Here is a 55,645-nt window from a genome sequence, read left to right as displayed (position 1 = left end):
ATCGGCGGCGGCAACACCAGCGGCGAAGGCCTGATGCTTTCGGGCGACCAGAACATCGTCAACGTCCAGTTCTCGGTGGCCTATCAGGTCTCCGATCCGAGGGCCTATCTGTTCGACGTGTCCGATCCCGACGGCATGCTGCGGCAGGTCGCCGAGAGCGCCATGCGCGAAGCGGTTGGCCGGCGACCGGCGCAGGACATTTTCCGCGACGATCGCCAGGGCATTGCGGCATCGGTGCGCGAAATCATCCAGACGACGCTCGACGGCTACAAGGCCGGCCTGAACGTCAATGCGATTTCGATCGAGGATGCCGCGCCGCCACGCGAAGTGGCCGACGCCTTCGATGAGGTGCAGCGCGCCGAACAGGATGAGGACAAGTTCGTCGAGCAGGCCAACCAGTATTCCAACCAGAAGCTCGGCCAGGCGCGCGGCGAGGCCGCACAAGTCCGCGAAGACGCGGCCGCCTACAAGAACCGGGTCGTGCAGGAGGCCGAAGGCGAGGCGCAGCGCTTCATCTCGGTCTATGACGAATACGCCAAGGCGCCGGATGTGACGCGCAAGCGGCTTTATCTGGAAACGATGGAGAAGGTCCTGAAGGATTCGAACAAGGTCATCGTCGAGCAAGGCAACGGGCAAGGGGTCGTTCCCTATCTGCCGCTGCCGGCATTGCAGCAGAAGGCGCCGGCGCCGGTCCTTGGAGGAAACCAGTGATGGCCAACCGTCTTCCCGTCATCGCCGTCATCGCCGCGGTCATCCTGTTCCTGCTCTATTCGTCGGTCTTCGTGGTCAATGCGCGCCAGCAGGCGCTGGTGCTCAGGTTCGGCGAGATCGTCGAAGTCAAGAACCAGCCGGGCATCTATTTCAAGGCGCCGTTCGCCTTCTTCGATGCCGATAGCGTGCAGCTGATCGAGAACAGGGTGCTGCGCTTCGACCTCGACAACATCCGCGTCCAGGTTTCGGGCGGCAAGTTCTACGAGGTCGACGCCTTCATCGCCTATCGCATCTCGGATCCGCGTGTCTTCCGCGCCGCGGTATCCGGCCAGATCGAACTGGCCGAGGCACGGCTGAGGACGCGTCTCGACGCCGCCTTGCGTCGTGTCTACGGCTTGCGCGACTTCGAAGCGGCGCTCTCGGAAGAGCGGGCCGTCATGATGCGCGAGGTGCGCGATCAGCTCAGGCCCGACGCCACGTCGCTTGGCCTGCAGATCGAGGATGTGCGTATCCGCCGGACCGACCTGACGGCGGAAGTCTCGCAGCAGACCTTCGACCGCATGAAGGCCGAACGTCTGGCCGAAGCAGAGCGGCTGCGGGCGCGCGGCAACGAGGCGGCGCAGCGCATCAAGGCGCGCGCCGACCGCGAGGTGGTGGAGATCGTCGCCGAGGCGCAGAAGGAATCGGAAATCCTGCGCGGCGAGGGCGAAGCCCAGCGCAGCGCCACCTTCGCCGAGGCCTATCAGCGCGACCCGGCCTTCTTCGATTTCTATCGGTCGATGAATGCCTATGGCACGGCGCTGGACAATACCGGGACGACCATGGTGCTGTCGCCGAACTCCGAGTTCTTCCGCTTCTTCCGCGATCCCGGCGGCAAGGACACGCCGGCGAAGCCGCAAGCGGCACCTGCCGCACCGGCAGCGCAGCCAGGCACCGGCCAGTAACGGCCGGTGCAGGATTTCTTCGCCGCAATAGGCCTGGTTCTCGTCATCGAGGGCCTGGTCTATGGCGGCTTTCCCGGCTTTGCCAAGAAACTCGCCGGTGAAGTGCTGTCCATGCCGGAGAACGCGCTGCGGATCGCGGGGCTGGCGGCGATCGTCATCGGCGTCGGCATCGTCTGGCTGGTGCGTGGCTGATGACGCGATCGGGCCTATGATTTCAGGATAACGGAGGATTTATCTTCCGCCGATAGTCATAGCCGCAAACGTGCCGTATTTCTTGCCAACATGGCGCGACGCGGCGTTTTTGTCGAAGCGCTTTTCTTTCAGACAGAAACACCTTTCTGTCAAAAGACACCGGGAGACCTCTCGATGACATCCAACAGCTTCTTGCGCGCGGCGAGGCGGACGTTCACCGCTGGTGCGGCCGCACTTCTTATCGGCGCCCTTGCCGCCCCGTCCTTCGTGACGCCGACGCTGGCCGCGGACGGGCCACCTTCGGTCGCCGATCTCGCGCAAGGCCTGCTGGGCGCCGTGGTCAACATCTCGACCTCGCAGACGGTGAAGGGTACGGAAGGTCCGGGCGCGGTGCCGATGCCGCAGCTTCCCGAGGGGTCGCCGTTCCAGGATTTCTTCGACGATTTCTTCAAGAACCGTGGCGGCGACAAGGATAACGGTGCGCAGAAGGTGCAGTCGCTGGGCTCCGGTTTCGTGGTCGATGCCGAGCAGGGCATCGTGGTGACCAACAACCACGTCATCGCCGATGCCGACGATATCGAGGTGAATTTCTCAGACGGCGTGACGCTCAAGGCGACGCTGGTCGGCACCGACATCAAGACAGACGTTGCGGTGCTGAAGGTCGATCCGAAGGGACACAAGTTGACAGCGGTAAAGTTCGGCGATTCCAACAAGATGCGGGTCGGCGACTGGGTGATGGCGATCGGCAACCCGTTCGGCCTCGGCGGTACGGTGACGGTCGGCATCGTCTCGGCCCGCAACCGCGACATCAATTCCGGTCCCTATGACGATTTCATCCAGACCGACGCCGCGATCAATCGCGGCAATTCCGGCGGACCGCTGTTCAACAGCGTCGGCGAAGTGATCGGCATCAACACGGCGATCATCTCGCCGTCCGGCGGTTCGATCGGTATCGGCTTCTCCATTCCCGCGCAGCTCGCCTCGGGCGTCGTCGACCAGCTCCGCCAGTTCGGCGAGACGCGGCGCGGCTGGCTCGGCGTGCGCATCCAGCCGGTGACGGACGACATCGCCGAAAGCCTCGGCATGGCGACCGCCAAGGGCGCGCTGGTCGCCGGCGTCATCAAGGGCGGGCCGGTCGACAATGGCACCATCCTGGCGGGCGACGTCATCATCAAGTTCGATGGCAAGGACATTCGTGAAATGCGCGATCTGCCGCGCGTCGTGGCCGAAAGCACGGTCGGCAAGGCCGTCGACGTGGTCATCGTGCGCAAGGGTGTCGAGCAGACCGTGAAGGTGACGCTCGGCCGGCTCGAGGACGGCGAAAAGCTTGCCAGCGGCGAAGACGGCAACACCGACCAGGACGATGGCGACAAGGCGCCCGCCGTTTCAACGGCTGCCGTGCTCGGCATGACCGTCGGCGAGCTCAACGACGAGACGCGCACGAAATTCGGCATCGCCGCCGATGTCTCCGGCGTCGTCATCACCGATGTCGCCAAGGATTCTGCCGCGGCCGAACGCGGCATCCAGGCCGGCGAGGTGATCACCGAGATCGCCCAGGAATCGGTTGCCACGCCCAAGGACGTCATGGACCGGATCGGTGCGCTGAAGGAGCAGGGCCGCAAGAACGCGCTTCTGATGCTGGCGTCGAAGACCGGTGAGTTGAGGTTCGTGACGATCCGGATGGATTGAGTCTGGTAAAGCCTGCATCGCTTTGACTTTATGAGAAGAAGGGCGGCTAGCGGACCGCCCTTCTTCTTGTCTGCCAATCCTTGCGCGAGAGCCTGTAGAACACATGCCGCTTGAGCGCGGGGTGGCTGTCGGGAATGCCGGGATGGTCGAAATCGCTGGCCGGGTCGGCGGTCATGCCGAGGCGCTCCATGACCGCCGTGGAACGACGGTTATTCCTGACGGCGAAGGAGACGATTTCCTCCAGGCCAAGTGTTTCGAAGCCATGGGCGAGCCACGCTTCGGCTGCCTCGGTGACATAGCCGTGTCCCCAGAATTCCGGCGCCAGCCGCCAGCCGATCTCGACGGTACCGGCCGGCAGGAAGGGCAGATGATCGGTATCGAAGAGGCCGACGAAGCCGATGCATTCGCGGGTTTCAGCGATCTCGGCGGCAGCGAAACCATATCCGTCCTCGGCGATCCAGGCGCGGAATTCGTCCATCTTGGCGTCGGCGGTGGCACGGTCGCGGCGGAACGGAAAAAATTCCATGACGCGCTCGTCGGAATTGATCCGGTGAAAGAGGTCGCGGTCGCGCTCCTCCCAATTGCGCAGGATCAGGCGCTCGGTGCGGATCGGCTTCATTCTGCAAACTCCTCGCGCCGGTACCCCTGCAGATAAAGCAGCGCCGTCAGGTCGCCATGGTCGATGCGGACCTTGGCCTCGGCCGCCACCGCCGGCTTGGCGTGCAAGGCGACACCGGTGCCGGCAAGACGGATCATGTCGAGGTCGTTGGCGCCATCGCCGACGGCGATGGCGTCGGCGCTCGTCAGGCCGAGGCGCGCCGCAATCTCGAGCAGCGCATCGGCCTTGGCGGCGCGGCCGAGGATCGGCTCGGCCACCAGCCCGGCGAACCGGCCGTCTTCTTCGATCAGGCGATTGGCGCGGTTCTCCTGGAAACCGAGCATCGCCGCGATGCGCGCGGTGAAGACGTTGAAGCCACCGGATATTAGCGCTGTCCAGGCGCCATTGGCACGCATGGTCTGCACAAGTGAGCGGCCACCGGAGGCCAGCGTCAAGCGGTTGGCGATGATGCGGTCGACCACGGCAGCGTCGAGACCTTTCAGCAACGCCACCCGCTCGCGCAGGGCCGGCTCGAAAGCGATCTCGCCATTCATCGATCGCGCCGTGATCGCGGCAACGCGATCCTTGACGCCGATCTCGTCGGCCAGTTCGTCGATGCATTCCTGGTCGATCATCGTCGAATCCATATCGGCGATGAGGATCTTCTTTCGCCTTGCCTCGGAATGCTGAACGACCACGTCGACCGGTTCGGCGGCGAGCGCGGCGCGCAGGCTGGCGGTCGTTTCAGCGGCTTCGGCCGCTTCGGGCAAAGCGAGATCGCAGGCGATCCCGTCGGCCAGCCAGCGAACGGCGCTTGCGCCGACCGACAGGGACGCCATATTCGCAATCGCCGGCGACAATGCGTGGCCGGCGGGATGGGATACGAGCGTGGCGATCAAGGGCGTGGCGATCAGCGGCATCGAGAATTCCGGTGGGCAGGCGGGCGAGGGCCGCGTGAAGAACGCGATCCTGATAGCCGGGCCGACCGCCAGCGGCAAGTCGGCGCTTGCGCTCGATCTCGCCGAACGCAAGGGCGGCGTCATCGTCAACACCGATTCCATGCAAGGCTATTCAGTGCTCGACGTGCTGACGGCGCGGCCGAACGCCGCCGAACTCGTCCGCGCCCCGCATTATCTCTACGGCCATGTCCATCCCTCCATCGCCTACTCCACCGGCGCCTGGCTGCGCGACGTGATGAAGCTGATCGACGAAGGCACGTTCTTCGAACGGCCCGAGGGTACGCTCTTCGAACGGCCGGTGATTTTTGTCGGCGGGACCGGACTTTATTTCCGGGCGCTTGCGGAAGGCATTTCGGAAATGCCCGAGATTCCGCAGCAGGTCCGCGACCGCTGGCGCTACGAACTCCAGGAGCAGGGAGCGGCCAAGCTGCACCGCATCCTGCTGCGCGAGGATTCGGCGGCCGGCATGGTGCTTAAGCCGACCGACGGCCAGCGCATCGTGCGGGCGCTGGAGGTGCTCGACGCATCGGGCCGATCCATTCTGGACTGGCAGGCGATGCGCGGCCGGCCGCTGATCGACAGGGACAGCACGCGCTTCTTTGTGATCGAACCGGAGCGGGCCGCGCTGGTGAGCCGCATCGAGGCGCGGTTCGACCGCATGCTGGACAAGGGCGCCCTTGAAGAGGTCAGGCGGCTAGCCGCACTTGGCCTCGATGCCGACCTACCGGCGATGAAGGCGATCGGCGTCCGCGAACTTCAGGCGGCGATGGCCGGGATCTTGAGCTTTTCCGAGGCGATCGAGCGCGCCAAGATCGCGACGCGACAATATGCCAAGCGGCAGGCCACATGGTTCAGGCATCAGTTGGGCCCGGAATGGCGGAGACTGCGCCCCGGCGATGGCGTGGTATCAGCGGTTTCAGCGCCTCTTTCCGGTGCAAACTGAAAAGTTGATCTCGAAGGGAGATTTCCCGTCGAAGTTGTCTCGATTAACCCTCCGTAAGGCCCCTGCGTGCCATAAGGTTTGCAGGAATTTTCCAGCGGCGGCCAGATGCGTTTCCACAAGGCGGAATCAGCCTTTTTCGTGTTTATCTTCGTGATCCTGGCCGCTGGCCTGGTGACGCTTCACGCCTATGGGCTTCTGCAAGCCTTCGCCGACGAGGTCCATACGCCCTCCAAGGTCGACGAGATTGTCTATCTCAACAAGCTGCTGTTTGCGACCGGCGTTCTCTTGGCGACTGCGCTGTTCTTCGGCATTTTCTTCATCTATCCGCTGATCCGCAAGCAGGCGATGGAAGAAGGCAAGCTGCGCGCCATGACGGTGTCGCTCAGTGAGCGCTCGGAAACGCTGGAGCATGCGGCGCTGACCGACAGCCTGACCGGCATGCAGAACCGGCGCTATTTCGACGATGCGCTGAAGGAATATCTCGAGGAGTTCCGCCGCATCGAGAAGCCGGTCGGGCTGATGATCCTCGATCTCGACCATTTCAAGCAGGTCAACGATACCCATGGCCATGATGTCGGCGACGAGGTGCTGCGGGCGGTCGCCAACTGTCTCAAGGACATGACGCGCTATCACGACGTGGTGGCGCGGCTGGGCGGCGAGGAGTTCGCGGTGGTCACGCCCAACATGGACGCCGAGCTTCTGTCCAAATTCGCCGAGCGCATCCGCAAGGCGATCGCCAACATGTCGATATTGTCAGGCAATGTCCGCCTGAAGATCACCACCAGCGTCGGCCTCGCCATCTGGGACCGTAAGGAAACCGCCGAAGAGTTCTATCGCCGCGCCGACCGCCAGCTCTATGAAGCGAAGAGGCAAGGCCGCAACCGCGTCTGCGCCTGAAATCCCGTCATTGCATTCGTGAGGCTGGCTGTCTGGCGAAAAAAAGCCATTGTCAATAGTTGATATCTATTGCTAAATCGCTGTTCGACCCTATAATCCCGATAGGAGGCCGCCATGCCAAATTACGCCCTGAACGATCACTACGAGAGCTTCATCAGGAAGCAACTCGAATCCGGCCGCTATAACAATGCTAGCGAGGTTGTCCGCGCGGGCCTGCGCATGCTTGAGGATTTCGAGGCGGAGCGGGAGAAGTGGCTCCGCGAGGAGATACCTTCCCGCCTGACCGAATTCCAGCAGGATCGGGCGAAGGGTATCCCGGCCGACACGGTCTTTTCCCGACTTGAAGCGCGTCACCGAGCGAACCTGGCGAAAGCCAAGTAGGGGATGGAGGTTGTCTTTCACCCCGAGGCCGAGGCAGAGCTGCAAAGGCCTCTATGACGATATCACGCAGCGAGCCTCGCCCACTATCGCCTGGAATTTCGTTGCCGGTATCCGCGACCATTGCCTCGGGCTCTCGACGTTCCCGCAACGGGGCACCGAGCGGCTGGAGGTCATGCCTGGTCTGCGCATTATCGGCTACCGGCGCACTGTCAGCATCGCTTTCGCCCTCAAGGGAGAGCACGTGCTGATTTTGGGCATTTTCTATGGCGGCCGGAACATCTCGCCGGAATTCCTCGAAGAACGTCTCTAGCTAGATGCCTGCCACTCCGGCTCCCGAACCCTTCCACTCCTTTTTTGGGACTGGTAGCCCGGCTCAGTCGTTTTGCGGGCGCAGGCCGAAGGTTGCCGGCTTGAGGCCGTAGCGCATGTCGAAATCCTCGTCCGGCTGAACGCGTGGAGCGGGCGGCTTGCGGTAGTCGGGATCACCGGCCTGCCGGCTTGTGTCAACGACTTCGGCGAACGCCATCGCCTGTTGCGGTTTCGGCACGTTGCGCAGCCTTTCGACGATCGCCACCAGATCGACATCATTGCCGACCTCGGACGGCAAGGCTTGTTCGCGCTTGGCCGTGCCTGGGATCAGGTCTTCGGACATCTTCTCGAACTTCAGCCGCATGGTCGTCGCCACGCCTTCGCCGAAGGCGATGGCTTCGCGCTGACCCATGGAAGACAGGAAGGCAAGCGTCGAGGCCGAGGAATCGGCGATCGCCGAGCGGATGATCGCCTGGTCCTGCTCGTTGGCGAGCCGCATGGCGAAGAAGGTCGAGCACTGCGACAGGATGGTGGGATCGAGCTCTCCCGGGCGCTGGGTGACGACGCCGAGATAGCAGCCATATTTGCGGCCTTCCTTGGCGATGCGCGACAGCGCGTGCCGTGTCGGTGCAAAACCAAGGCGAGGATCGGCCGGCATATAGCGGTGCGCTTCCTCGCACAGAAACAGCAGCCGCAGCCTGCCTTCGCTCCACAGCGCCAGGTCGAAGGCCAGACGCGCCAGCACCGAACAGACGGAATTGACGACTTCCGATGGCATGCCGGCCATCTCGAAGCAGGTGACCGGGCGGCCATGATGCGGCACGCGGAAGATGTTGCCGATCGTCTCGTGGATGGTGTCCTCGATCAGCCGCGAATTGAACATGAAGCGGTAGCGCGGATCCGCGGCCGCCGATTCGATGCGCGTCTTCAGCGATCTGAGGGTGGGACGGTCATTCTTGCTTTCCAGCAGTCCCATGCGCTCGTCGATCTGCTTGATGAGATCGGCAATGCGGTACGGCATCGGCGTGTCCGCGGTCAGCGCGTCGGCGCCACGTCTGAGAGAGGTGCCCGAGTTCGGGTTGCGGTACAGGCTCTTGGCGGCGGGGATGAGATCGCGCAAGGCATCGACTTCCTCCGGCACGGTCTCACGCCCGCGAAACAGGACCTCGGCGAATTCCTCCAGCTTGAACATCCAGAAGGGAAGATCCAGCGTCGTCGAATCCACCTTGACGCAGTATTCCGGCAAGGACGCCGCGAATTCGTTGTGCGGATCGAGGATGAGGACGCGCAGGTCGGGCCTGGCGGCGATCGACTTGCGCAAGAGCAGCGACACCGCCGTGGATTTGCCGACGCCGGTGGTGCCGACAATGGCGAAGTGCCGCGCCAGCGTGTCGTCGATGGCGATATTGGCGTCGATCGTCTCGTCCTGCGACAGCGTGCCGATGGTGATCGAATGGCGCCCGGCAAGATCGTAGACCGCCTGCAGGTCGCGGCTGCGGATGCGGTGGGCGATGGCGCCGATATGTGGATAGCAGGTGATGCCGCGGTCGAAAACCGGCTTGGCGCCAGGCCCGACACCGTCGCGCACCTCGCCGATGAGCTCGATGCTGACCTCGATCGGGTTCTGGCCCTCATTGCTCCAGGCGCGATCCGACTTGCCGATGCCGTAGACCAGGCCGACGGTTCGCGTGGCGCCGAGATTGATGGAAATCATCTTGCCGACGGTCCATTGGCCGGTGACCGTGCCTTCGGCATCCTCGGCATAGGCGCTGATGGTGGCGCGTGCGCCATCACACTGCACGACATTGCCCAGAATGCGCTTGTCGTTCTGCTCAGCAGTGCGGCGCTCCTGCATTGTCGGTTCTCCGACGGAGGCTTGGCGTTCGACAAACATGAGCAGGCTGCTTCCCATTTCCCCAGGAAATCGACCTTACGGCGACGAGGTTAAGGTGGGGTGAGGCCGGATGGTGCAGCGGGCCTTAAGCCATTCGTGAAAATTGAATCGAACTGCCCTTTGCTCGATTCAGATAATTCGATATGTTGAACGAATGAATGATATAGCGAATGATATCTCTTCGACCATCGGCAGGCGGATACGCTCGGAAAGGATCATGCGAGGCTGGTCCCTGACGGAACTCGCCGACCGGTCGGATGTGTCGAAAGCCATGCTGAGCACGATGGAGCACGGCAAGACGAGCCCGACCGCGGCACTTCTCGTGCGCATCGCGGCGGCCTTCGGCATGACGCTTTCCACCCTGATCGCGCGGGCAGAGCTGCAAGGCGGCGGGCTGCTTCGCGAAAGCGATCAGCCGGCGTGGCGCGATCCGGCCACAGGCTATATCAGGCGACATCTTTCGCCGGTCTCGGACATGCCGCTCGAACTGATCCGGGTCCAATTGCCTGCAGGAGCCAAGGTGAGCTTTCCGGCAGCGTCCTATGCCTTCATCAGGCAGCAGATCTGGCTGATTTCCGGACTGCTGGAATTCACCGAAGGCGATGTCGTGCACAGTCTCGATCCCGGCGACTGCCTGGCGCTAGGCGCGCCTTCGGATTGCACCTTCCACGCTCCGGGACCGGATGCCGCCGATTATCTGGTCGCGCTGGTGAGAGGCTGAACGCATGGCACGCCGTCCCAAACGCTCCGACAATGGGGGGCCGCCGCTCGACGACTACAAGGGGCCACCATGGGGCAAGGGCGACCCTTATATCTTCCTTGCCTGGCAGGCCGCGCATGCCAAGGCGTGGAAGGCGCCGAGCCGCGACGTGATGCTGATGCGGATGGACAAGGCCGAGCGGCTGGGCCTGACCTATGAGGAATATACGCTCGAAATCCTGGAACGCGGGCTGCATCTGCAGCCAAAGGACACCGATCGCATTGCCGCGATCAAGGCAACACGAAAGCGACGCCGGGTCAGTCGTCTGGATTGACGGCAGCATCTGGATCACGCCGATCGCTCCATCGCAATCAAAGGACATCGCACGCATGAACTCCATCGAAATCAAGGCTCTGACCCAGGCCGCGGGAACGCATGCAATGCTGGTCAGCCTGCTGATCGAGACGATCGCGGCCGGCGGATCGGTCAGTTTCATGCACCCGCTGTCGCAGGAAGCTGCCGGCGCCTTCTGGGCGAAGTCGCTTGCCTCGGCGGCAAGAGGCGAAAGAGCAGTGCTCGGCGCATGGGACGGCGAAGTGCTGGTCGGCACCGTCACCTTGCTGCTCGACTGCCCTCCCAACCAGCCGCACCGGGCCGAGATCGCCAAGCTGATGACCCGCGTCGAGCATCGCGGCAAGGGCGTGGCGACCCGCCTGATGCGGGCCGCCGAGAACCTTGCCGTCGAAAAGGGCCGCACCCTGCTGGTGCTGGACACGGCGACCGAGGAGGGGGCATCGGGTCTCTATGAGAGGCTGGGCTTCACCCTGGCCGGCGAGATACCCGACTATGCGCTGAAGCCGCATGGCGGGCTGACCGGTACGCTCATCTACTGGAAGCGCATCGGCCAGTTTCGCTGACGTCACGTCGACGCCATTTTGGTGAGACGAGACAGAAGCCATTGGCGGACGTCTTGCTCGGGCCGCGTCAGTGGCGCGGCCGACGCCCGTGTCAGGAAGTGCCCAAAGCTGCTCGAAAGTTCGAAGTCGGAAAGCGTCACCAGATGCTTGTTGGCGAGCGCGGCATCGATCATCGGCCGCGACCCCAGCAGCACGCCAGCGCCCGCCTTGGCAGCCTCCATGGCGGCCACGAAACTGTCGAAGCGATGCGACCGCATGGGGTGTCCCGGCGTGCCGGCGGCAATGAACCATTCCGCCCACATTTCACGCGCTCCGGCGACCAGAAGCAGCGGCAGGGAAGTCCAATCGGCGTTGCCGGCCAAGGCCGGGGAAGCCACCGGCACCAGCCGCTCGACAGTCAGCCTGTCGGCTTCTCGCCCGGGAAATGCGCCGTTTCCGAAGCGAATATCGAGCACCGAGCCGCTCTGGTCGTAATCCGTCGGGCGATGGATCGTCACCACATCAAGCTGGATCCGCGGCAGGGTTCTCGCAAGATCGGGCAATGCGGGCACGAGCACCAGCAGGACAAAGGAGATTGGCGCTCGAATGGTCACGGTCTGGATGGCGCGGGGCTCGAACAGTTCCGTGGTGCTGTTGCCGATGGTGGCAAATGCAGACTGGATATGGGGAAGATAGGCGGCGCCTTCCGGCGAAAGTGCCACACCACGGGCAAGGCGTGAGAACAGCCTGATCTTCAACCGTTCCTCGAGAAAGCGGATATGCTGGCTGACCGCCGCTTGCGTCAGGCCGAGCTCGACTGCGGCGGCCGTGAAGTTCGACAGCCGCGCAGCGGCTTCAAAACTGCGCAGCCAATCGAGAGGAGGCATGCTCCGGCCGGCTTTTTGAGCCATTAAAATTTTATGCCCTTTGGTCCTAAAATGATAATTTGAGTTATGCCTAAGAAGCCGTCAGCATGCAAGCAGAAGCAACGACTGGAGCTTGTTGGGCATGCTGACGAAAGCGGTGATCGGCGACGAGGGACGAACGATCGAACTTGGCTGGAAGGACGGGACGCGCACCCGCTTTCACGCAATATGGTTGCGCGACAACGCGCTCGACGACAAGACGCGCAGCGCCGGCAACGGCCAGCGACTCATTACCATCCTCGACATTCCGGCCGCTACGAAGATCGACGCGGCGTCGATCAAGGACGATGCCCTTGAGGTCAGCTTCGCGCCCGAGCAGAAAACAGTCAGCTTCCCCGCGGCATGGCTGAGCGCCAACGCTTATGATGGCGACGCGGCCCGTCAACCCGGCTGGACCGGCGAGGAAACCGTACGCTGGACCAAGGCCACGATGCAAAATTCGGTGCCGCGCGCCAACTACGCCGCGGCCAGCCGCGACCGCGCTGTCCTGCGGCAATGGCTATCGGCGGTCAAGGCCTACGGCTTTGCCGTGATGGACGGGCTGCCGACCGAATCCGGCGCGCTTTGCAAGGTTTCCGAACTGTTCGGTTATATCAGGGAGACCAATTACGGCCGCTGGTTCGAAGTGCGCGCGGAGGTCAATCCGAACAATCTCGCCTACACCAATCTCGGCCTGCAGGCGCATACCGACAATCCCTATCGCGATCCGGTGCCGACATTGCAGATCCTGGCCTGCATCGAGAATACGGTAGAGGGCGGCGAGTCCAGTGTCGTCGACGGCTTTGCTGTTGCGACCGCTCTGCAGGCTGAGAATCCGGAAGGGTTTCGCCTGTTGAGCTCATGTCCGGCCCGCTTCGAATATGCCGGTTCGTCGGGCGTGCGGCTGCAGGCGAAACGGCCGATGATCGAGCTTGGGCCCGATGGCGAACTGATCTGTATCCGCTTCAACAACCGCTCGCTGGCGCCGACCGTCGATGTGCCGTTCGCCGACATGGAAGCCTACTACGCGGCCTATCGCCGTTTCGCCGAACTGATCGAGGATCCCCGTTTCGAGGTGACGTTCAAGCTAGAAGCCGGGCAGTCCTTCATCGTCGACAACACCCGCGTCATGCATGCGCGAAAGGCGTTTTCCGGCACCGGCACGCGCTGGCTGCAAGGCTGCTACGCCGACAAGGACGGCCTGCTGTCGACGCTTGCGGCGATCGAACACGGTTTCAAGGAGGCGGCGGAATGAGCGCCCAGGACCTGAACGCGGACAACATCGTCGAGTTCATAGCCGACATCTTCGAGCGGCGGGGCGCCGAATCCTACCTCGGCGAACCGGTGACGATGTCGGAGCATATGCTGCAGGGGGCCTGGTTGGCCGAGCAAGACGGTGCGCCCGATGTGCTGGTGGCGGCGGCGCTGCTGCACGACATCGGCCATTACACCAGCGAATTCGGCACCTACTCGCCCGACGATGTCGAGGACAAACACCATGACGAGGCCGGCGGCGAAGTGCTGGCGCCGTTCTTTCCGCCGGTTATCGTCGAATGCGTCAGGCTGCACGTCTCGGCCAAGCGATATCTATGCGCTACCGACCCGACCTATTTCTCCCGGCTTTCGGAAGCATCGGTGCATACGCTGTCGTTGCAAGGCGGCCCCATGAGCGCCGATGAAGTCGCCGAATTCCGCAAGAACCAGTTCCACGAGGAAGCAGTGCGGGTTCGCATCTGGGACGAAGGCGGCAAGATTGCCAATATGAAGACGCGGGCGTTCCGCGATTATGTACCGCTTCTGCAGCGGGTCGTTCGCGAGTTTCGCGATGGCGCCTGACGCAGCCCATCACCGGGGAGGAGACAGCCCATGTGTTTCTGCTTCGACGGCGAAAATGCAGTAGCTGCATACCGGCCGGATGGCTGCCGCGAGCGCCTGCCCGTCACGCGCGCTATCGCCTGCCTGCCGATCATTTTCCACAGCGGGCCTAGCGCCGCTGTCGGCTCGCTCGAACCCATCGATGCCGAGCACATGATCGAGCTCGATCCGCAAAACCGTGCGGTGCAGGTGCGCGGTTTCGGCAATCGCCTCGCCTCGCTGGAGGAGCGCAAGATCTCGAGCGCTGGGCCAAGGCGAGGGGCGTGATGTTCAGGGCCTGAAATGGAAGAGCCCGCGCGGCGGAAAACGTCGCGCGGGCTGCACGGATGTGCCGATGTCAGGTCGCAGTCGCTGACCGGTACGCTCGTGTCTCGAATGGCATCGCCGGGCAGATAGACAGTCAAGTACTGGTTCGAGTATCTTTCGGCCTCTCGCGGTGCCTGCCTGTGGCCGTCCGAAGATGCCCGGGCGCGCCTCGCCGTTTGAGCGACGCGAAGCAAACAATAGCTGTCACGAAGATTTCGTAGCATGAGGCGGACCTGCCGAGCATTTGCAAGCCAACAAGGAGCTATTCCATGTCCGATTTGATCGCCATCGTCTATCCGACCGAAGCCAAAGCGGAAAAGGTGCGCAAGCGGCTGTTCGAATTGCAGAAGGAATACCTGATCGAACTCAGCGATGCGGTGATCGCCGTGAAGCAGGAGAGCGGCGACGTCAAGCTCAATCAACTCTTCAACCCAACCGCCGCTGGAGCAGTCTCCGGCAGCTTCTGGGGGCTGCTCGTCGGGATGATCTTCCTGATGCCGGTCGTAGGGGCGGCGGTTGGCGCGGCCTCGGGCGCACTTGGCGGCGCGCTGAGCGATTTCGGCATCAACGACAAGTTCATGAAGGATCTCGGGTCGAGCCTTCAGCCCGGCAACGCGGCACTCTTCGTGCTGGTCCGCAAGATGACAGCCGACAAGGTACTCGAGGATATGAAGGGATCGGGCGGCACCGTGCTGAAAACATCGCTCGACCATACCAAGGAGCAGGCCCTGCGTGACGCGCTGGCAGCCACACAGAGCCAGCCGGTGTCCGCGCCCGCCGCACCTGCCGCCTGACGACAGAGGGAGGCGCGGCATTCGCCGCACCTCCCTCTATGCACTATCCCGCCTGCTAATCTTTGTGATGCACCTGCTGCAGCCCGTAGACGGGTGTTTCGATGCCTTCGTGCCGCGCCTTCAACTGCAGCGACAGGAACTGCGAATAATGGCGTGACTGGTGCAGGTTGCCGCCGTGGAACCAGAGCGCCTCCTGCTGCGTCGGCTTCCACATGTTGCGCAATTCGCCTTCCCAGGGGCCGGGATCCTTGGTGGTGTTCGAGCCGAGGCCCCAGCATTTCCCAACCTTGTCGGCGACCTCTCGGGAGATCAGGTCGGCCGCCCAGCCATTCATCGAGCCGTAGCCGGTGGCGTAGACGATGAGGTCCGCCTGCAGTTCCGATCCGTCACCGAGCAGGACCGAATGCTCCTTGATCTCCTTCACCTCGACGCCGCTTTTCAGCTTGATCGATCCGTCGATGATCAGGTCGGACGCGCCGACGTCGATATAGTAGCCCGAGCCGCGCCTGAGATATTTCATGAACAGGCCGGAATCGTCATCGCCCCAGTCGAGCATGAAGCCGGCCTTCGCCAGACCCTTGTAGAACTCGGCATCGCGCTTCTTCATCGCGGCGTAAGCCGGAATCTGGAATTCGTGCAGGATCTTGTAGGGCAGGGAGGCAAAGACGAGGTCGGCCTTGGCTGTCGTCATGCCGCCTTGCACGGCTTTTTCCGAGTAGAGCGAACCCAGTCCGATTTCCATCAGCGTGTCGGATCTGGAGATATGCGTGGTCGAGCGCTGCACCATGGTGACGTCGGCGCCGGCTTCCCAAAGGGCTGCGGCGATGTCGTGGGCGGAATTGTTCGAGCCGATGACCACGGCGCGTTTGCCGGCATAGGCATCGGGGCCGGGGTGCTTCGAGGAATGGTGCTGATCACCCTTGAAGCTGTCCATGCCCTTGAATTTCGGCATGTTGGCCTTGCCGGATTGTCCCGTGGCCAGCACCAGTTGCTTCGGCTTCAGGGTGATGTCCTTGCCGTCGCGATGAACGACGACGCTCCATTCCTTCTTCTTGTCGTCATAGGTGGCGCTCCTGGCTTCCGTGGAGGACCAGTAATTCAGCTCCATGACCTTGGTGTACATTTCCAGCCAGTCGCCGATCTTGTCCTTGGGCGAGAAGACCGGCCAGTTCCTGGGAAAGTCGATATAGGGGAGATGGTCGTACCAGACCGGGTCGTGCAGGCAGAGCGACTTGTAGCGCTTGCGCCATGAATCGCCGGCGCGCTCGTTCTTCTCGACGATGATGGTCGGCACGCCGAGCTGCCGCAGCCGCGCGCCGAGCGCGATGCCGCCCTGGCCGCCGCCGATGATCAGCGTGTGGGGCTGCGTCTTGAAACCGAGTTCGGCGGCTTCCTTCTCGCGCTCCTCCTTCCAGGTTGGCCGGTTCTTGCCGTGGCCATGCTTGGCGCCCATCGGCCGGGCGAAGCCGGCCGGCTCCTCGTGGCCCTTCAACTCGACCATGGTTGTCAAAAGCGTCCAGATCTTTCCATCCTTCAGCCTGATGTGACCGAAGCCGCGCGCCACCTCCGTCTCGAAGCTGATCCAGCCCTCCAGCAGCCCGTCGCTTTCGCTCGCATCCTCGCCCTTGGCGATCGCCCAGTTCGAGGGCTTTGTCCTTGCCAACTGGCTGATCAGCATGTCGCGCACCTGGTCGCGGCCTTCCATGGTCTTGATGTTCCAGGTGAAGGTGACGAGATCGCGCCAGTAACAGTCTTCCTGAAAGCATCCGACCGCGCTGTCGATATCGCCGGCGGCAAGTGCTGCGCCGAACCGGTCGAGCAGGTCTGACAGTTTCGTGTTTAGGGCCTTGTCGAGCATCAATTTCCTCCCGTGACGTGCTGGTCGTTTGCTATGGCTTCGCCGGCCCCCCCAGCTCGGTCGGCCGGAGTATCGCGGCAAAATGCGCACCGCGTCACGTCGTCAAATAGTTTGGTGTGGTTTCAGCAACTTATCGAGACTCTGGCGCCGCTGGGGGCTGCTGAAACGGTGTCCAGCGGCGAAACAGGCGGCTCGAAGCGGGACTGATCCGAACCTGTCGATGTCACACACATTCCCCGTTGACAGCGGCGCAAAACCAATTCTATTGTCCGCCACCATGAAAACGGCACTCATTCTCGTAGGAAAGCGCGTGGGCAAGGCGGTGTAACCGCCGGGCGAAAACCCCCCATGCGCAAGACACAGGCTCCCTCGGGGGCCTTTTTTATTGCCCGAAACACGACTAAACGACCAGCAATCGCCCGATGGCGAACAGTACGGGACCAGACCGATGAGCAGTGGACAGAGCGAGCGGCGCGAAATGCCAAGGACCGAAATGACTGGCGCCGAAATGGTGGTGCAGGCGCTGAAGGACAATGGCGTCAAGCATATTTTCGGCTATCCCGGTGGCGCGGTTCTCCCGATCTATGACGAGATCTTCCAGCAAGACGAGGTCGAGCATATCCTCGTCCGTCACGAGCAGGGCGCTGGCCATGCGGCGGAAGGCTATGCGCGCTCGACAGGCAAGGCAGGCGTCATGCTGGTGACTTCGGGACCAGGCGCCACCAATGCGGTGACGCCCTTGCAGGATGCGCTGATGGATTCGATCCCGCTGGTCTGCCTGACCGGGCAGGTGCCGACTTCGCTGATCGGCTCCGATGCGTTCCAGGAATGCGACACCATCGGCATCACGCGCCCCTGTACCAAGCACAACTGGCTGGTCAAGGACGTCAACGAGCTCGCGGCAATCATTCACGAGGCTTTCCATGTCGCCACGACCGGGCGTCCGGGTCCGGTCGTGGTCGACATCCCGAAGGACGTGCAGTTCGCCAAGGGCATCTATGTGCCGCCGCAAACGGCGCCGCGCACGAGCTACCAGCCGAAGGTCCAGGGCGATCTGGAGAAGATCAAGGCGGCGGTCGAACTGATGGCGGGCGCCAAAAAGCCGATCCTCTATACCGGCGGCGGCGTCATCAATTCCGGCCCGGAGGCCAGCCATTTGCTGCGCGAACTGGTCGACCTGACCGGCTTTCCCATTACTTCGACGCTGATGGGTCTTGGCGCCTATCCGGCATCGGGCAAGAACTGGATGGGCATGCTCGGCATGCACGGCACCTATGAAGCCAACATGGCGATGCATGATTGCGACGTCATGATCTGCGTCGGCGCGCGCTTCGACGACCGTATCACCGGGCGGCTCACCGCGTTCTCGCCGAACTCGAAGAAGATCCATATCGACATCGATCCGTCGTCGATCAACAAGAACGTCCATACCGACGTGCCTGTTATCGGCGATGTCGGCCGGGTGCTGGAGGATATGGTGCGGCTGTGGCGGGCGACCGCAAGGACCGACAAGAAGGCGCTCCGCCCGTGGTGGGAGCAGATCGCGAAATGGCGCGCGCGGGATTCGCTCGCCTACAAGATGAACCACGACGTCATCATGCCGCAGTACGCCATCCAGCGGCTCTACGCGCTGACCAAGGACATGGACACCTACATCACCACCGAGGTCGGCCAGCACCAGATGTGGGCGGCGCAGCACTATCATTTCGAAAAGCCGAACCGCTGGATGACCTCGGGCGGGCTGGGCACGATGGGCTATGGCCTGCCGGCGGCGCTCGGCGTGCAGATCGCGCATCGCGATGCTCTGGTCATCGACATTGCAGGTGATGCCTCGGTGCAGATGACGATGCAGGAGATGAGTGCCGCCGTGCAGCACGACGCACCGATCAAGATCTTCATCCTCAACAACCAGTATATGGGCATGGTGCGGCAGTGGCAGCAGCTTCTGCACGGCAACCGGCTGTCGCATTCCTACACCGAGGCGATGCCGGATTTCGTCAAGCTGGCCGAAGCCTATGGCGGCCACGGCATCCGCTGCGACAAGCCGGACGAGCTGGACGACGCGATCAGGGAGATGATTTCGGTGAAGAAGCCGGTGATCTTCGATTGCCGCGTGGCGACGCTCGCCAACTGCTTCCCGATGATCCCGTCGGGCAAGGCGCATAATGAGATGCTCCTGCCCGACGAGGCGACGGACGAGGCGGTGGCCAATGCCATCGACGCCAAGGGCAGGGAACTGGTGTAGCGCTCCCCAAGCCGAGGCAGGGCTTGTCGGAAGAAGCCGCGCGGAAACAGAGAATTAGCGCCAAGAGTTTGAAATCGAGATTCATGTCATGAACGCACAGCTTCAACCCACCGGCTCCGCCTATTTCATCGCCAAGGAAACGGAAAAGCCTGAGAATCACACGCTTTCCGTGCTGGTCGACAACGAGCCGGGCGTGCTTGCCCGGGTTATCGGCCTGTTTTCCGGCCGCGGCTATAACATCGAAAGCCTGACGGTCTCCGAAACCGAGCACGAGAAGCATCTGTCGCGCATCACCATCGTGACGCGCGGCACGCCGCATGTGCTGGAGCAGATCAAGCACCAGCTCGAGCGCATCGTGCCGGTGCACCGCGTCGTCGACCTCACCGTGCGGTCGCAGGAGCTCGGCCAGGAACGGCCGCTGGAGCGGGAACTGGCGCTGGTGAAGGTAGCCGGCACCGGCGAAGCCCGCGTCGAGGCGCTGAGGCTCGCCGACGCCTTCCGCGCCAGCGTCATCGACGCCAACACCGAGCATTTCATCTTCGAGATCACCGGCAAGGGCTCCAAGATCGACCAGTTCATCGCCATCATGAAGCCGCTCGGCCTGGTCGAAATCTGCCGCACCGGCGTGGCGGCGTTGAACCGCGGCCCGCAGGGGATGTAGTCGTCCGGCGTTCTGTCCATGTCCCTCGACGCCTTCCTTGCCCTGCTGGTCTACGCCTTCGTGACCTCGGTCACGCCGGGGTCAAACAACTTCATGCTGCTGGCGTCGGGGTGAATTTCGGCTTCGTCAGGACCATTCCGCACATGCTGGGCATCGGCATCGGCTTCCTCGTGCTGTTGCTTGGCGTCGGCCTCGGGCTCGGCGCGGTGCTGACGGCATTTCCGGTATTGCACACCGGACTGAAGATCGCCGGCGGCGCCTATCTGCTCTATCTCGCCTGGAAGATCGCCATGTCGCGTTCGCTCAACAGCAAGGGCGAGGCGAAGGCAAGGCATGGGTGATGGCGATCACCGCCATGGCCCTCTACAGCGATGCGGACCATCTGTTCCTGTCGGTGGTGCTGATCTCGAGGGCGTTCGCCATCGTCAATCCGCCGAGCGTTTCGGTATAGGCGGGTTTCGGCACGGCGCTGCGCGGTTTCCTGTTGGATCCGGTGCGGCTGAAATGGTTCAACATTGCCATGGGCGTGCTCCTGGCGGCTACGCTGTGGCCGATGCTGCGCTAAGGTGTGCTGATATTCAGGTGAGGCCGGCCTGCAAACGGCGGTTTTCTGCGCTTCCTACAGCGCCGCGCGTCCTTTCGGACGCGCAAAGGACGCTGTAGCATTTTTTGGTTTGTGCACGATCCTTTCCGAAAATCGATTCCGATTTTCGGGGTCATGCGCGCGCTCACGGACCCGAATGTCCGCTCCGCTCCGGTTCTCGAAACCCACCATTTTCGGCTCGGCCTGACCTGAATCTCAACACACCTTAGGCCAGTGCCGGCTTATTGTGCACTGCACATTAAATCTTCGTAATGCCGTGTTTTGGCCCTTTTCCGCCCAAGGCGTGTCCTATCTATTCGGCGAATTCGCGGCAAGGCGCGGCGTGATTTGAGGTAGACCGAGACCACCGGGTTCGGCGTGTCGGATGAGAGGGCAGTTGTCGATGCGCGGAAAGATCGTGCTTGCAGTGGTCGCGGTGGCCTGCCTCGCAGGGGCCGGCCTCTACCTTTCGCCGGCAGCGATGAGCAAGGTTCAGCAGCTGCTGTCGCCGAAGCAGACGGCCGTTGCGGACAAGACTGGCGCAGACAAACCTGGCGCGGGCAAGTCGGGCGCCGACAGGGCAGGCGGGGGCGCCAATGGCGCGCGTTCGACCTCGGTCGTCGCGGCCACCGCTTCGACGGCGGACTTTCCGATTCGCCGCTATGCCATCGGCTTTGTCTCGTCGCCTGCCGTGGTCAGCATCAACGCCCGCGTCTCCAGCCAGCTCGTGTCGATCGCCGTCAAGGACGGACAGATGGTGAGGGCAGGCGACCTGCTGTTCTCGCTGGACGACCGCGCGCTGAAGGCGCAACAGGCCAAGGACCAGGCGACCTTGGTCAAGGACCAGGCATTGCTGGCCAGCGCCGAGGCGGATCTCATCCGCGCCAGGAACCTTGTCGCCAAGCAAGCCGGCACGCAACAGACCTATGACCAGGCGGTCGCGGCGCAAAAGGCGGCCGCCGCCACCGTCGATGCCGACAAGGCGACGCTCGACGCCGACGCCGTCCAGCTTGGCTTTGCCACCATTACGGCGCCGATTTCCGGCAGGCTTGGCGCGGTCAGCGTCGCGGTCGGCGATCTCGTCACCACCAGCAACGGCAACAGTTCGTCGACGACCCCGCTGGTGACGATCACCCAGATGGACCCGCTGCAGGTGAACTTCAATCTTCCCGAAGGCGATCTTGCCTTGCTGCACAAGGCGTTGGCGGCACCGAGCCAAGGCGCGGTGACGCTGACCAGGGATGGCGACCCGACGCCGATCGGCAAGGGAACGCTGGATTTCGTCGATTCCAGCGTCGACACCGCCTCCGGCACGATCGCGACGCGGGCGAGCGTGCCGAATGCCGATCTGTCGCTGTGGCCAGGTCAATATGTCAATGTCGTGCTCGATGCCGGCCTCATGCCGCGGATGACGTCGGTTCCCACGGTCGCGGTCCAGCCCAGCCAGAAGGGGCCGTTCGTCTACGTCGTCAAGCCCGACAGCACGGTGGAGATGCGGCCCGTGCAGGTAGCGCTGACCGAGGGCCAAAACAGCGCCATCAGCGATGGGCTGAAGGCCGGTGAGCGTGTCGTCGTCGAAGGCCAGACGAAGTTGAAGAATGGTGCCGCGGTTCGCGAAGGCAAAGCGTCGGCCGGCTCCGACGACCAGTCGTCGCCGAAGGTTGCCGAGGTCGATAAAGCAAACGGGGCTGATAAGGCGGGCGGGACGCAGCCATGATCTCCGAATTCTGCATTCGCAGGCCTGTCGCCACCCTGCTCATGTCGTTTGCGCTCGTGCTGGGCGGGTTGTTTGCGTACAAGTTCCTGCCGGTGGCTGCCTTGCCGAGCGCCGAGTTTCCGGTGGTCAACGTCTCGGCGTCGCTGCCCGGCGCCTCGCCGGAGACGATGGCGACCTCGGTGGCGACGCCGCTGATCAAGCAGTTCAACACCATCGCCGGCATCGATTCGATCTCAACCACCAACTCGCTCGGCCAGACCTCGATCGCCATCCAGTTCGTGCTCAACCGCGACATCGACGCGGCCGCGGCCGACGTGCAGGCGGCGATCGCGCGTACGCTGAAGTCGCTGCCGCCCGAGATGACGGCCCCGCCGAGCTATCGCAAGGTCAATCCGGCCGATGCGCCGATCCTCTTGATGTCGCTGGTCAGCGACACGGTTCCGCTGACCGACCTCGATGCCTTTGCCGAGAACGTGATCTCGCCGTCGCTGTCGACCATCGACGGCGTGGCGCAGGTCTCGATCTTCGGCCAGCAAAAATATGCCGTGCGCGTCCAGATCGATCCGACCGCTCTCGCCGCGCGCGGCATCTCGATCGACCAGTTGCAGACGGCTATCGCTTCCGCCAACAGCAATACGCCGCTCGGCGTGCTGCAGAACGACAAGCAGCAGCTGACCATCACCGCCAACACGCAACTGACCGATGCGGCGGGATTTTCCAATCTCATCATCGCCACCAAGAACGGCCATCCGGTGCGGCTGGGCGAGGTGACGCGCGTCATCGATTCGGTGCAGACCACGACGACCGCGAGTTGGTACGATGGTACCCGCGCGATCATCATGGCCGTGCAGCGCCAGCCCGATGCCAATACCGTCGATGTCGTCGACCAGGTCAAGGCAATGCTGCCGTCCTTTCAGGACCAGATGCCGGCGGCCGCCAGCATCAAGCTGCTCAACGACCGCTCGACTTCCATCCGCGCCGCCGTCGACGATGTGCAGTTCACGCTGCTCCTGACCATCGCGCTGGTGGTGACGGTGATCTTCGTGTTCCTGCGCCGGGTGACGGCAACCATCATCCCGGCTGTGGCGGTGCCGATCTCGCTCATCGCCACGCTGGGTGTGATGTTCCTGTTCGGCTTTTCCATCGACAACATCTCGCTGATGGGCCTGACGCTCGCTGTCGGCCTTGTCGTCGACGACGCCATCGTCATGCTCGAAAACATCTTCCGTCACATGGAGGAGGATGGGCTCTCGGCCTTCGAGGCATCGCTGAAAGGCGCGCGCGAAATCGGCTTCACCATCATCTCGATCTCGATCTCGCTGGTGGCGGTGTTCATCCCCGTGCTTTTGATGGGTGGGGTGATCGGCCGCATCTTCAACGAGTTCGCCGTCGTGGTGACGGTCGCCATCCTGGCCTCGATGTTCGTCTCGCTGACGCTGACGCCGATGCTGTGCTCACGGTTGCTGTCGGTGTCGAGAGCCGAGCGGGAAGCCCATGCCGAGGGCCACAAGCATGACCTGATCACGCGCGGCTATGGCTGGTTGCTGAGCTTTTGCCTGCGTCATACTTTCCTGGTCTTCCTCGTCTTCATCGGGACGGCGGCAGCGTCGGCCTGGCTGATCCAGGTCTCGCCGAAGGGCTTCTTCCCGCAGGAGGATATCGGCCAGATTTCGGTGACGACCATAGCGCGCCAGGACATTTCCTTTGACGCCATGGTGAAGCTGCAAGGGCAGGTGGCGAACGTCTTTTCGCATTCGCCCTATGTGGATCATGTGGCATGGTCGGCCGGCAGCGGCGGCAATGCGCTCAACCAGGGCCAGCTCTTCGTGCAATTGAAGGCCAAGGACCAGCGCCCCGATATCGAGAAGGTGCAATCGGATCTGCGGCGGCAGCTTGCCAACGTGCCCGGCATCGAGGCCTACATGCAGCCGGTGCAGAATCTGCGTCTCGGTGCCCGCTCTTCGGCCAGCGCCTACCAGCTTGTCGTGCAAGGCCTCGACACCGGCGCGACCGACAGTTGGGCGCAAAAGCTCACGGACGCGATGGTCGCGGATCACAGCGCCTTCACCGACGTTACAAGCGATTTGCAGAACAACGCCCTGCAGGCGTCGCTGGTGATCGACCGCGACAAGGCGGCGACGCTCGGCATCGACACCGATACGCTGCGCTCCAGCCTTTATGGCGGTTTCGGCACCCAGCAGGTGTCGACCATCTTCGGTTCGGCCGACAGCTATGAAGTCATCATGGAACTCGATCCGAAGATCGAGTGGTCGCCCGAGCGGATGCTGGCCATCCAGGTGAGGACGGCGAGCGGCAGCTTGGTGCCGCTCGGCGCCTTTGCCCGCGTCGATCGCACGGCCGGCGCCTTGACCGTCAACCAGCTCGGCCAGCTGCCGGCGGTGACCATCTCCTACAATCTGCCGCAAGGCGTGGCGCTCGGCGACAGTACCGCCCGCATCGCCGCGCTGAAGGAGCAGATCGGCATGCCGAAGACGATCTCGACCAGCTTCGCCGGCACGGCCAAGACGTTCCAGGATTCGCTTGCCAATCAGGGCCTGCTGATCGGCGGCGCCATTCTCACCATCTATATCGTTCTCGGCATCCTCTATGAGAGCTTCATCCATCCGCTCACCATCCTGACCGGCCTGCCGTCGGCCGTGCTGGGCGCCGTGGCTGCACTGCGCTTCGCCGGCATGGACCTTTCGGTGATCGCGGTGATCGGCATCCTGATGCTGATTGGCATCGTCAAGAAGAACGGCATCATGATGGTCGACGTCGCGCTGGAGCTCAGGCGCGAGGGGATGTCCGCCAAGGAGTCCATCCACAAGGCGTGCCTGATGCGTTTCAGGCCGATCATGATGACGACGCTCGCGGCGCTGATGGGCACCTTCCCGATCGCGCTCGGCACCGGCGCCAGCGCCGAGTTGCGCCAGCCACTCGGCGTCGCCGTCGTCGGCGGCCTGCTTGCCTCGCAGGCGCTGACCCTGTTCGTCACGCCGGTCATCTATGTCTATTTCGAGAATTTCTCCGGCTGGCTGCTCGGCCTGTTTCCGAGGCGGAGGCCCGAATTGCATGTCGTCGAAACCGTCGAACAGCCTTCCCTGTTCGGCCCCGATGACGAACCTCTGAGCGAACCGCAGAAGGCAGCGGCTGAGTAGAGGCCGCAGGGTCGTCGGTGCGCCCGATGTCTTGCTGGCCTTGAGGCAATTCCCGGAAAAGTGTGCAACGGTTTTCCGTCCGGAATTGCGCAAAAACAAATAGTTAGAGCGGTTCAGCGATTCTCTTAATCGCTGAACCGCTCCAGGCGTCGCGCTTGCGGCCGGCGAAGAGCAAGTCTTGCTTGGTCGACCTCTATTCAGCGTAGGTCGCTATCTGTTCGTACTGGGCGGCGGAGACACCCAGTATGCCGCGAACTTCCTCAAGCGAACTGAACGGTCGACGAGCGATGATTATGCGGATCGAAATTGGCAGCAAAAGAAAAGTGTCGCGTAGGCGACTCTCACTCCATTCATTGATGATGATGAGTCCGTCGCTCGTCACGGGATTAACTACAGGCCCTTCATCGCTCCCTGTGGCAGCGTCCAACGCCAAATCAACTCTTGCAAAGCCTCTCCCGGTACCTGCCTGGTCAAGAGGCTCGGCACTCGCCTCTAGAATTTCCCTTGCCCGCTGCCTGTCGAGGGCGGATCGATGGGACAACAAGAGGGCGGCTGCCCCTACAACGTGGGGGACGGCGAATGACGTGCCAAAATCATACGTGACCGCGCCGCCGATAGCCGCGGATTTGATATTGCTTCCCTGGTCTGCAGCAGTGCCGCTCCCGCCGGGCGCACAAAGGTCGATTTTATCGCCAAAAAATGAATAATCAGCGGGCCCTTTGTCTGCGCCGACTGCGGCGATCGACAAGACATCGCCGTAGTCAGACGGATAATGAGGCTCGTTGTAGGACATCGGCCAGTTTCCCGCGGAGCAGACAACCAGCGCATCCCGTTGAGTCGCCTGCGCAATTGCGTCCCGTATGAGGCCCACGTCACCGGTCGTTTTCCAACTGATACTAATGATGAGCTTTGTTGGCGGCGCGACAGAGTTGATGGCGTACAATATCGCGTCACGACGCCTGGCGTAGCTGAGCGACGCCCCAGCGAGAGGCACCCTCAAAGGAAGAATGCGACAACCCGGGCAGATGCCGTGGATGCCTGATTGGCCGTTTCCAATGAGGAGGCCCGCGATAAAGGTCCCATGGCCGTCAATGTCCGTCGGGTTGGGATCGCTGTCGTCCTCGAAATTCCAGCTCTCACCCTGGCTTCGCTGCAGGTACCCGTCGGCCAGGGAAGGGTGGTTCAAATCAATACCAGAGTCGATGAGGGCGATCACGACGTCGGGTGTACCCATCTCCACGAGCCAAGCGTTTTCACAGCCCAAGAGTGATAAATTCCAGTCGAGACTCCCGCTTTCGGCGTCGTCACTCGGTCTCGCTTTTTTTGCGGCTTTTTTTTTCGCGCCCTCCCTATCATTCACCGCTATGAAGCCCGGCTCGGCAAAAGCGACCGCCGACGAAGCGTTGAGCACCTTCACCGCTTCAATGATCTTCCTCGGAGAATCTGCCGCGGAACGCATTCTAAGCGTCATAAGCCCCGGCGTGCGGTGGAGTTCGTCGATCGTGAGGCCCGCACTGGCGATCACCGTATTCTGCTCTTGAGGCGTGACACCATCCTTGAACTGAACCACGCAAAATTCAGGGTCGATAAACTGGGCGACTCCTTCAGCGTTGCGAAACGCGGGCACAACTCTGTCTACAGCCCTATCCAGCTTGAGCTTCCTGATTGCACCGACGCCGGTCTCGCCTTGGGATACCGCATAGACCTGATAGTCATTCCGGCCGCTGCCCCCTGAAATACGCCTCAGGGAGTTTCTACTCGCCAAGGACTCGGCACTCTCCGAATCTTGGCTCTTGAGGCGCACCAGCACCTCGGAGCTATCGGCTCGTAGATCAACTGACTTTCCAGTAAGTTTGTCGACATATGTGAGGGAGCTTACCGTGAAGACAGTTGTAACGGCATCGAATGCTTCTGCGTCGACACCCTCGAGGTGGCGAAGCTCCAAGGACAAATAGTAGGGGCGATTTGCGACAATGGTGGATGCAATCGGCTCAGGGAGCCCACATAATTGAATGAGCTGTTCGACGGTCGCTTCGTTCAGATTAAACTTCTCAATCTCCAACCGGTCGCTGATGCGTGCACTCGCCGGCGCTGGCAGCCAGTCCAGGTCAGCCTTGCTGCCATGAGGTCTCGTAGCCACGATCTGGTCGGCAACGTCTTCCGAGACGCCGAGCAGTCCTACAAGCTGGGCGCGCGTCGCATCGTCGATTTTTAGGAAGTCGGCCAACTTAGCGGTTCCTCGTCGCCGGTAACGCCAGGCTCAGGAACACCGAACCTTCCGACATCATCAGGCCCAGCCGTACGAACTCCTGCAGGGCTGCTTCAACTTCATCGGATGAGTTGGGGAGGCCAAGCTTCGCTATTATCTGGGTCGCGGTGGCAGGGCGGTCACTCGCCGCGACATAAATCTGTGCCAGCGCGTCATGGAATTTGTAGATGCCCTCGTCACCATCGCTTCGGAGGTCTTCGATTTGGATGAAGTTCGGTGACGACCAGAAAGTAAGAGAGGGTCTGCGAGGCGCTTTCCACGCCTCCTGCCAACGCCGTACCTCCGTCCGCGTCTCTTCGTACGCTCGGTCTGGAAGCGAGTCCTCAAGCTCGTAGTCAAAGAAGTACGCAATTTTCGCGAGGTCGAATGTCTCTGGGTAGACGTAGGCGTAGCTGGCTTCAGGTTTTACAAACTTGCTCGGGAAGGAAACTCGGTCGGTATAGATGGGACTGAACCGCTCCATCCAGATACGCCCAGCACCCGTCGGCGGTTGCAGGTGCCTCACCCGCCTCATCGTCACAAGTTGATCTTCGTAGAAGCTGGCATGCTCACCTGGAAATCCCCAAATGATGTTCCAGCCAACATCAACTCCATAGTACAGTGACCACCTCAGCAGATTCACATTTTGGATGCCTGTCACACCCTTTCGCATGAGCTTGAGGACGCGACTGTCGAGGGACTCTATCCCTGGCTGAATGCGTCGCAGGCCTCCGTCACGCAAAACACGAAGTTTGTCTTTGGTGAGGTTCGATTTGACCTCGTAGAAGAACTCATAGTCGCTTCCGACCTGCGCCAAATGCGGAAACAGGGTGTTCAGATATTGCTGATCAACGATGTTATCGACGGCCTCGAAACGAAAGCCGCCATATGCCTCTGACATTGTCGCGAGCTCATCTCGAACCCGCTCCGGCGATTTCGAGCGAAATTTCATCGTCGAACCGTTGAGCCCGCAGAAGGTGCAGTGGTGTTTCTGTCCCCACCAGCAGCCGCGGGCGCTCTCAAAAGGTAGATAGACCAGGCGTCTCGATACGTCGGAGACGAGGCCCTTCGCTATCCCCCGCGCGAAGTACTCATCGTAGTCAGGAACGGGGAGGCCGTTCAGGTCGTCGAACGGCTGCTGAGCAATCCCGGTCGCCCCGGTTGGAGTCTCCTTGGAGAGAACTCCCGGCACCAACATCGGGTCATTGCCACTCGCTAGCGCTTCCAGGAACCTTGGAAACGACTCATCCGCCTCTCCGCTGATCGCGTAGTCCACGGCGGCAACCGAGCGTACCAGCTCCTGACCCATCTCGCCTTCAAAATTTGCCCCACCGAAAAGCGTGATTATGGAAGGGTGCATCGCTTTTATGCGAGCTGCCAAGGCGAAGGCAGCCGTGTTTTGCTGAAAGGTCGAGGTGAATCCGACGACGCGAAATTGGCTCCAATCGACGCTGCTCTCGAGGTCGCTCAGGTACTTTGGTACTTCGACGTGGCGCAATTTGACAAGTTGATCAGCGGTAAGGCCCAAATCGGTCAACAGGAGGCCAGCTTCGGTGCCAAAGCGCCGCAGCATTTCTCCGTCCGGATCCGGGGCATCTTCGCCAAACGCCTGAAGCGAGAATAGCCACTCGCCGAACAGGCGGCCCCGATGATGGACCAATTGTTCATAAAGCGAGACGCCAATTGCCTGCGCGAAATCGAGATTTAGATGGAGGGTGGTTGCAGGGAAGCCGTGCCTGTCGGCGATTGCCTTCAACAGTCCAAGTTGGAGGGAAGGCCGGTAGCAAGAAACGAATGGTGTGGTGACTAACGCTACCGGCCACTCCTGCCGACTCTCACGTTCCGTTGGGGTCACGCTGGGCTTTGTGTTGTAGCAGGTCGCAAGTGCGGACAACATGCGCATCACTCCGCCGCTGGTGGGCTGTAGACAACGCAAAACGGATCGTCTTGTGACTACCAAACAACTCCAATGCCCACACCGCTGGCAACATCCTCGATGCCGCTGCGGAGGTTGAAGTCTGCTGTTCCGATGGACTGGAAAGCTCCCTTGAATCCGTCTGAAAGCACAGTGCTGCGCGCTGCCGATGCCCGGATCGAGCCGCTTTCCTTCTCGCCGTCTGAAGGTGCGCCTTGCACACGAGCGGCAATGGCTTCTCCGGCCAGCTTGAATACCGCCAGAAGCAAGGTCCTTTCCTTGTCCGTCAGGACATCTGCCACTTCGTCAAGTTTCTTTGCCAGTTTCGCCAAATCGGCTTGAGTAACAGCTTGGTCAGCCATCGCTTTGTCTCCCATGAGTTTTTTGCATAGTTCCGCGATATTGCGAGCTGCATTTTAAAATAATCAGCTGCTTTGTGAGATTGCTCTCATGTGACTGTTCTGTCAACAGCATAGACGCCCGCTATATTTATTATAAATTTAATATTATTATTGTAGTTTTTGGATTTTGCGCAAAATATATTTATTTGATGCCGGGTTGTTGCTGCATTTAAACTTCTAGATCGAGAATTTTTCTCCATATATTTGATTCCCAAACGATTTGCGACGTTCATTCCTTTCGTGCTGCCATCATCATCCCGTCCCGCCGCATCGAAAAGCCTCGTCGCACGACAGCTGACTGTAAGCACACTGGAGCAATGAATTCAGCGCGTTAGCCGTCACGCTTGCGGCCGGATGTCAGTGGTCGTAATTTGCGGCCATGGCACACGATCATGACCACGACAACGACCTCGACCCGTTTGCCGCGCGGGTGCGCGCGCTGGAAACGATCCTCGCCGAGAAGGGCCTAATCGATCCGGCTGCCATCGACGTCATCGTCGACACCTACGAGACGAAAATCGGCCCGCGCAACGGCGCACGGGTGGTGGCCAAGGCCTGGAGCGATCCTGACTACGCCGCCTGGCTGAAAAGCGACGCGACGGCGGCGATCGAATCGCTCAGCTATACCGGCCGGCAAGGCGAGCACATGCAGGCGGTGTTCAACTCAGAGGAGACGCACAACCTCGTCGTCTGCACGCTGTGCTCCTGCTATCCGTGGTCGGTGCTCGGCCTGCCGCCGGTCTGGTACAAGGCGCCGCCCTATCGCTCGCGGGCGGTGATCGATCCGCGCGGGGTGCTTGAGGAATTCGGGCTGACGCTGCCAAGGACGACAAAAATCCGGGTATGGGATTCCACCGCCGAGCTGCGTTACCTGGTCGTGCCGATGCGGCCTGATGGCACGCAGGGCTGGAGCGAGGAACGGCTGGCGGATCTTGTGAGCCGCGATGCGATGATCGGTACGGCATTGGCGCGAGAGCCGGCATGAACGGACCGCATGATCTCGGCGGGCAGATGGGGTTCGGACCGGTCGCGCCCGAAAAGGACGAGCCGTATTTCCATGCTGCCTGGGAAAGGCGAGCGCTGGGTGTGACGCTTACCGCCGGCGCCATGGGGGCGTGGAATATCGATGAGAGCCGGCATGCAAGGGAATCGCTGCGCCCGGCGGACTACTATGCCTCGAGCTACTACCAGATCTGGATCAAGGCGCTGGAAACCTTGCTCAAGCGCCATGGTTTCGTCAGCGACCGCGATCTGGCCGCGGGCAGGGCGATTGACCCGGCTGCGACACCCAAGCGCGTGCTGAAGGCGGAAAACGTGCCAGCGGTGCTGGCCAAGGGCGGCCCTTGCGACCGGCCGGTTTCGGCGCCGGCGCGCTTCAGGGCGGGTGACCGCGTGCGGACGAAGAACTTTCATCCGACCGGCCATACACGATTGCCGCGCTACGCGCGCGGCAATCAGGGGACCGTGGAAGCCGTCCGCGATGGCTTCGTGTTTCCCGATAGCAATGCGCATGGACAGGGCGAGAACCCGCAATGGGTCTATACAGTGGTTTTCGACGGCGCCGAGATCTGGGGCGAGGGGGCCGACCCGACGCTGACTGTGTCGATCGATGCCTGGGAAAGCTATCTTGAGCCGGCCTGAGGCGGCAACAGCCGAATTGCCGGCTGGCTTCGACGAGCCGGTGTTCGCCGAGCCATGGCAAGCAGAGGCCTTCGCCATGACGGTGGCATTGCACGACAGGGGTCTGTTTTCCTGGAGCGAATGGGCGGATGCTTTGTCCGCCGAGCTGAAGAAGCCCGGTGCGGCAAGCGACGGCCACGACTATTACGAACACTGGCTGGCGGCGCTGGAAAGGCTGCTGTCGGCCAAGGGCGTTGCCGGCAAGGGCGATGTCGATGCGCTGGCCGCCGCCTGGGGACGCGCGGCGCATGCAACGCCGCATGGCAAGCCGATCCTGCTGGAGAATGATCCCAGACCGACCGAAGGTCGTGTCGACCCGACCGAAGGTTATGGCGGCCAGACCGGATAGGTCGTGGTCAATCAGCCTTTGTTCCCTTTACGTTCTGGTTTACTCCTGCTAGCCTTGTCCACCGATAGCATCGAGGTGATGGCAGCTATCTTGTCTTTGTCCTGCGAATCCGGTCTCTCGCTCTGATGGAATTCTCCCCCCAACAGGATGAGGCGCTGAAGGCGGTTGCCGGCTGGCTCAAGACCGGGCGGCCGCAGCTCTTCCGGCTGTTCGGCTATGCCGGCACCGGCAAGACGACGCTGGCGCGCTATTTCGCCGAGCATGTCGACGGCCAGGTGCAATTCGCCGCCTTCACCGGCAAGGCCGCGCAGGTGCTGCGTTCCAAGGGCGCGGTCAATGCCCGCACCATCCACTCGCTGATCTACCGGCCGAAGGGCGAGGAATCGGTGGCGGACGAGGTGACCGGCAAGACCTCGATGTCGCCGACCTTCTCGCTCAACCGGCAAAGCCCGATCTCGCGCGCCAAGCTCGTCGTCATCGACGAATGCTCGATGGTCGACGAACAGCTTGGCCGTGACCTCTTGAGTTTCGGCACGCCGATCCTCGTCCTCGGCGATCCCGGCCAGTTGCCGCCGATCTCGGGCGGCGGCTTCTTCACCGACCATGAGCCGGATGTCCTGCTCACCGAGATCCATCGGCAGGCGCGCGACAACCCGATCATCCGGCTGGCCCTCGACGTGCGCGAGGGCCGCGAATTCATGCGCGGCGACTACGGCACGGCGCAGGTGATCGGCAAGGAGGACGTCACCCAGGAGCTGGTGCTGAAGGCGGACCAGGTGCTGGTCGGCACCAACCGCACGCGGCGGCGCTACAATCAGCGGCTGCGCGAGTTGAAAGGGTTCAATGCCGATTACCCGCAGGCCGGCGACAAGCTGGTCTGCCTGCGCAACGATCCCGCCAAGGGGCTGCTCAACGGCTCGCTGTGGAAGGTGATGACTTCGTCGCGCGAGACAGTGAAGCCCGGCATCAACCTGCTGGTCTCGCCAGAGGAGGACGATCCGGACCGCGGCGTCGCCAAGATCAAGCTGCTCAAGGCGGCGTTCGAGGATCCGGACGCCGATATTCCCTGGCAGCAGAAAAAGCGCTTCGACGATTTCGATTATGGTTATGCGCTTACCGTGCACAAGGCGCAGGGCTCGCAATGGAACGAGATCGTGCTGTTCGACGAAAGCTGGGCGTTCAAGGAAACCCGCCAGCGCTGGCTCTACACGGCGATCACGCGCGCCGCCGAACGGCTGACCATCGTCAGATAGGATGATCCAGCGTCAATCATCATGATTTTGCCGGCATCATGAGTTTGCCGGAATCGCGGGCGGACTGATCGGGGTGGCAGCCAGCCATTCCCAGGCGGCCGCTTCGTCCTCGGCCTCGAAATGCCTGAATTCGATTGGCACGGAGGCAGGCAGGATGCCTTCTGCGCCCGGTATCCAGTTTGGCTCGCCGACTGCCGCGCAGCGGCCGATATGCGCCACGGCATCAGCCGTGCCCTGTTCGATCGTCTCGTCCGACAGGTTGCGCCAGTCGACGCCGTCATGGTCGACCAGACGCACCAGCACATCTATCCTATTGTGCAGCGCATAGGCCGCCTCCAGCAATCCGAACAGGTTCTCCGCGTCGGCCGCGGCGACGTGGCCGACGACATCGAAGGCGAAAAGGTCGTCGCGGTTGGTGTCGATACGGCGGATAGCCGGCACGGCGTCGAGAAAATTCACGGAACCTCCTTCGATAAACGCAATCGTTCTCCTTGGAACACCGAAAACCCCCTGTCTGTTCCCGTCAAAGACGGTATAGATGCGCGCCAAGATCAGACCGGACCCGTAAAATGCCCGCAAAGCTCTCCGTCAACCTCAACGCCATTGCCATGCTGCGCAACCGGCGCGATCTGCCATGGCCAAGCGTGATCGGGCTCGGGCGCCTTGCCCTTGCGGCGGGCGCGCATGGGCTCACGGTGCATCCGCGGCCCGACGAGCGGCACACCCGGCATTCCGACCTGCCGGAAATCAGGGCGCTGATCGACGACGAGTTCCCCAAGGCGGAATTCAACATCGAGGGCTATCCGAGCGAGGATTTCCTGGCGCTGGTGGAGAAGCACCAGCCGGAGCAGGTGACGCTGGTGCCGGACGACCCTGCCCAGGCCACCTCGGACCATGGCTGGAACTTCGTCGCCGATGCGCCGTTCCTCACTCCGATCGTCAAGCGTCTGAAAAAGGGAGGCTTTCGCGTATCGCTGTTTTCCGATGCCGATCCGGACGGCATGAGGGCCGCGCGCGACACAGGGGCCGACCGTATCGAGCTCTATACCGGCCCCTATGGCAGCTACCATTCCGATTCGGCAAAGGCGGCGAAAGAGCTGGACAGACTGGGGAAAACCGCGGATGCCGCACTTGCCGCCGGGTTGCAGGTCAATGCCGGGCACGACCTGGTGGTGGCGAACCTGCCGGCATTGGCCAAGCGCATCCCGGCGTTGGCCGAAGTATCGATCGGGCACGGGTTGACAGCCGACGCATTGGAGTATGGCATGGCCGGCACGGTGGGGCGGTTTCTGAAGGCCTGCGGGTGGTAGAGATGGCAGCTTTGCGTTACCCGCTTGGAAGCGATTGCGCGGCGGCACTTGATATTGCATCGCAGCAAGCGTAGAGCACCGCGCGCTTATCGGAGTGTCGTCCATGGCCCTTGCCAACACTGGTAGTGAGGCAGAAACCGTCGAACAATCGAGCCATCCTGAGATCGAACAGCACAGCACCAAGGTTCTGATGCTGGGCGCGCTCGGCGTGGTCTACGGCGATATCGGCACCAGCCCGATCTATGCGTTCCGCGAGGCGTTGCGTGCGTCGGCAGGCGGCAATGTCGCCGAGCGCGGCGACATTCTTGGCGTGCTGTCGCTGATCATCTGGTCGCTGACCATCATCGTCACCATCAAATACATCATGTTCGTGCTCAGGGCCGACAATCGCGGCGAGGGTGGAGTGCTGTCGCTGATGGCGCTGGCGCGCGGCAGTTTTCCGACCCGCTCGGCGGTGATACTCGCCATAGGCATCGTCGGCGCTTCCCTGTTTTTCGGCGACGCCGTGATCACGCCGGCGATCTCGGTGCTTTCCGCGGTCGAGGGCATGAACGTCGTTACACCGGCGTTCCAGCCTTATGTGGTGCCACTGACGCTGGTCATCCTGGCGATCCTGTTTTCGGTGCAGCGATTCGGCACCGGCGGCGTCGCGCTGATCTTCGGCCCGATCACCGCGGTCTGGTTCCTGGCCATCGGCCTGTCGGGCATCAATCAAATCGTCGACGACCCTGAAATCCTGCTGGCCATCAGCCCGCATTACATCGTCGCCTTCCTGATCAATTCACCAGACGTCGCCTTCGTGACGATCGGCGCCATTTTCCTCGCCGTCACCGGCGCCGAGGCGCTCTATGCCGATCTCGGCCATTTCGGCCGCAAACCGATCGTGCTCGCATGGCTGGCGATCGTGTTCCCTTGCCTGCTGCTCAACTATGTCGGCCAGGGCGCCTTCGTACTGGCCAATGGCGGTGTCGTCGGCCATCCCTTCTTCGAGATGAACGAGGGCTGGACGCTCATTCCCATGGTGGTGCTGGCGACGGCGGCGACCGTGATCGCCAGCCAGGCGGTGATCTCAGGCGCTTTTTCGCTGACAAGACAGGCGGTGCAACTCAACATGCTGCCGCGGCTGGAAATCCTGCACACGTCGGAAAGACAGTCCGGCCAGATCTACATGCCGCGCGTCAATCTGCTGCTGGCGCTGGTGGTGATGCTGCTGGTCGTCGGTTTCGGCGAATCCAGCAGGCTGGCCTCGGCCTATGGTATTTCGGTGACCGGCAACATGCTGGTGACGACGGTGCTGCTCTACGTCATCATGGTCCGCATCTGGAAATGGCAGCTCTGGGTGGCGGTAAGCCTGACGGCATTGTTCCTGTTCATCGATGTCGGCTTCTTTGCCTCCAACATCGTCAAGGTGTTCGAAGGCGGCTGGGCTTCGCTGGCGGTGGCCTTCACGGTCGTGCTGGCGATGTGGACCTGGGTACGCGGCAGCCGCTATCTGTTCGACAAGACCCGCCGCAACGAGATCCCGCTCGATTTCCTTGCCGGCAATCTGTTGAAGAAGAAACCGCAGCTCGTGTCCGGCACGGCCGTGTTCCTGACCAGCGATCCCTTGAGCGCGCCGACCGCGCTGATGCACAGCCTGAAGCACTACAAGGTGCTGCACGAGCAGAACGTCATCCTGTCGGTGGTGACGGCGCCGCAGCCCACCGTCCCCGATAGCGAGCGGGTCAAGATGGAGACGATCAACGATCTGTTCATGCGGGTGATACTGACGTTCGGCTATATGGAGCAGCCCAACATTCCGCGTGCGCTGGCGATCTGCCGCAAGCAGGGCTGGAAGTTCGACATCATGACCACGTCGTTCTTCCTGTCGCGGCGTTCGCTCAAGGCGTCGCCCAATTCCGGCATGCCGGTGTGGCAGGACAAGCTGTTCATCGGACTGGCGCGCACGGCGGCGGATGCGACGGAGTATTTCCAGATCCCGACCGGACGCGTGGTCGAGATCGGAACGCAGGTGGCGATTTAGGCATGCCGTGACAGTGGCCGAAGATTGAATGCAGCGGCGGAATAAAACCGGTTCTGTAGCGATCCTTCCCACCCCCTCCGTCCTGCCGGACATCTCCCCCGCAAGGGGAGATCGGATGTCGCGTCGGGCGTCGCCAATCTCCGGCGTTGACGGAAAGGCGAGGCGCTGAAGCTACCAATCTCCCCCCTTGCGGGGGAGATGTCCGGCAGGACAGAGGGGGGTACTGTCCCGCCGGCCTTGGAAAGTTCTGCACCGCAACAGTGCATTCATCTTTGTTCTAGTTTAGCCGGCCAGCGCAGTCTTGTTCGCCTCAAGGAACTGTTTCAGCGATTGCGGCTTTTTGCCCGAAAGCGTCTCGATCGCATCGGTCACCATGTTGATGCGGCCGGAGCGTGTGTTGGCGTCGAAGGAAACGATGATGCGGGCGAAGTCCTCGGGAATGCCTGCTGCCTTCACCCCTTCGGTCAAGGCCTCGTCCGGCAGTTGAATGACTTCAAGCGGCTTGCCGGTGACCTCGGTCACCAGGGCGGCGATCTCGGCAACGGTATAGGCCTGCGGGCCGGTCAGCGTGTAGGTCTTGCTTTCGGACGCACCCGAAGCGAGGCTTGCTGCGATTGCCGCGGCCATGTCGTCGCGGGCGCCATGGGCGATGCGCCCTTCGGCCGCCGATGTGTACCAGTGCCCCGAGGCAATGGCGTGCGGCAACGACATGAACAGGTTCTCCTGATACCAGCCGTTGCGGAAGATCGTATAGGGGATGCCGCTCGCCTTGATCGCCTGTTCGGTGCCGTGGTGGTCGCCGGCAAACAGCACCGGCGATATCGGCTCCGGGTTGGGCATCGAGGTGTAGAGCAGATGCGACACGTCGGCCTGCCTAGCCGCGGCGACCGCGTTCTGATGCTGCTTCAGCCGCTTGCCGTGAACGAGGTCGATTTCGCCGGTCGAGATGATCAGAACCCTGTCGGCGCCCTTGAATGCGCTGGCCAGCGACGCCGTGTCGTCGAAATCGGCGGTCCTGATGGCGACGCCGCGCGCCGCCAGATCGGCAAGGTTTGCCGGATTGCGGGTAGCGGCGATGATCCGCTGAGGCGGAATCTTGAGCGTGTCCAGCAGATGATGGATGACGCCGCGGCCAAGCTGGCCGGAGGCGCCGGTGACGAGAAGGGTTTCGGTCATGGGATGGTCCTGACGTTGCGCCAAAGCGGCGGGTGCCTAGATAAGTCTCAAAAAGAGAGCAGCACTAAAATAGGAATTGACCGACCTTCGTAAAGAAGGCAGTTTTGCGGGAAGTAGGCACACGCAGGGAACCAGCGATGGACAGCAGCATCGTCAATCTGAGAACGAAGCTCGAGATCTACAAAGCGGGTAGCGGTGGCGGAAACCTTGCCGATTGTCCGGTTCGCGATGTGATCCAGGGCATCAGCAACAAATGGAGTTCGCTGCTGATGATGGCGCTGGCGGAGAAGCCGTATCGCTTCGGTGAATTGCGGCGGCTGGTCCCTGATATTTCACAGCGCATGCTCACCCAGACGCTGCACGATCTGCAGCGCGACGGCTATGTGCATCGCCAGGTGTTCCCGACCAAGCCGCCCAGCGTCGAATACAGCCTCACCGACCTCGGACGTTCGATGTTCGGGCCTTTGCAGCAGCTGATCCAGTGGGCCGAACTCAATCATGAAGCGGTGCGCGGCGCGCGTGCCGTCTTCGACGCCACCCAGGCCTGAACCGGGTCGCCGCCAGGAGTGGCGGCTTGCTTTGGCGACGGCGCTGAAGGATTGTCCGGCCTGGGCGGGATTCGGCGGGCCATGGGCAATTCTCTCGATATCGCGATTGCCGGCGCCGGGCCGGCGGGGCTCGCCACCGCGCTTTATCTGAAGCGCGCCGGGCATCGGGTCACCGTCTTCGAGCGGTTCGACGAGCCAAGGCCGGTCGGTTCCGGGCTGATCCTGCAGCCGACCGGGCTGACGGTGCTGGCCGATCTCGGCCTGCTCGACGACATCATGGCGCTGGGCAGCCGCATCGAACGCCTGCATGGCACCGATGCCAAGACCGGCCGCACGGTGCTCGATGTGCGCTACGATGCGCAGCGCGGCGGCCGTTTCGGCGTGGCTGTGCATCGCGCGGCCTTGTTTGGCGTGCTTTTCCGCGCCGTCCGGCGCGAAGCGATTCCCATCGAGACCGGCGTCGAGGTCGAAACGCTGGAGACCGGCGAGCGGGCGGTGCTGATTTGCGGCAATGGACGAAGGGCAGGGCCGTTCGACCTTGTCGTCGATGCCAGCGGTTCGCGCTCCAAACTGCGCAAGTGCCTCAACGATCCAGCCGAGGAACGGCCACTCGCCTATGGCGCGTTCTGGGCCTCGCTCGGCTGGCGCGGCGATGGTTTCGACGAACATGCCCTGCTGCAGCGCTATGACAAAGCGAGCGTGATGATCGGCGTGCTGCCGATCGGCCGGCCGGAACCAGGCGCTGAAAAGATGGCGGCGTTCTTCTGGAGCCTGAAGCCGGCGGACGTCGAAAGCGTGCGGGCCGCGGGCCCCGAAGCATGGAAGGCGAGGGCGGTCGGCCTGTGGCCGGAATGCGAAGGGTACACCAGTCAGGTCGACAGTTTCGACCAGCTTTCGCTGGCGCGCTACGGCCATCACACGCTGAAGCTGCCGGCTGGCCGCCGACTGGCGGTGATCGGCGACGCCGCGCATTCGACCAGCCCGCAACTCGGGCAAGGCGCGAACATGGCGCTGCTCGACGCGGCGGCGCTCAACTATGCGCTGCTGCGCACAGGCGGCATCGATGCCGCGCTGGAGGCCTATGTCGTGGCACGGCGGTGGCACGTCCGGGTCTTCCAGGCGCTGTCGCTGATGCTGACGCCGTTCTACCAGTCGGATTCACTCGTGATGCCGTTCGTCCGCGACAGGCTGGTGGCGACGGTGGCCAGAATTCCGCCTGCACCGCAGTTTCTCGCTTCGATGGTGGCTGGAACTGTCGTCGATCCGTTCAGGCGGATCGGGCTTGCGGAAGCGCAGTGGCCGTCTGGCGGATGATGGACGAAAGATGCGAAGCCCCTTCGCTTGCAGGAATGCATGGAGGCGTTGCGGGATAATCCGCGGGCACCGCCCACAATTCTTCCGCTTTAGCCCTTGCGCGGCTCACCGGATTGCGCAATAAGCCGAACCGTAACGTACGGTACGCCTTGTGGGCGAACGCCGCCGTCATCGAGCAGGAAAAGAGTTTGTTGCAGGCAAGCGTCGACATCGACACCAGCGAAGCGCTGACGGAGCGGCAGAAAGCCGTGCTCGACGCTGCTCTTCGCCTGCTGGTCGAGGAGGGCGATAACCTGACCATGACCGCCGTGGCGCGACGGGCGAGCTGCTCCAAGGAAACGCTCTACAAATGGTTTGGCGACCGTGATGGGCTGTTGACCGCGACGGTGCAATGGCAGGCCTCGAAGGTGCGGGTGGTGCCGGTCGATGGCAAGGGGCTCGACCTCGCCTCGCTGACGGCGAGCCTGGAGCGCTTCGCCTCCGACTGGCTCAAGGTGATCTCGAGCGACACTTCGATCGCGCTCAACCGAGTGGCGGTCGGCCATGCCAGTTCCGGCAAGGACGATCTCGGCGCCATCGTGCTGGAGAATGGCCGCTTCGCGCTGGCGAGGCGCCTGAAGCCGGTGCTGGAAGCAGGCCGGCAAGCCGGGCTTCTCGACTTTTCGGACGCCGAAACGGCGTTCCGCACCTTTTTCGGGCTGGTCGCCCGCGACGTGCAGATACGCCTGCTGCTCGGCGACCGGCTGGAATTGACTGATGCGGCGATCGGCGGCGATGCCGTCCGCGCGACGCGGCAGTTTCTCGCTCTTCATGGAGCAAAAACCGGGCCGCAAGGCCTCTGAATTCAAAACGGGAAGGAAGAAAGATGCGTGTCTATTACGATCGCGATGCCGATCTCAATCTGATCAAGGGCAAGAAGGTCGCCATCATCGGCTATGGCAGCCAGGGCCGGGCGCATGCCCTCAACCTGAAGGATTCCGGCGCCAAGGACATCGCCATCGGCCTCAAGGCCGGCTCGGCGACCGCCAAGAAGGTCGAAGCCGACGGGCTCAAGGTGATGAGCGTTGCGGATGCCGCCAAATGGGCCGACCTGATGATGATGGCGACGCCCGACGAATTGCAGGCCGACATCTACAAAAACGAGATCGCGCCGAACATCCGCGATGGCGCGGCGATCGCCTTCGCCCACGGCCTCAACGTGCATTTTGGTCTCATCGAGCCGAAGGCCTCGGTCGACGTCGTCATGATCGCGCCGAAAGGTCCCGGCCACACGGTGCGCGGCGAATACCAGAAGGGCGGCGGCGTGCCGTGCCTGGTCGCGGTCAATCAGGACGCTTCGGGCAATGCGCTCGATCTGGCTTTGTCCTATGCCTGCGGCGTCGGCGGCGGCCGTTCGGGCATCATCGAGACCAATTTCCGCGAGGAATGCGAGACCGACCTGTTCGGCGAACAGGTGGTGCTGTGCGGTGGCCTGGTCGAGCTGATCCGCGCCGGCTTCGAGACGCTGGTGGAAGCCGGCTATGCGCCCGAGATGGCCTATTTCGAGTGCCTGCACGAGGTCAAGCTGATCGTCGACCTGATCTATGAGGGCGGCATCGCCAACATGAACTACTCGATCTCGAACACCGCCGAATGGGGCGAATATGTTTCGGGCCCGCGCATCATCACCGCCGACACCAAGGCCGAGATGAAGCGCGTGCTGAAGGACATCCAGACCGGCAAGTTCACCTCGGAATGGATGCAGGAATATCACGCCGGCCTGTCGCGCTTCAAGGGCATCCGCCGCAACAATGACAGCCACCAGATCGAGGAAGTCGGCGCCAAGCTGCGCGCGATGATGCCGTGGATTTCCAAGAACAAGCTGGTCGACAAGGCCAAGAACTGATCGAAATCCACGTTTGTTTTCTTGCGCGTCCTCGGGCTTCACCCTGCGTATGCTGGAGAGCGGGGGACATGAGACATGTCCCCCGCTTCGTTGCTAACCGCTAATGCGGCGGCAATGATCACACTTGGGATGCCCACCGGTTCCAGAAACGACGTTTTTGGCCTCGATGTTGTTCCCTTCGGTGCACTTCGTTTCGTCGTGGTAGACCTTGCGATCGTTAGACGCTTTGGAATGCCACGGGCTTTTCTTAGACATAGCTTTGCTTTCTCCGCGCGACGCATTGTCGCCGCGGTTGTGAGTTGGATTCAGTCGTGTAAAATGGAAGAGTCGGATTGGTTGACGGCACTAACGTGCCGTCAACCAATCACGGCTAGACTGAGCAATTAAAGCCATAGGTTTCGCGGTCCTTGCCGCCTCCTTCTGGTTTTGGTTCTGTGATGCGGCCGCTGGCTAGGCATTCACCGCATCACACTCGATCTCTTAGGCGACCGGCAACACCGGTCGCCTTCGTACTACCTTTCATCATCCGACAGGTCTTCATGCCGGTCCATTTCGCATCCGAAATCGTCGGAGGTGGAGAGACCAACTCCGTCCACTACATATCGGCCATAACCGATCCGTTTCAGGCGCCCCTTACGCGTCAGATAACCAAGTGCGTTGTAGATTTCCTTGGGGGCAGCGCCCACTCGATCCTCCACGTGCTGTCTGACCTCCGCGACCGTGAACTCGTCGCGGCGCTTCATCAATGACACTACGGTGGAGAGGACGTCGCCAGCCTTAGGCGAATCGGGCGTGCCCACTACCTTCAAAAGCTCGCGGGCGACAAGCTCTCTTTCCACTACGGGGAGCGATGCAATCAGCGTTTTGACTAGTGCAAGGGTCTGCTCAGCCAGCACAGTTTCCTGCGATGGCTTTTTCGCAACTGACGCTTTTGGCGATGAATTCGGAAAACTGGCGACATTCGACATGGCTAAAGTATGTCACAGCATACTCTCAGAGTCGAATCGCATTTCAGACGTTGCGCTAACCTGGGGAAAAGTTCAATGGTTTTTTCTGTGAACCCTAGCTGTTGGTGTGGAAAACAACGGTTCTACCAGCCCTAGTTCCTTCCAAAGTCTGACTCGTCAGAATTTTGTGAGCCACCGCAATAGCCGCTTGGCGATATTCTATGCCAGATCCAGCGCAATCAGGGTTGCGCAAGTACCGCCCTGACGCCCGAATCATCGATCGAGGAAGAAGTTGCAATTCGCCCGTTCAGCCGTAGTGCCAGGAAGGCTTCGGTTCGGTGCCGGCGAACATCACGCCGATGCGGTCCTCGCGGCGCCAGCGGACCACCGCCTTGTAGGCGATGCCGTCGACCGGCACATAGAGCAGGAATTCGTCGGGCACGCGTGCGTCGGGCGAGACTTTCAGTTCCGCGCCGCCGGCATGCATGTTGCGCACCGTGCACTTGACCTCGGAATTGGTCACGCCGGTCAGGATCGTCGCGCCCTTCAGCACGCGCTGCCGGTGTTTGTCCCTGTGTTCGTCTTCGGCCATCGCGAGTAATCCCCAGGCGATCGTCGCATATCAGGCGGTGCGATCGGCACGATAATTAGGCCCGTCTGATAAAGATCGCGTTATCATTGGCGGGAGGCGTCGCGATTTCGCGGTCTGACAGATCTCAAACGAAGAACGGCGCCGCAAGGCGCGGCGCCGTTGTGGAAATCATCGGTCGCTCGGCTCAGCTATAGGGCGACCAGCACTGTTGACGGGGACCGCCATAAGGCTGGAACGTGTTATCCCAGGCGCGATACGAGCGGTAACGATTGTTGCACCACCGGACATGAGCGCTGGAAAGCCGTTCTGTACGATAATAGCGGCGCGGTGCCGGCGCATCGTAGTAGTTGTAGTTGTTGTACATGCTGCCAAGGCCGAGCCCCAGCCCCAGGCCCAGAATCGCGGCGCCCGCACCATCATCGTAATAGCCGCCGCGGCGGCGATTACCGCGCCAACGCCAGTCATCCCCGCGATTCCAATGTCTACGGTTCCAGTCTCGGCGGTTCCAGTTACCGCGGTCCCAATTGCCCGACCTTGAGAAACGGCGGCCGTCATTGCGACGCCATTGCCACTCGTTGTTTAACTGCCGGTCGTTGCCGCCCGCCCAGCCGTCGCGGACAGGCGTGATCGTCGGCGCAGCGGTGCTGGCGGGAACAGTGAGATCCGTCCGCATGATCGGGCCGGCGGCGGACGGCGCGGTGATGCCGGAGATGATACCCAAGGCTATCAGCCCGGATTTGACCGTGGAAGAAAAGAGCGAGTTCATTGCACTCTCCAAGAGATTTCAGGCCCCACGCCCAGAATACCCCGGGGAAGAGCCCCATTGATGGACCTTTCCATCTGAACGGAGGATGAACGGAAAAGGTTCCCTCAACCATGACGGGAATGCCATCAGGACCAATCGATCTGCGCTGGTGGTCCTGCGACCTTGTTTTCTCCCGCGCTTGCAGGCAAAGGTCACGGCCATGACGCTGCGCCTCGCCACATTCAATGTCGAGAACCTGATGAACAGGTTCGATTTTTCCGGATACCGCAACCAGCTCAACGAAGATCGCACGCTGGCGCTTTTCGATATCCAGAGCGAAGCCGAATACAGGATGCTGGAGCAGGCCCGCGCCATCGCGCAATCCGACGATACGCGGCAGTTGACGGCGCTGGCGATCGCCGCCACCCGCGCCGACATCATCTGCATGCAGGAGGTCGACAACATCGAAGCGCTGAAGGCCTTCGAATATGGCTATCTGTTCAAGATGGTGGGGCAGGGCTACCGGCAGAAATACACCACCGCCGGCAATGATTCGCGCGGCATCGACGTTGCCGTGATGATGCGCAACGAGACGGCGCAAGGCCAGCCGATCGAGTTCGTGCGGATGACCAGCCATGCCTATGTCACGTTCGAGCAGTTCGGCCTGCACACGCCGGAGTTGGAGGCGCTCGGCAACCAGGCCAACGAGCGCATCTTCCGGCGCGACTGCCTGGAAGTCGACCTGAAGGTGGGCGGCGTGCCGCTGACGCTGTATCTCGTGCATTTCAAGTCGATGGGCTCGCCCCGAAACGGCCTCGACGGCCGCGAGGCGACGATGCCGCTGCGCATCGCCGAGGCGCAAGCGGTGCGGCGGATCATCGAGGAGCGTTTCGGCGGGGATCATGCCGCCGACAAGCGCTGGGCGATCTGCGGCGACATGAACGATTACCGGCAGCGCGTGAAGATCACCGGCGACGCCGTCGACGGCTACCGCTTCGAGGTGATCAACGAAAGCCAGTCCTGCATCAACACGCTCACCGCCGGCGGTTTTTGCGAAAACGCGGTCGAGCGGCGCCCCGAAATGGATCGCTGGACTTTCTACCACACACGTGGACCGGAAGAGCGGCATCTCTGCCAGCTCGACTATATCCTGCTGTCGAAGGCGCTGGCAGCCAGGAACGCGACGGCCGTTCCCGACATCATCCGCAACGGCCAGCCCTGGCGCACGATATTCCCGGCCGGCCAGGAGGTGGACCGCTTTCCACGCGCCGGCTGGGACCGGCCGAAAGCGTCCGACCATTGCCCGGTCGCGATCGCCCTGGACATGGCTTGACAGTGAGCTTCGACCTGCCGCGCAGCACCATCCTGCCGGTCGATGCCGTTGACGTCAGGCTCGATCCCGGCCCGCATCCGTTCGAACGCGACAACGCGCAAGCGATCGCCGAGAACTGGCGGCGCGAGGTGGGGGCGAACCCGGCGCTGTTCGACGGCACGGTAGTGCTGCTGTCGGCACTCGCCTACCGCGACAGCCGGCTGGTCGGGCGCTGCCATGCGGTGAAATACTCGACCTTCATGCTGTGGCGGCAGAACCACCAGGGGACCGGCGCCGAGCACGCCTATGCGCATGCCATGCTGGTCGCCGGCGACAACGCGCTGGTGGCGATCCGCATGGGCGCGCACACGGTCAATGCCGGTCGCGTCTATTTCGCTGCCGGCTCGTTCGAGCCGATCGATTTCCGCGACGGGCTTGTCGACGTCGACTTCAACATGATCCGCGAGGTGGGCGAGGAGACCGGGATCGATCTGTCGGATGCCGCGCGCGGCCAGCGCTACTTCGCACTATCCACGCCGAGCGGCACGGTGATCTTCCGCCGTTACAGGATTGTCGAGCCGGCCGATGAGATCGCGCGGCGCATCTCAGCTTTCGTTGCCGCCGAAGCCGAACCGGAGATCGAGGGGCCGGTGATCATCCGCCACGCCGCCGACTTGCCGGATGGACTGATGCCGCACATGAGGCCGCTGATCGAGTGGCATTTTGCCGGCAAGGACTAACGACGCGTTTTGCCTGCCATGGCTTTGCGATCGCTACGGGCGGCTACGAGGAACAGTATGACGCCGAGACCCAGCAAGCCTCCCATCGCCATTCCCATCGTCCGGCCGATGACTTGCTGGAAATCGGCGGTGACGCGATCAGGATTGGCCATGCCATAGCTGGCCAGATACCACCAGAGACCTGCCAAGGCGGCCTCAACGACCACCATCGCCAGAATCAGGCGTTCTTTCTTGCTCATACTACTTATCCCCCCGGCTCCCCGGGAATCACACTATCACCGCGGATTGCGCGGCGACAGGGAGCAGGCGAAGGCACCCAAAAAAAGTCAGCTCCCAGAAAGTCAGGCCCCCAAGAAAAGTCAGGCCAAAGCGCGCGCCGAAGGCCACTGCTCTATTCATGCCTCAGCGCGTCGATCGGATCGAGCCTTGCGCCGCGCAGCGCCGGGAAGAAACCGAACACCATGCCGATCAGGGCCGAGAAACCGACGGCGAGCAGAATGACCGCCGGACTTGGCGCGAAGGGGATGGTCAGCGTCACCGAGGCGAGGCCGGCGAGCGCCAAGCCGATCAGGATGCCGATAATGCCGCCGAGCAGCGAAAGCACCGTCGCCTCGACCAGGAACTGGATCAGGATGTGCTTTTCATGCGCGCCGATAGCCAGCCTGATGCCGATCTCGCGGGTGCGTTCGGTAACCGACACCAGCATGATGTTCATGATGCCGATGCCACCGACCAGCAGGCTGACGCCGGCGACAGCGCCAAGCATCCCAGTCATGGTGGTGGTGGCACTGGCCATGGCGTCGGCGATCTGGGTCATGTCACGGATCGAGAAATCGTCCTCGCGGTCGGGCGTGATGCGGCGTGTGTCGCGCAATATGTCCTCGACGCGCGGCTGCAATTCGGTTGTCGGCGTCCTGTCGTCGGCGGCGACATAGATGTTGTCGACATCGCGGTTGCCGGCGATGCGGCGCTGGTATGCATGCAGAGGCATCAGCACGACATTGTCCTGGTCCTGGCCGAAGCCGGTGTAGCCCTTGGGTTCGAGCAGGCCGATGATCTTGCAGGAGGTGCGGTTGACGCGGATGATCTCGCCCTCGGGGTCGCCGGCGCCGAAGAACTGCTGGCGCACCGTCTCGCCGATCAGGCAGACGCCGGTGCCCGCGCGGGTTTCGGAATCGCTGAACGGACGGCCGGAAACCAGCTTCCAGTCGCGCGCATCGAGATAGGCGCTGTCGGTGCCGGTGATGCCCGACGTCAGGCTCTCGGTGCCGAAGATGACGCGCACCTGCTTTTGCGAGGCCGGCGAGATGGCGCGGGCCCCGGTCAGGTGGGCGACGAGTGCCGAGACGTCCTTTTCGGCAAGCGGACGGACCACCTGGTCGAGCCCTCCCGGTCCGCCGGGGCCGGCCGGGCGGCCGGAACGGATGACGAGCAGATTGCTGCCGAGCTTGGCAATGTCGGACTTGACCTTTTCGGTGGTGCCGGAGCCGATGGTGAGCATGGCGATGACGGCGGCGACGCCGATGACGATGCCGAGCAGGGTCAGGAACGAGCGCAGCACGTTGCGGCGCACGGACAGAAGCGAGAGGCGTACGGTTTCCCAGAGCAAGTCAGGCCACCTCGAAGTTCATGCCGTCGGAGGCGACGTGGCCGTCGAGGAAGCGGATCGTGCGCTCGGCATAGCCGGCGACGTCGGCCTCGTGGGTGACCATGGCAATGGTGAGGCCAAGCTCGGTGTTGAGCCGCGTCAGGAGTTCCATGATCTCATGCGTGCGGGCGGTGTCGAGATTGCCGGTCGGCTCGTCGGCGACAAGCAGGGTCGGCCTGGTGACGATGGCGCGCGCGATCGCCACGCGCTGCTGCTGGCCGCCGGAAAGCTCGGCTGGCGTATGGTGCTCGCGGCCGACGAGGCCGACCTCGGCCAGCGCCTTCATGGCAAGGCCGTGGCGGTCACGGGCGCCGACGCCGCGATAGATCAGCGGCAGTTCGACATTCTCCACCGCCGTGGTGCGCGGCAGCAGATTGTAGCCCTGGAAGACGAAGCCGACATAGAGATTGCGCAGCACGGCACGACGGTTGCGGTCGAGGCGGCCGGCATCGATGCCCATGAAATTGTAGGTTCCGGCCGTCGGCGTGTCGAGGCAGCCGATGATGTTCATCGCCGTCGACTTGCCCGAGCCCGACGGACCCATGATGGCGACGAATTCACCGCGCCGGATCGCGAGATCGACACCGGCCAGCGCATGGATCCGGGCCTCGCCCTGGCCATAGCTCTTCCATACCTTGTCGAAACCGATGAGCACGGAGCCCGACATGACGTCAGGTCCGCTGCTGCGAGGCGGTGATGACCAGCGCGCCTTCGTCCAGGCCCGAGGTAATCTCGGTCAGTTCGCCGTCGGTCGAGCCGATCTTGACGTTGACCGGACGGGGCCGCCCGTTCTCCAGCACATAGAGCGTGCGCGAGCCGTCGGTGGGTTGCGCCGCCGCCTGGCGCTGGCGGTTGCCGCCAGGACGTCCCATGCGACCCGTGAACAACTCGCTCAGGCTCCACGCGCGGGCGGTGGATGCCGCTGGGCGGTAACGGAAGGCGGTGGCCGGCACCGTGAGCACGCCCTTGGCCTGCCTGGTGACGACCGAAACGGTGGCGGTCATGCCGGGCCGCAGAAGAAGCTCGTTGTTGTCGACCTCAAGCCGCGCATTATAGGTGACGACGCCGTCGGTGGTCACCGATGCGTAGGAGATGTCGCGGATCTCGGCGTCGAACGGCCGCTCCGGGAAGGCATCGACGGTGAAGCGCGCATGCTGGCCGGATTTGATCGCGCCAATGTCGGCCTCGTCGACCGCCGCGACCAATTCCATGTTCCTCAAATCGGCGGCGATAACGAACAGCACCGGCGCCTGCAGCGAGGAGGCGACCGTCTGGCCGGGATCGACCGAGCGCGTCAGGACGATGCCGTCGATCGGGGCATAGATGGTGCTGTTGGCAAGGTCCGTCTGCTGTGATTTCAGATCGGCATTGGCGATGGCGAGATTGGCCTTGGCGCTGTCGAGCGCTGCCTTGGAGCGGTCGCGCGTCGCGGTCGCGGCCTCGAGCGACTGGTCGGTCGCCATGCCGCGCTTGGTCAATGCGGCGGCGCGCGCAAGCGCCTTTTCGTTTTCGTTGAGGGTGACCGAGGCGTCCTCGACATTCGCCGCCGCCGCCTGGGCGGAAGCCTCGGCGCGTTCGATCTGGACCTCAAGCTTGGCGGTGTCGAGCGCGGCCAGCACGTCGCCCTTCTTCACCTGCTGATTCTCTTGGACCGAGACCGAGCGGATGATGCCGGAAAGTTGGCTGGAAATGTCGACCTGGGTGAGGGGCTGCAGCGTGCCTGTGGCCGAGACCGCGACGGTGAGGTCGGCGACGGCGGCCGGCACCGTCGTGTAGTCGATCTTGGCGGGAGACCCGGCATACCATTGGTAGCCGACCAAGCCGGCCGCGATGACGATCAGCGCCAGCAGGCCATAGAGCCAGCCACGCCGGCGTTTCTTCTTCAAACCGGTCTGGTCTAGCCCGAGCGCCGTCTCGATGGCGGAAGTGGATTCCACATTTGGCAGATTGACAATCTGGTCCACGCCGGACCCCTATAAGCCTGAGATGTCCCCATCAGTGCACAGATCAGGCCTAATGGTTCAAATTTCAAATTAAATTTCGCTCATGTTTTGATTGAGGCGGAGGACTTTTGTACATGCAGCCGAGGAATTACTTGCTTTACGATGTGTTTACGCGGGACCGGCTTGCCGGCAATCCGCTGGCCGTCGTGCTTGACAGCAAGGGGCTGGACACGGCGGCGATGCAGGCCATCGCGCGTGAGTTCAATCTCTCCGAAACCGTCTTCGTGCTGCCGCCCGACAATCCCAAACACCGCAATCGTATCCGCATTTTCACGCCCGACTATGAAATGCCTTTCGCTGGCCATCCAACTGTGGGTTCGGCGATCGCGCTTGCCGAAATGGCCGGAGACGGCAACGCCGCCGGCATCTTCGTGCTGGAGGAGAATATCGGCCCGGTGCGCTGCGCCGTCAGCAAGCACGACGGCGCCACCTTTGCCGAATTCGACTTGGCGAAACTGCCGGAACCGCTGAAGCTCGCCGCCGATCCGGAGGCGATCGGCGCCGCACTTGGCCTCGCGCCGCATGAGATCAGCTTCGAGAATCACCGCGTCTCGTTCTGGTCGGCCGGTGTGCCTTACGTGACGATTCCCGTCGCCAATCTGGAGGCGGCCGCCCGGATAAGGCTGGACAACCAGGCATGGTCGGAACTGGCCCCGCGCAAGAGCGAATGGGCCTTTGCCAGCCCCTATGTCTATTGCCGCGAGACGGTGAACCACGACAGCGCTTTCCATGTGCGCATGATCGTGCCGGGCACTCCTTCCTATGAAGACCCGGCGACCGGCTCGGCGGCCGCCGCTTTCGCAGGTGCTGTCATGCATTTCGACCGCCCGACGGACGGCGTGTCGCAGCTCTGGATCGAACAGGGGCTGGAGATGGGCCGGCCATCGCGCATCCGCCTCGAACTCAATGTCGAAGGCGGTAAACTCGCGGCCGCCCGTATCGGGGGGCATGCGGTGAAGGTGGCGGAGGGCAAGCTGTTCGTTTGAGCGGCGCATGGGCTGAGATCGTCGCTGTCGGCGATCCTTCGCGCCCCCCTCTGTCCTGCCGGACATCTCCCCCTCAAGGGGGGAGATTGGCCGTAACTTCGGATTTCGCCAACCTCGAATGCAGAAAGAGAGGCGGGACTACGAAGCTTCCGATCTCCCTCCTCGAGGGGGAGATGCCCGGCAGGGCAGAGGGGGGCGCTGTCCCGCCAAGAGAACGTAAGGTTTCGCCGTGCGCGACGCTCGAAAGCGAGGCCTCCGTCGATTTGTCGGGAAATGAATCCCGCAGGGCTGGACATGACTGGTATCGGCGGCTATATGCCCGCCGACGCCGGTTTTGCCGGCCGAGTGGGTGCGTAGCTCAGTTGGTAGAGCAGCTGACTCTTAATCAGCGGGTCCACAGTTCAATCCTGTGCGCACCCACCAAAGATTTCAAAGACTTGGTGGAAAAGACCCTGGAACAGGGCGAGAATGTGGGACGGCTTTTGACCGTCCCACATGAGCCTTACTGATTACTTCTCCGACACACCAGCCTCGGCGAAGCTTGCCATGCGCACGTGGCATTCCAGCGCCGAGCGGACGATGTTGACGGCGAGGCAGGCGCCGGAGCCCTCGCCGAGCCGCATGCCGAGATCGAGCAGCGGCGGCAGGCCGAGCGCCTCCAGCAGGCGGCGATGGCCGGATTCGGCCGAAACGTGGGCAGCGACGGTGTGGGCGAGGCCGGTGGGGTGCAATCTTGCCAGGGGTGCGGCGGCGGCGGTGCAGACGAAGCCGTCGAGCAGCACCGGCACATTGTTGTGACGCGCGGCCAGCGTCGCGCCGAAGATGGCGGCAAGTTCGCGCCCGCCAACTGCCGCAGCGATCGCCAGCGGATCGGAGAGGGCGTTTGCGTGGCGTTTGAGGCCAGCCTCTATCGCCGTGACCTTGCGCTTCAGGCCGGCATCGTCGACGCCGGTGCCGCGCCCCGTCCATTTTTCCGCGCCGCCGCCGAACAGGGCGGTCGAAATGGCCGCCGCCGGCGTGGTGTTGCCGATGCCCATTTCGCCGAAGCAGACGAGGTCGAGGTCTTTCGTTACGGCGCCGTAGCCGGCCGAGACTGCACCGAGGAAGATTTCTTCGTCCATCGCCGGCTCTTGCGTGAAGTCGCCGGTCGGGTGGTCGAGGTCGAGCGGGATGACGTCGAGATCGGCGCCGGCGATGCGGGCGAGCTGGTTGATGGCGGCACCGCCGCCGGCGAAGTTCGCCACCATCTGCACGGTGACCTCCGACGGGAAGGCCGACACACCTTGCGCGGTGACGCCATGGTTGCCGGCAAAGACGAAGACTTTCACCCGGTCAAGCTTCGGCATGTCGCGACCCTGCCAGCGCGCCAGCCAGGCGGTTATGGTTTCGAGACGGCCGAGGCTGCCTTGCGGCTTGGTCAGCGTGTCCTGGCGGCGGGCAACGGCCGCTGCGGCTGTGTCGCTGCCGGCAGGCAAGTCGAGGCAGGCCGCGCGCAGTTCATCAAGCGATTTGAAGGGCATGTGGGCAAAATCTCCGAAAGAGAGTCAGGATAGGGAAACGGAAGCGACGAGCAGGATCGTGATCTCGCCAAGCTGCTGCAGCGCGCCGACCGTATCGCCGGTCTGGCCGCCGATCTGGTTGAGGCACAGCGCGCGGAAGGCGGCGAACAGGAGGCCAAGCAGGATCAGCGCGACGACCGCGCCGCCGAGCCCCAGCGCCAGCAGCGCGAGCGCGCCAAGTGCTCCGCCGAGAACAGCAGTCTCGGCCGAGACGGCGCCTGCGCCGGCCGAGAGACCGTCGTCGCGGGCCGGTGGCAACAGATGCATGAAGGCGCCGAGCAGGCCACGCGAGCCGGCATGGGCTGCAACGAGAGCGAAGAGCAATTGCGCCGATGTGGCGAATTCCGAGAGGACGCTCCAGCGGATCAGCAGCGACAGGCCGAGCGCGCAGGCGCCATAGGCGCCAATGCGGCTGTCGCGCATGATCTCCAGTTTTTTCTCACGTGTCCTGCCGCCGCCAAAGCCGTCGGCGACATCCGAAAGCCCGTCTTCATGCAAGCAGCCGGTGGCGAGCAGGGTGGAGGCGAGGGCAAGGGCTGCCGCCGGGCCACCGGCAAGACCGAGCTTTGTCCCGACGGCGTAGATCACGGCGCCAATCAGGGCGACGGCGAGACCGGTAATGGGGGCTGCCCAGATCGCGCTGGCTAGGCTGCGGTCGCGAAAGTCGAAAACCGGCAGCGGCAGCCGGGTGAAGAAGACGAGGCAAAGCGCGATGTCCTCGAGTGCCTGCCGGGGTGAAGGAACTGCGGTCACGCCCCCCTCGCAATGGCATGGAAGAAGGTGCCGCTGACATTGCCGCGCCGGTAGCCGGAGGCGCCGAGCGGATTGCCTTGTCCGTCGGCGAGGTCGGCCAGCGGCTCGTCATTGCCGGTGGCCGTCATCTGCGCATAGTGGAATTCGTGGCCGCGGATCAGCGTGCCCTCGGCTCCCAGCGGGCAATCGGCGCGCAACCGCGCCTCGCGATAGCCGAGATTCATCTTGCGTTTGGCGAAGCTGGTCGAGTGGCCGAGCAGGCCGAGCATTCTGTGTGTCTCGCCCTCGGCATCTTCCAGCGCTTCGCCCAAGACCATGAAGCCGCCGCACTCGCCATGCACAGGTTTCGTTACCGAAAACGCCCCCATGCCTGCCCTGAAATTTGCGGCGCTCGCGAGCCGCCCGGCATGAAGCTCGGGATAGCCGCCCGGCAGCCAGCAGACGTCGCAATCTTCGGCCGGCGCCTGATCGGCGAGCGGCGAGAACGGAACGATTTCCGCGCCGGCCTTGCGCCAATGCGTGGCGACATGCGGATAGAGGAAGGTGAAGGCGGCATCCTGCGCCAATGCGATGCGCTGGCCGGGCGGCGGCAATGCATCGCTGAAATTGCCCGGTGCTGGCGTGAATGGCGCTGCCAGCGCCATGATGGCTTCAAGGTCGAGCGATTGTTCGACCATGTCAGCCAGGCGGTCGAGATGGGCCATCAGATTCTGGTATTCGCCGGCCTGGACGAGGCCGAGATGGCGTTCCGGCAGGTTGAGCGAGGGATCGCGCAGGATGGCGCCGACAACTGGCAGGCCGATTGCCTCGATGGCTTCGCCGCAGAGCCGGCGGTGGCGTTCGCTGCCCAGCCGGTTGAGCACGACGCCAGCCATGCGCACATCGGGATCGTAGGTGGCAAAACCCTTGGCGACGGCGGCCGCTGTGGTCGACTGGCCGGAAACATCGAGCACCAGCAGCACCGGCAGGCCATAGAGCCGCGCGAGGTCGGCGGCGGAGCCGGAGCGTCCTGCCGGCGCCGGAATGCCATCGAACAGGCCCATGGCGCTTTCGAGGAAGATGAAATCGGCATCCTCGGTAGCGTTGCCGGCCAGCGCATTGAGCAAGCCAGGCGACATCGCCCAGCTATCCAGATTGACGCCGGACAGGCCCGTCGCAGCGGTGTGGAAGCCGGGGTCGATATAGTCAGGCCCGGATTTGGCGCCGCGCACCTTCAGCCCACGCCTGGCGAGAGCGCGCAAGATGCCGATGGTGACGCTGGTCTTGCCCGAGCCGGAGCGTGGCGCGCCGATGATGATGGCGCGGGTCATGCTTCGCCCACCAGTGCCGCGCGCATGGCGACGATGCCGCCAACGACGATCAGCGCGGGCGAGGTCAAGCCGGCGGCCCCCGCCTCTTCGGCAATGGTGGCGAGCGTGGCGACGACGATGCGCTCCTGCGGTGTCGTCGCGGCGACGATCACCGCGGCGGGCGTCGACGGCGCCAGCCCGCCGTCGAGCAGGGAGGTGGCGATGACAGGCAGATTGGCCATGCCCATATAGACGACGACGGGCTGGCCGGTGCGGGCGATCGCTGCCCAGTCGAGATCGTCATCGGTACCGGCGGCATGGCCGGTCGCCAGGATGACGGCTTTGTTGATGCCGCGCATGGTGGCCGGGATACCGGTAGCCGCAAGCGCGCTCAGGCTCGAAGTCAGCCCGGGCAGGACGCGGAACGGGATATTTTCGCGGGCCAGCGCCAGCGCCTCTTCGCCGCCACGGCCGAATATATAGGGATCGCCGCCTTTCAGCCGGACGACGCGGCGGCCCTCACGCGCCAGACGCACCAGCAGCGCGGTGATGTCGTCCTGCTTCATCGATGGCTGGCCGCCGCGCTTGCCGGCATAAAACAGCTCTGCACGCTCTGCGACGGCGACGACATCGGGCGAGACCAGCGCATCGTAGACCAGCGCATCGGCCTCAGCCAACGCCGCCAGCACTTCCAGCGTCAGGCAGCCTGGGTCGCCGGGGCCGGCGCCGGCCAACCAGACATGGCCCGGCTCCAGACTACGCGGCTTGAAGTTCAGCCGCGCGAGCGCCTGTTCGAGCCTTTCGCCGTTTTCCTTGGTACCGCCGCTCACAATCCGTCCCGTCCGCGAAAACGCCGCTGGTAGTGGGCGTCGTAAAGTGAACTCTCGCCGAAGCCTTCCGCCGCCAGCGAGGTCCCGACGAAGATGATCGCCGTGCGCTCCATCGGGTCGGCGGCGAGCTGTGCCTCGATCGTCGCCAGCGTGCCGGTCAGCACGCGCTCGTCCGGCCATGAGGCGCGAAAGACCACCGCCACCGGGCAATCGGCGCCGTAGAACGGCGTTAGCTCGGCGACGACACGGTCGATGGCATGGATGGCAAGATGGATGGCGAGCGTGGCGCCGGTGCGGCCGAAGCCGGCGAGCGTTTCGCCGGGCGGCATCTTTGACGCGCGCCCGGAGACGCGCGTCAGCACCAGGCTTTGCGCGATTTCGGGAATGGTCAGCTCGCGACGAAGTGCTGCCGCGGCGGCAGCGAAGGAGGGTACGCCCGGCGTCAGCGTGTAGGGAATGCCGTGCTTCTCCAGCCGGCGGATCTGCTCGGCGACGGCGCTCCACACCGACAGGTCGCCGGAATGCAGGCGGGCGACATCGTGGCCGTCCCTGTAGGCGGCCAGATATTCGGCTTCGATCTCGTCGAGCGACATCGGCGCGGTGTCGATCAGTTTTGTCCCCGGCGCGCAGTGCTGCAACAGTTCCGGCGCGACAATCGAACCGGCATAGAGGCAGACCGGGCAGCTGGCGAGCAGCCGGCTGCCGCGCAAGGTGATGAGGTCGGCAGCACCTGGACCTGCGCCGATGAAATGAACGGTCATGACGCATCTCCGCTGATGGCGATGGCGCAGGTGACCGGGCCGAGCACGGTGCGCGGCCCAAGCAGTTTCGCGCCGGCGCCGGCTGCGGCGAGGGCTGAGGCTTCGGATACCGAAGGCGTGCCGGCGCGTTCTTGCGAGAGATCGGAATGACTGAGCAAAGCCG

The 55,645-nt window shown here is 62.9% G+C and carries 55 protein-coding genes, 1 tRNA gene and 1 pseudogene (1 of these 57 cut by a window edge); 34 read left to right on the top strand and 23 right to left on the bottom strand.

The genetic code is table 11. The annotated features are described in order from the left end of the window. The 4 genes from hflK to MESS4_RS22405 form a co-directional block, all read left to right on the top strand. A protein-coding gene (gene hflK, locus MESS4_RS22420; RefSeq protein ID WP_006335868.1) for an FtsH protease activity modulator HflK crosses the window boundary here: on the top strand, positions 1 to 711 show its 3' portion. It extends 387 nt beyond the left edge of the window; the window shows 711 of its 1,098 coding nt (coding positions 388-1,098); its start codon lies off the left edge, out of view; the stop codon is at positions 709 to 711. Then, complete coding sequence (locus MESS4_RS22415; protein ID WP_006335867.1) at positions 711 to 1,655, top strand: protease modulator HflC; 945 nt, start codon at positions 711 to 713, stop codon at positions 1,653 to 1,655. The genes hflK and MESS4_RS22415 overlap by 1 nt, the downstream gene beginning before the upstream one ends. A 6-nt stretch (positions 1,656 to 1,661) precedes the next feature. After that, on the top strand, positions 1,662 to 1,847 hold the full coding sequence (locus MESS4_RS22410; RefSeq protein ID WP_006335866.1) for a DUF2065 domain-containing protein: 186 nt from the start codon (positions 1,662 to 1,664) through the stop codon (positions 1,845 to 1,847). A gap of 174 nt (positions 1,848 to 2,021) precedes the next feature. Further along, positions 2,022 to 3,536 (top strand): DegQ family serine endoprotease, encoded by a 1,515-nt coding sequence (locus tag MESS4_RS22405; protein WP_006335865.1) that lies wholly within the window; start codon positions 2,022 to 2,024, stop codon positions 3,534 to 3,536. A 46-nt stretch (positions 3,537 to 3,582) separates the two neighbouring features. Here MESS4_RS22405 and MESS4_RS22400 read toward each other — a convergent pair whose 3' ends face one another. After that, complete coding sequence (locus tag MESS4_RS22400; protein WP_006335862.1) at positions 3,583 to 4,155, bottom strand: GNAT family N-acetyltransferase; 573 nt, start codon at positions 4,153 to 4,155, stop codon at positions 3,583 to 3,585. Then, positions 4,152 to 5,054, bottom strand: a complete 903-nt coding sequence (gene serB / locus MESS4_RS22395) for a phosphoserine phosphatase SerB (protein ID WP_081609827.1) — start codon at positions 5,052 to 5,054, stop codon at positions 4,152 to 4,154. Before serB ends, MESS4_RS22400 begins: the two co-directional genes overlap by 4 nt. On the opposite strand from serB, the gene miaA reads away from it, so the two are divergent. The 4 genes from miaA to MESS4_RS22375 all read left to right on the top strand — a co-directional run bounded on the left by miaA (position 5,044) and on the right by MESS4_RS22375 (position 7,624). Further along, positions 5,044 to 6,036 carry a tRNA (adenosine(37)-N6)-dimethylallyltransferase MiaA gene (gene miaA / locus MESS4_RS22390; RefSeq protein ID WP_036241896.1) on the top strand — a complete coding sequence of 331 codons (993 nt, stop codon included), beginning with the start codon at positions 5,044 to 5,046 and terminating at the stop codon, positions 6,034 to 6,036. The two genes, serB and miaA, sit on opposite strands and share 11 nt — an antisense overlap. Before the next feature lie 105 nt (positions 6,037 to 6,141). Next, complete coding sequence (locus MESS4_RS22385) at positions 6,142 to 6,933, top strand: GGDEF domain-containing protein (RefSeq protein ID WP_036241894.1); 792 nt, start codon at positions 6,142 to 6,144, stop codon at positions 6,931 to 6,933. A 114-nt stretch (positions 6,934 to 7,047) separates the two neighbouring features. Further along, complete coding sequence (locus tag MESS4_RS22380) at positions 7,048 to 7,314, top strand: type II toxin-antitoxin system ParD family antitoxin (protein ID WP_006335850.1); 267 nt, start codon at positions 7,048 to 7,050, stop codon at positions 7,312 to 7,314. A 10-nt stretch (positions 7,315 to 7,324) separates the two neighbouring features. Further along, positions 7,325 to 7,624 (top strand): type II toxin-antitoxin system RelE/ParE family toxin, encoded by a 300-nt coding sequence (locus tag MESS4_RS22375; protein WP_006335848.1) that lies wholly within the window; start codon positions 7,325 to 7,327, stop codon positions 7,622 to 7,624. Between the two features lie 63 nt (positions 7,625 to 7,687). Here the strand turns inward: MESS4_RS22375 and MESS4_RS22370 are convergent, their stop codons facing one another. Next, a complete protein-coding gene (locus MESS4_RS22370; protein WP_006335847.1) occupies positions 7,688 to 9,517 on the bottom strand; it encodes an ATP-binding protein in 1,830 nt (609 codons plus the stop codon). Between the two features lie 154 nt (positions 9,518 to 9,671). Here MESS4_RS22370 and MESS4_RS22365 point away from each other — a divergent pair, with 154 nt between their 5' ends. Genes MESS4_RS22365 through MESS4_RS22355 form a run of 3 tightly spaced genes read left to right on the top strand, consistent with a single transcriptional unit; the run spans position 9,672 to position 11,134 of the window. After that, positions 9,672 to 10,238 (top strand): XRE family transcriptional regulator, encoded by a 567-nt coding sequence (locus tag MESS4_RS22365; RefSeq protein ID WP_036241883.1) that lies wholly within the window; start codon positions 9,672 to 9,674, stop codon positions 10,236 to 10,238. A gap of 4 nt (positions 10,239 to 10,242) precedes the next feature. Beyond that, positions 10,243 to 10,551, top strand: coding sequence for a hypothetical protein (locus MESS4_RS22360; protein WP_006335843.1), 309 nt, complete (start codon positions 10,243 to 10,245; stop codon positions 10,549 to 10,551). 55 nt (positions 10,552 to 10,606) lie between these two features. Then, the gene (locus MESS4_RS22355) at positions 10,607 to 11,134 is read left to right on the top strand and encodes an N-acetyltransferase (protein ID WP_006335841.1); all 528 of its coding nucleotides are present in this window, start codon (positions 10,607 to 10,609) and stop codon (positions 11,132 to 11,134) included. Between the two features lie 2 nt (positions 11,135 to 11,136). Here the strand turns inward: MESS4_RS22355 and MESS4_RS22350 are convergent, their stop codons facing one another. After that, positions 11,137 to 12,024 carry a LysR family transcriptional regulator gene (locus tag MESS4_RS22350; RefSeq protein WP_036241881.1) on the bottom strand — a complete coding sequence of 296 codons (888 nt, stop codon included), beginning with the start codon at positions 12,022 to 12,024 and terminating at the stop codon, positions 11,137 to 11,139. Between the two features lie 97 nt (positions 12,025 to 12,121). Here MESS4_RS22350 and MESS4_RS22345 point away from each other — a divergent pair, with 97 nt between their 5' ends. From MESS4_RS22345 to MESS4_RS22330, 4 genes are all read left to right on the top strand, one after another. After that, positions 12,122 to 13,273 (top strand): gamma-butyrobetaine dioxygenase, encoded by a 1,152-nt coding sequence (locus MESS4_RS22345; RefSeq protein ID WP_006335835.1) that lies wholly within the window; start codon positions 12,122 to 12,124, stop codon positions 13,271 to 13,273. Next, positions 13,270 to 13,854 (top strand): HD domain-containing protein, encoded by a 585-nt coding sequence (locus MESS4_RS22340; RefSeq protein ID WP_006335829.1) that lies wholly within the window; start codon positions 13,270 to 13,272, stop codon positions 13,852 to 13,854. The genes MESS4_RS22345 and MESS4_RS22340 overlap by 4 nt, the downstream gene beginning before the upstream one ends. Before the next feature lie 30 nt (positions 13,855 to 13,884). Continuing rightward, positions 13,885 to 14,160: a hypothetical protein gene (locus MESS4_RS34055; protein WP_006335828.1), complete on the top strand. Its 276-nt coding sequence runs from the start codon at positions 13,885 to 13,887 to the stop codon at positions 14,158 to 14,160. 308 nt (positions 14,161 to 14,468) lie between these two features. Further along, positions 14,469 to 14,993 carry a DUF1269 domain-containing protein gene (locus MESS4_RS22330; protein WP_006335827.1) on the top strand — a complete coding sequence of 175 codons (525 nt, stop codon included), beginning with the start codon at positions 14,469 to 14,471 and terminating at the stop codon, positions 14,991 to 14,993. A gap of 55 nt (positions 14,994 to 15,048) precedes the next feature. On the opposite strand, the gene MESS4_RS22325 is transcribed toward MESS4_RS22330, so the two are convergent. Next, positions 15,049 to 16,851, bottom strand: coding sequence for an NAD(P)/FAD-dependent oxidoreductase (locus tag MESS4_RS22325; RefSeq protein ID WP_006335826.1), 1,803 nt, complete (start codon positions 16,849 to 16,851; stop codon positions 15,049 to 15,051). A gap of 448 nt (positions 16,852 to 17,299) precedes the next feature. On the opposite strand from MESS4_RS22325, the gene MESS4_RS22320 reads away from it, so the two are divergent. From MESS4_RS22320 to MESS4_RS22300, 5 genes and pseudogenes are all read left to right on the top strand, one after another. After that, complete coding sequence (locus MESS4_RS22320) at positions 17,300 to 19,096, top strand: acetolactate synthase 3 large subunit (protein WP_006335825.1); 1,797 nt, start codon at positions 17,300 to 17,302, stop codon at positions 19,094 to 19,096. Positions 19,097 to 19,184: 88 nt separating this feature from the next. Then, a complete protein-coding gene (ilvN, locus tag MESS4_RS22315; RefSeq protein WP_006335824.1) occupies positions 19,185 to 19,757 on the top strand; it encodes an acetolactate synthase small subunit in 573 nt (190 codons plus the stop codon). Between the two features lie 18 nt (positions 19,758 to 19,775). After that, positions 19,776 to 20,322, top strand: a pseudogene (locus tag MESS4_RS22310) (LysE family translocator). 421 nt (positions 20,323 to 20,743) lie between these two features. After that, on the top strand, positions 20,744 to 22,057 hold the full coding sequence (locus MESS4_RS22305; RefSeq protein WP_006335819.1) for an efflux RND transporter periplasmic adaptor subunit: 1,314 nt from the start codon (positions 20,744 to 20,746) through the stop codon (positions 22,055 to 22,057). After that, positions 22,054 to 25,215 carry an efflux RND transporter permease subunit gene (locus tag MESS4_RS22300; protein WP_006335818.1) on the top strand — a complete coding sequence of 1,054 codons (3,162 nt, stop codon included), beginning with the start codon at positions 22,054 to 22,056 and terminating at the stop codon, positions 25,213 to 25,215. The genes MESS4_RS22305 and MESS4_RS22300 overlap by 4 nt, the downstream gene beginning before the upstream one ends. 193 nt (positions 25,216 to 25,408) lie before the next feature. Here the strand turns inward: MESS4_RS22300 and MESS4_RS22295 are convergent, their stop codons facing one another. The 3 genes from MESS4_RS22295 to MESS4_RS22285 are packed head-to-tail and all read right to left on the bottom strand — an operon-like array spanning position 25,409 to position 29,740. Continuing rightward, complete coding sequence (locus tag MESS4_RS22295) at positions 25,409 to 27,442, bottom strand: S8 family serine peptidase (protein WP_006335817.1); 2,034 nt, start codon at positions 27,440 to 27,442, stop codon at positions 25,409 to 25,411. A 1-nt stretch (position 27,443) separates the two neighbouring features. After that, entirely contained in the window at positions 27,444 to 29,360 is a 1,917-nt protein-coding gene (locus MESS4_RS22290) for a RiPP maturation radical SAM C-methyltransferase (protein WP_006335816.1), read from the bottom strand. Between the two features lie 56 nt (positions 29,361 to 29,416). Continuing rightward, positions 29,417 to 29,740: a hypothetical protein gene (locus tag MESS4_RS22285; RefSeq protein WP_006335811.1), complete on the bottom strand. Its 324-nt coding sequence runs from the start codon at positions 29,738 to 29,740 to the stop codon at positions 29,417 to 29,419. A 418-nt stretch (positions 29,741 to 30,158) separates the two neighbouring features. On the opposite strand from MESS4_RS22285, the gene nthA reads away from it, so the two are divergent. From nthA to MESS4_RS22265, 4 genes are all read left to right on the top strand, one after another. Further along, a complete protein-coding gene (nthA, locus tag MESS4_RS22280) occupies positions 30,159 to 30,764 on the top strand; it encodes a nitrile hydratase subunit alpha (protein WP_006335805.1) in 606 nt (201 codons plus the stop codon). Continuing rightward, positions 30,761 to 31,420, top strand: coding sequence for a nitrile hydratase subunit beta (nthB, locus tag MESS4_RS22275; protein ID WP_006335797.1), 660 nt, complete (start codon positions 30,761 to 30,763; stop codon positions 31,418 to 31,420). The genes nthA and nthB overlap by 4 nt, the downstream gene beginning before the upstream one ends. Continuing rightward, positions 31,407 to 31,808 (top strand): nitrile hydratase accessory protein, encoded by a 402-nt coding sequence (locus MESS4_RS22270; protein WP_006335796.1) that lies wholly within the window; start codon positions 31,407 to 31,409, stop codon positions 31,806 to 31,808. Before nthB ends, MESS4_RS22270 begins: the two co-directional genes overlap by 14 nt. A gap of 125 nt (positions 31,809 to 31,933) precedes the next feature. Then, positions 31,934 to 33,061 carry an ATP-dependent RecD-like DNA helicase gene (locus tag MESS4_RS22265; protein ID WP_006335795.1) on the top strand — a complete coding sequence of 376 codons (1,128 nt, stop codon included), beginning with the start codon at positions 31,934 to 31,936 and terminating at the stop codon, positions 33,059 to 33,061. A 36-nt stretch (positions 33,062 to 33,097) separates the two neighbouring features. On the opposite strand, the gene MESS4_RS22260 is transcribed toward MESS4_RS22265, so the two are convergent. Further along, complete coding sequence (locus MESS4_RS22260) at positions 33,098 to 33,520, bottom strand: STAS/SEC14 domain-containing protein (RefSeq protein WP_006335779.1); 423 nt, start codon at positions 33,518 to 33,520, stop codon at positions 33,098 to 33,100. A gap of 110 nt (positions 33,521 to 33,630) precedes the next feature. On the opposite strand from MESS4_RS22260, the gene MESS4_RS22255 reads away from it, so the two are divergent. Further along, entirely contained in the window at positions 33,631 to 34,371 is a 741-nt protein-coding gene (locus MESS4_RS22255) for a pyridoxine 5'-phosphate synthase (RefSeq protein WP_006335778.1), read from the top strand. 103 nt (positions 34,372 to 34,474) lie between these two features. Further along, entirely contained in the window at positions 34,475 to 36,394 is a 1,920-nt protein-coding gene (locus MESS4_RS22250; protein ID WP_006335777.1) for a potassium transporter Kup, read from the top strand. 282 nt (positions 36,395 to 36,676) lie between these two features. Here MESS4_RS22250 and MESS4_RS22245 read toward each other — a convergent pair whose 3' ends face one another. Next, entirely contained in the window at positions 36,677 to 37,570 is an 894-nt protein-coding gene (locus tag MESS4_RS22245) for an SDR family oxidoreductase (protein WP_006335770.1), read from the bottom strand. A gap of 137 nt (positions 37,571 to 37,707) precedes the next feature. Between MESS4_RS22245 and MESS4_RS22240 the strand changes: the two genes are divergently transcribed. From MESS4_RS22240 to ilvC, 4 genes are all read left to right on the top strand, one after another. Then, positions 37,708 to 38,118 carry a helix-turn-helix domain-containing protein gene (locus tag MESS4_RS22240; protein WP_006335768.1) on the top strand — a complete coding sequence of 137 codons (411 nt, stop codon included), beginning with the start codon at positions 37,708 to 37,710 and terminating at the stop codon, positions 38,116 to 38,118. An 81-nt stretch (positions 38,119 to 38,199) separates the two neighbouring features. Further along, positions 38,200 to 39,432 (top strand): NAD(P)/FAD-dependent oxidoreductase, encoded by a 1,233-nt coding sequence (locus tag MESS4_RS22235; protein ID WP_006335766.1) that lies wholly within the window; start codon positions 38,200 to 38,202, stop codon positions 39,430 to 39,432. 188 nt (positions 39,433 to 39,620) lie between these two features. Then, a complete protein-coding gene (locus MESS4_RS22230) occupies positions 39,621 to 40,274 on the top strand; it encodes a TetR/AcrR family transcriptional regulator (RefSeq protein WP_036241888.1) in 654 nt (217 codons plus the stop codon). A 23-nt stretch (positions 40,275 to 40,297) separates the two neighbouring features. Next, entirely contained in the window at positions 40,298 to 41,317 is a 1,020-nt protein-coding gene (gene ilvC / locus MESS4_RS22225; protein ID WP_006335763.1) for a ketol-acid reductoisomerase, read from the top strand. Between the two features lie 512 nt (positions 41,318 to 41,829). Here the strand turns inward: ilvC and MESS4_RS22220 are convergent. The 3 genes from MESS4_RS22220 to MESS4_RS32560 form a co-directional block, all read right to left on the bottom strand. After that, a complete protein-coding gene (locus MESS4_RS22220; protein WP_036241877.1) occupies positions 41,830 to 42,285 on the bottom strand; it encodes a hypothetical protein in 456 nt (151 codons plus the stop codon). Between the two features lie 286 nt (positions 42,286 to 42,571). After that, positions 42,572 to 42,856: a PilZ domain-containing protein gene (locus MESS4_RS22215; RefSeq protein WP_006335759.1), complete on the bottom strand. Its 285-nt coding sequence runs from the start codon at positions 42,854 to 42,856 to the stop codon at positions 42,572 to 42,574. Between the two features lie 184 nt (positions 42,857 to 43,040). Next, positions 43,041 to 43,622, bottom strand: coding sequence for a BA14K family protein (locus tag MESS4_RS32560; protein WP_081609825.1), 582 nt, complete (start codon positions 43,620 to 43,622; stop codon positions 43,041 to 43,043). A gap of 199 nt (positions 43,623 to 43,821) precedes the next feature. On the opposite strand from MESS4_RS32560, the gene MESS4_RS22205 reads away from it, so the two are divergent. Together MESS4_RS22205 and MESS4_RS22200 are read left to right on the top strand one after the other, a co-directional pair. Further along, on the top strand, positions 43,822 to 44,934 hold the full coding sequence (locus MESS4_RS22205; protein WP_006335756.1) for an endonuclease/exonuclease/phosphatase family protein: 1,113 nt from the start codon (positions 43,822 to 43,824) through the stop codon (positions 44,932 to 44,934). 2 nt (positions 44,935 to 44,936) lie between these two features. Continuing rightward, positions 44,937 to 45,653 carry a hypothetical protein gene (locus MESS4_RS22200; RefSeq protein WP_036241873.1) on the top strand — a complete coding sequence of 239 codons (717 nt, stop codon included), beginning with the start codon at positions 44,937 to 44,939 and terminating at the stop codon, positions 45,651 to 45,653. Here MESS4_RS22200 and MESS4_RS22195 read toward each other — a convergent pair. From MESS4_RS22195 to MESS4_RS22180, 4 genes are all read right to left on the bottom strand, one after another. Continuing rightward, a complete protein-coding gene (locus MESS4_RS22195; protein WP_006335753.1) occupies positions 45,650 to 45,892 on the bottom strand; it encodes a hypothetical protein in 243 nt (80 codons plus the stop codon). The two genes, MESS4_RS22200 and MESS4_RS22195, sit on opposite strands and share 4 nt — an antisense overlap. A 152-nt stretch (positions 45,893 to 46,044) precedes the next feature. Then, complete coding sequence (locus tag MESS4_RS22190; RefSeq protein ID WP_036241870.1) at positions 46,045 to 47,262, bottom strand: ABC transporter permease; 1,218 nt, start codon at positions 47,260 to 47,262, stop codon at positions 46,045 to 46,047. A 1-nt stretch (position 47,263) separates the two neighbouring features. Next, a complete protein-coding gene (locus MESS4_RS22185) occupies positions 47,264 to 47,968 on the bottom strand; it encodes an ABC transporter ATP-binding protein (RefSeq protein WP_036241867.1) in 705 nt (234 codons plus the stop codon). A gap of 4 nt (positions 47,969 to 47,972) precedes the next feature. Next, a complete protein-coding gene (locus MESS4_RS22180; RefSeq protein WP_006335751.1) occupies positions 47,973 to 49,265 on the bottom strand; it encodes an efflux RND transporter periplasmic adaptor subunit in 1,293 nt (430 codons plus the stop codon). Between the two features lie 113 nt (positions 49,266 to 49,378). On the opposite strand from MESS4_RS22180, the gene MESS4_RS22175 reads away from it, so the two are divergent. Both MESS4_RS22175 and MESS4_RS22170 read left to right on the top strand, forming a co-directional pair. Further along, a complete protein-coding gene (locus MESS4_RS22175; RefSeq protein WP_036241865.1) occupies positions 49,379 to 50,290 on the top strand; it encodes a PhzF family phenazine biosynthesis protein in 912 nt (303 codons plus the stop codon). 347 nt (positions 50,291 to 50,637) lie between these two features. Continuing rightward, positions 50,638 to 50,713: transfer RNA gene (locus MESS4_RS22170), tRNA-Lys, on the top strand. An 86-nt stretch (positions 50,714 to 50,799) separates the two neighbouring features. Here the strand turns inward: MESS4_RS22170 and cobT are convergent. The 6 genes from cobT to MESS4_RS22140 form a co-directional block, all read right to left on the bottom strand. Next, positions 50,800 to 51,810, bottom strand: a complete 1,011-nt coding sequence (gene cobT, locus MESS4_RS22165; protein WP_006335748.1) for a nicotinate-nucleotide--dimethylbenzimidazole phosphoribosyltransferase — start codon at positions 51,808 to 51,810, stop codon at positions 50,800 to 50,802. Between the two features lie 24 nt (positions 51,811 to 51,834). After that, positions 51,835 to 52,602, bottom strand: a complete 768-nt coding sequence (locus MESS4_RS22160; protein WP_006335747.1) for an adenosylcobinamide-GDP ribazoletransferase — start codon at positions 52,600 to 52,602, stop codon at positions 51,835 to 51,837. After that, positions 52,599 to 53,912 carry a cobyrinate a,c-diamide synthase gene (locus MESS4_RS22155; protein WP_006335746.1) on the bottom strand — a complete coding sequence of 438 codons (1,314 nt, stop codon included), beginning with the start codon at positions 53,910 to 53,912 and terminating at the stop codon, positions 52,599 to 52,601. Before MESS4_RS22155 ends, MESS4_RS22160 begins: the two co-directional genes overlap by 4 nt. Beyond that, positions 53,909 to 54,721 (bottom strand): uroporphyrinogen-III C-methyltransferase, encoded by an 813-nt coding sequence (cobA, locus tag MESS4_RS22150; RefSeq protein ID WP_006335745.1) that lies wholly within the window; start codon positions 54,719 to 54,721, stop codon positions 53,909 to 53,911. The genes MESS4_RS22155 and cobA overlap by 4 nt, the downstream gene beginning before the upstream one ends. Next, on the bottom strand, positions 54,718 to 55,482 hold the full coding sequence (gene cobM / locus MESS4_RS22145; protein WP_006335744.1) for a precorrin-4 C(11)-methyltransferase: 765 nt from the start codon (positions 55,480 to 55,482) through the stop codon (positions 54,718 to 54,720). Before cobM ends, cobA begins: the two co-directional genes overlap by 4 nt. After that, positions 55,479 to 55,645, bottom strand: a 167-nt coding sequence (locus MESS4_RS22140) for a cobalamin biosynthesis protein (RefSeq protein WP_036241864.1), incomplete at its 5' end; no start/stop codon positions are given. The genes cobM and MESS4_RS22140, both read right to left, overlap by 4 nt.

This window comes from Mesorhizobium sp. STM 4661 (genome assembly GCF_000359125.1).
Classification (GTDB): domain Bacteria; phylum Pseudomonadota; class Alphaproteobacteria; order Rhizobiales; family Rhizobiaceae; genus Mesorhizobium.
This window is presented reverse-complemented; position numbering and strand designations above follow the sequence as displayed.

Excerpts from the sequence above, each read along its gene's own strand:
- MESS4_RS22415 (WP_006335867.1), top strand. The coding sequence starts at position 711 with ATGGCCAACCGTCTTCCCGTCATCGCCGTCATCGCCGCGGTCATCCTG.
- MESS4_RS22405 (WP_006335865.1), top strand. The coding sequence starts at position 2,022 with ATGACATCCAACAGCTTCTTGCGCGCGGCGAGGCGGACGTTCACCGCT.
- MESS4_RS22400 (WP_006335862.1), bottom strand. The coding sequence starts at position 4,155 with ATGAAGCCGATCCGCACCGAGCGCCTGATCCTGCGCAATTGGGAGGAG.
- serB (WP_081609827.1), bottom strand. The coding sequence starts at position 5,054 with ATGCCGCTGATCGCCACGCCCTTGATCGCCACGCTCGTATCCCATCCC.
- MESS4_RS22385 (WP_036241894.1), top strand. The coding sequence starts at position 6,142 with ATGCGTTTCCACAAGGCGGAATCAGCCTTTTTCGTGTTTATCTTCGTG.
- MESS4_RS22380 (WP_006335850.1), top strand. The coding sequence starts at position 7,048 with ATGCCAAATTACGCCCTGAACGATCACTACGAGAGCTTCATCAGGAAG.
- MESS4_RS22370 (WP_006335847.1), bottom strand. The coding sequence starts at position 9,517 with ATGTTTGTCGAACGCCAAGCCTCCGTCGGAGAACCGACAATGCAGGAG.
- MESS4_RS22365 (WP_036241883.1), top strand. The coding sequence starts at position 9,672 with ATGAATGATATAGCGAATGATATCTCTTCGACCATCGGCAGGCGGATA.
- MESS4_RS22360 (WP_006335843.1), top strand. The coding sequence starts at position 10,243 with ATGGCACGCCGTCCCAAACGCTCCGACAATGGGGGGCCGCCGCTCGAC.
- MESS4_RS22355 (WP_006335841.1), top strand. The coding sequence starts at position 10,607 with ATGAACTCCATCGAAATCAAGGCTCTGACCCAGGCCGCGGGAACGCAT.
- MESS4_RS22350 (WP_036241881.1), bottom strand. The coding sequence starts at position 12,024 with ATGGCTCAAAAAGCCGGCCGGAGCATGCCTCCTCTCGATTGGCTGCGC.
- MESS4_RS22345 (WP_006335835.1), top strand. The coding sequence starts at position 12,122 with ATGCTGACGAAAGCGGTGATCGGCGACGAGGGACGAACGATCGAACTT.
- MESS4_RS22340 (WP_006335829.1), top strand. The coding sequence starts at position 13,270 with ATGAGCGCCCAGGACCTGAACGCGGACAACATCGTCGAGTTCATAGCC.
- MESS4_RS34055 (WP_006335828.1), top strand. The coding sequence starts at position 13,885 with ATGTGTTTCTGCTTCGACGGCGAAAATGCAGTAGCTGCATACCGGCCG.
- MESS4_RS22330 (WP_006335827.1), top strand. The coding sequence starts at position 14,469 with ATGTCCGATTTGATCGCCATCGTCTATCCGACCGAAGCCAAAGCGGAA.
- MESS4_RS22325 (WP_006335826.1), bottom strand. The coding sequence starts at position 16,851 with ATGCTCGACAAGGCCCTAAACACGAAACTGTCAGACCTGCTCGACCGG.
- MESS4_RS22320 (WP_006335825.1), top strand. The coding sequence starts at position 17,300 with ATGAGCAGTGGACAGAGCGAGCGGCGCGAAATGCCAAGGACCGAAATG.
- ilvN (WP_006335824.1), top strand. The coding sequence starts at position 19,185 with ATGAACGCACAGCTTCAACCCACCGGCTCCGCCTATTTCATCGCCAAG.
- MESS4_RS22305 (WP_006335819.1), top strand. The coding sequence starts at position 20,744 with ATGCGCGGAAAGATCGTGCTTGCAGTGGTCGCGGTGGCCTGCCTCGCA.
- MESS4_RS22300 (WP_006335818.1), top strand. The coding sequence starts at position 22,054 with ATGATCTCCGAATTCTGCATTCGCAGGCCTGTCGCCACCCTGCTCATG.
- MESS4_RS22290 (WP_006335816.1), bottom strand. The coding sequence starts at position 29,360 with ATGTTGTCCGCACTTGCGACCTGCTACAACACAAAGCCCAGCGTGACC.
- MESS4_RS22285 (WP_006335811.1), bottom strand. The coding sequence starts at position 29,740 with ATGGCTGACCAAGCTGTTACTCAAGCCGATTTGGCGAAACTGGCAAAG.
- nthA (WP_006335805.1), top strand. The coding sequence starts at position 30,159 with ATGGCACACGATCATGACCACGACAACGACCTCGACCCGTTTGCCGCG.
- nthB (WP_006335797.1), top strand. The coding sequence starts at position 30,761 with ATGAACGGACCGCATGATCTCGGCGGGCAGATGGGGTTCGGACCGGTC.
- MESS4_RS22265 (WP_006335795.1), top strand. The coding sequence starts at position 31,934 with ATGGAATTCTCCCCCCAACAGGATGAGGCGCTGAAGGCGGTTGCCGGC.
- MESS4_RS22255 (WP_006335778.1), top strand. The coding sequence starts at position 33,631 with ATGCCCGCAAAGCTCTCCGTCAACCTCAACGCCATTGCCATGCTGCGC.
- MESS4_RS22250 (WP_006335777.1), top strand. The coding sequence starts at position 34,475 with ATGGCCCTTGCCAACACTGGTAGTGAGGCAGAAACCGTCGAACAATCG.
- MESS4_RS22245 (WP_006335770.1), bottom strand. The coding sequence starts at position 37,570 with ATGACCGAAACCCTTCTCGTCACCGGCGCCTCCGGCCAGCTTGGCCGC.
- MESS4_RS22240 (WP_006335768.1), top strand. The coding sequence starts at position 37,708 with ATGGACAGCAGCATCGTCAATCTGAGAACGAAGCTCGAGATCTACAAA.
- MESS4_RS22235 (WP_006335766.1), top strand. The coding sequence starts at position 38,200 with ATGGGCAATTCTCTCGATATCGCGATTGCCGGCGCCGGGCCGGCGGGG.
- ilvC (WP_006335763.1), top strand. The coding sequence starts at position 40,298 with ATGCGTGTCTATTACGATCGCGATGCCGATCTCAATCTGATCAAGGGC.
- MESS4_RS22220 (WP_036241877.1), bottom strand. The coding sequence starts at position 42,285 with ATGTCGAATGTCGCCAGTTTTCCGAATTCATCGCCAAAAGCGTCAGTT.
- MESS4_RS22215 (WP_006335759.1), bottom strand. The coding sequence starts at position 42,856 with ATGGCCGAAGACGAACACAGGGACAAACACCGGCAGCGCGTGCTGAAG.
- MESS4_RS32560 (WP_081609825.1), bottom strand. The coding sequence starts at position 43,622 with ATGAACTCGCTCTTTTCTTCCACGGTCAAATCCGGGCTGATAGCCTTG.
- MESS4_RS22205 (WP_006335756.1), top strand. The coding sequence starts at position 43,822 with ATGACGCTGCGCCTCGCCACATTCAATGTCGAGAACCTGATGAACAGG.
- MESS4_RS22195 (WP_006335753.1), bottom strand. The coding sequence starts at position 45,892 with ATGAGCAAGAAAGAACGCCTGATTCTGGCGATGGTGGTCGTTGAGGCC.
- MESS4_RS22185 (WP_036241867.1), bottom strand. The coding sequence starts at position 47,968 with ATGTCGGGCTCCGTGCTCATCGGTTTCGACAAGGTATGGAAGAGCTAT.
- MESS4_RS22175 (WP_036241865.1), top strand. The coding sequence starts at position 49,379 with ATGCAGCCGAGGAATTACTTGCTTTACGATGTGTTTACGCGGGACCGG.
- cobT (WP_006335748.1), bottom strand. The coding sequence starts at position 51,810 with ATGCCCTTCAAATCGCTTGATGAACTGCGCGCGGCCTGCCTCGACTTG.
- MESS4_RS22155 (WP_006335746.1), bottom strand. The coding sequence starts at position 53,912 with ATGACCCGCGCCATCATCATCGGCGCGCCACGCTCCGGCTCGGGCAAG.
- cobM (WP_006335744.1), bottom strand. The coding sequence starts at position 55,482 with ATGACCGTTCATTTCATCGGCGCAGGTCCAGGTGCTGCCGACCTCATC.